This window comes from Nocardioides sp. Soil777 (genome assembly GCF_001428425.1).
Lineage (GTDB): Bacteria > Actinomycetota > Actinomycetes > Propionibacteriales > Nocardioidaceae > Nocardioides > Nocardioides terrigena.
This window is the reverse complement of sequence record NZ_LMSN01000020.1, coordinates 57672-111694: the sequence shown is the minus strand read 5'-3', so window position 1 is coordinate 111694 and position 54023 is coordinate 57672. Positions and strand designations below refer to the sequence as shown.

63 protein-coding genes (2 of these 63 cut by a window edge) are annotated in these 54023 nt (G+C 69.9%); 26 read left to right on the top strand and 37 right to left on the bottom strand.

What is annotated here, in order from left to right:
* A protein-coding gene (locus ASG88_RS20890; protein WP_235534945.1) for a carbohydrate ABC transporter permease crosses the window boundary here: on the bottom strand, positions 1 to 295 show its 5' end (the start). Its footprint begins 704 nt before the window's first position; 295 of the gene's 999 nt are visible here — the first part of the coding sequence; it begins with the start codon at positions 293 to 295; the stop codon falls past the left edge of the window.
* A gap of 30 nt (positions 296 to 325) precedes the next feature.
* Positions 326 to 1558: an extracellular solute-binding protein gene (locus ASG88_RS20885; RefSeq protein ID WP_056889387.1), complete on the bottom strand. Its 1233-nt coding sequence runs from the start codon at positions 1556 to 1558 to the stop codon at positions 326 to 328.
* Positions 1559 to 1863: 305 nt separating this feature from the next.
* On the opposite strand from ASG88_RS20885, the gene ASG88_RS20880 reads away from it, so the two are divergent.
* Positions 1864 to 2958, top strand: a complete 1095-nt coding sequence (locus ASG88_RS20880) for an ABC transporter ATP-binding protein (RefSeq protein ID WP_056889386.1) — start codon at positions 1864 to 1866, stop codon at positions 2956 to 2958.
* A gap of 493 nt (positions 2959 to 3451) precedes the next feature.
* Here ASG88_RS20880 and ASG88_RS20875 read toward each other — a convergent pair whose 3' ends face one another.
* Genes ASG88_RS20875 through ASG88_RS20865 form a run of 3 tightly spaced genes read right to left on the bottom strand, consistent with a single transcriptional unit; the run spans position 3452 to position 6852 of the window.
* On the bottom strand, positions 3452 to 4897 hold the full coding sequence (locus ASG88_RS20875) for a flavin-containing monooxygenase (protein ID WP_056889385.1): 1446 nt from the start codon (positions 4895 to 4897) through the stop codon (positions 3452 to 3454).
* A 54-nt stretch (positions 4898 to 4951) separates the two neighbouring features.
* The gene (locus ASG88_RS20870; RefSeq protein WP_056889384.1) at positions 4952 to 5686 is read right to left on the bottom strand and encodes a glutamine amidotransferase; all 735 of its coding nucleotides are present in this window, start codon (positions 5684 to 5686) and stop codon (positions 4952 to 4954) included.
* A 5-nt stretch (positions 5687 to 5691) separates the two neighbouring features.
* On the bottom strand, positions 5692 to 6852 hold the full coding sequence (locus tag ASG88_RS20865) for a CaiB/BaiF CoA transferase family protein (RefSeq protein ID WP_056889383.1): 1161 nt from the start codon (positions 6850 to 6852) through the stop codon (positions 5692 to 5694).
* Positions 6853 to 6927: 75 nt separating this feature from the next.
* On the opposite strand from ASG88_RS20865, the gene ASG88_RS20860 reads away from it, so the two are divergent.
* The 7 genes from ASG88_RS20860 to ASG88_RS20830 all read left to right on the top strand — a co-directional run bounded on the left by ASG88_RS20860 (position 6928) and on the right by ASG88_RS20830 (position 12869).
* Positions 6928 to 7218: a DUF4333 domain-containing protein gene (locus tag ASG88_RS20860; RefSeq protein ID WP_082600847.1), complete on the top strand. Its 291-nt coding sequence runs from the start codon at positions 6928 to 6930 to the stop codon at positions 7216 to 7218.
* Entirely contained in the window at positions 7215 to 7739 is a 525-nt protein-coding gene (locus ASG88_RS20855; RefSeq protein WP_056889382.1) for a hypothetical protein, read from the top strand. Before ASG88_RS20860 ends, ASG88_RS20855 begins: the two co-directional genes overlap by 4 nt.
* A 157-nt stretch (positions 7740 to 7896) precedes the next feature.
* A complete protein-coding gene (locus ASG88_RS20850; RefSeq protein WP_056889381.1) occupies positions 7897 to 8484 on the top strand; it encodes a PadR family transcriptional regulator in 588 nt (195 codons plus the stop codon).
* Positions 8481 to 10481, top strand: coding sequence for an NADPH-dependent 2,4-dienoyl-CoA reductase (locus ASG88_RS20845; protein ID WP_056889380.1), 2001 nt, complete (start codon positions 8481 to 8483; stop codon positions 10479 to 10481). The genes ASG88_RS20850 and ASG88_RS20845 overlap by 4 nt, the downstream gene beginning before the upstream one ends.
* A 37-nt stretch (positions 10482 to 10518) precedes the next feature.
* Entirely contained in the window at positions 10519 to 11292 is a 774-nt protein-coding gene (locus tag ASG88_RS20840; RefSeq protein WP_056889379.1) for an alpha/beta fold hydrolase, read from the top strand.
* A 68-nt stretch (positions 11293 to 11360) separates the two neighbouring features.
* Positions 11361 to 12137, top strand: a complete 777-nt coding sequence (heR, locus tag ASG88_RS20835; protein WP_056889378.1) for a heliorhodopsin HeR — start codon at positions 11361 to 11363, stop codon at positions 12135 to 12137.
* A 66-nt stretch (positions 12138 to 12203) separates the two neighbouring features.
* Positions 12204 to 12869: an AIM24 family protein gene (locus tag ASG88_RS20830; RefSeq protein ID WP_056889377.1), complete on the top strand. Its 666-nt coding sequence runs from the start codon at positions 12204 to 12206 to the stop codon at positions 12867 to 12869.
* A gap of 24 nt (positions 12870 to 12893) precedes the next feature.
* On the opposite strand, the gene ASG88_RS22795 is transcribed toward ASG88_RS20830, so the two are convergent.
* Positions 12894 to 13361 (bottom strand): methyltransferase family protein, encoded by a 468-nt coding sequence (locus ASG88_RS22795; protein WP_200956535.1) that lies wholly within the window; start codon positions 13359 to 13361, stop codon positions 12894 to 12896.
* Positions 13362 to 13701: 340 nt separating this feature from the next.
* Here ASG88_RS22795 and ASG88_RS20820 point away from each other — a divergent pair, with 340 nt between their 5' ends.
* Together ASG88_RS20820 and ASG88_RS20815 are read left to right on the top strand one after the other, a co-directional pair.
* Positions 13702 to 14103, top strand: coding sequence for an ANTAR domain-containing protein (locus ASG88_RS20820; protein WP_056889375.1), 402 nt, complete (start codon positions 13702 to 13704; stop codon positions 14101 to 14103).
* A 100-nt stretch (positions 14104 to 14203) separates the two neighbouring features.
* Positions 14204 to 15127: a PAS domain S-box protein gene (locus ASG88_RS20815; RefSeq protein ID WP_056889374.1), complete on the top strand. Its 924-nt coding sequence runs from the start codon at positions 14204 to 14206 to the stop codon at positions 15125 to 15127.
* 28 nt (positions 15128 to 15155) lie between these two features.
* Here ASG88_RS20815 and ASG88_RS20810 read toward each other — a convergent pair whose 3' ends face one another.
* Together ASG88_RS20810 and ASG88_RS20805 are read right to left on the bottom strand one after the other, a co-directional pair.
* Positions 15156 to 16118: an SPFH domain-containing protein gene (locus ASG88_RS20810; RefSeq protein WP_082600844.1), complete on the bottom strand. Its 963-nt coding sequence runs from the start codon at positions 16116 to 16118 to the stop codon at positions 15156 to 15158.
* 5 nt (positions 16119 to 16123) lie between these two features.
* Positions 16124 to 16582 carry an NfeD family protein gene (locus tag ASG88_RS20805; protein WP_056889373.1) on the bottom strand — a complete coding sequence of 153 codons (459 nt, stop codon included), beginning with the start codon at positions 16580 to 16582 and terminating at the stop codon, positions 16124 to 16126.
* 162 nt (positions 16583 to 16744) lie between these two features.
* Here ASG88_RS20805 and ASG88_RS20800 point away from each other — a divergent pair, with 162 nt between their 5' ends.
* The 3 genes from ASG88_RS20800 (at position 16745) to ASG88_RS20790 (ending at position 19969) form a co-directional block, all read left to right on the top strand.
* The gene (locus ASG88_RS20800; protein WP_200956534.1) at positions 16745 to 18133 is read left to right on the top strand and encodes a hypothetical protein; all 1389 of its coding nucleotides are present in this window, start codon (positions 16745 to 16747) and stop codon (positions 18131 to 18133) included.
* A gap of 187 nt (positions 18134 to 18320) precedes the next feature.
* A complete protein-coding gene (locus ASG88_RS20795; RefSeq protein ID WP_056889372.1) occupies positions 18321 to 18920 on the top strand; it encodes a hypothetical protein in 600 nt (199 codons plus the stop codon).
* Positions 18917 to 19969 carry a DUF262 domain-containing protein gene (locus ASG88_RS20790; RefSeq protein ID WP_056889371.1) on the top strand — a complete coding sequence of 351 codons (1053 nt, stop codon included), beginning with the start codon at positions 18917 to 18919 and terminating at the stop codon, positions 19967 to 19969. The genes ASG88_RS20795 and ASG88_RS20790 overlap by 4 nt, the downstream gene beginning before the upstream one ends.
* A 293-nt stretch (positions 19970 to 20262) precedes the next feature.
* Here the strand turns inward: ASG88_RS20790 and ASG88_RS20785 are convergent, their stop codons facing one another.
* The gene (locus ASG88_RS20785) at positions 20263 to 21330 is read right to left on the bottom strand and encodes a hypothetical protein (protein WP_157559869.1); all 1068 of its coding nucleotides are present in this window, start codon (positions 21328 to 21330) and stop codon (positions 20263 to 20265) included.
* A gap of 351 nt (positions 21331 to 21681) precedes the next feature.
* Here ASG88_RS20785 and ASG88_RS20780 point away from each other — a divergent pair, with 351 nt between their 5' ends.
* Positions 21682 to 22230 carry a hypothetical protein gene (locus ASG88_RS20780; RefSeq protein ID WP_157559868.1) on the top strand — a complete coding sequence of 183 codons (549 nt, stop codon included), beginning with the start codon at positions 21682 to 21684 and terminating at the stop codon, positions 22228 to 22230.
* Between the two features lie 93 nt (positions 22231 to 22323).
* On the opposite strand, the gene ASG88_RS20775 is transcribed toward ASG88_RS20780, so the two are convergent.
* Entirely contained in the window at positions 22324 to 23367 is a 1044-nt protein-coding gene (locus tag ASG88_RS20775) for a Shedu immune nuclease family protein (RefSeq protein ID WP_056889368.1), read from the bottom strand.
* Positions 23368 to 23730: 363 nt separating this feature from the next.
* Between ASG88_RS20775 and ASG88_RS20770 the strand changes: the two genes are divergently transcribed.
* Positions 23731 to 24270, top strand: a complete 540-nt coding sequence (locus tag ASG88_RS20770; RefSeq protein ID WP_056889493.1) for a YaeQ family protein — start codon at positions 23731 to 23733, stop codon at positions 24268 to 24270.
* Between the two features lie 1234 nt (positions 24271 to 25504).
* Here the strand turns inward: ASG88_RS20770 and ASG88_RS23245 are convergent.
* Positions 25505 to 26122: a hypothetical protein gene (locus ASG88_RS23245; RefSeq protein WP_157559867.1), complete on the bottom strand. Its 618-nt coding sequence runs from the start codon at positions 26120 to 26122 to the stop codon at positions 25505 to 25507.
* Positions 26123 to 26971: 849 nt separating this feature from the next.
* Here ASG88_RS23245 and trhA point away from each other — a divergent pair.
* Positions 26972 to 27685 carry a PAQR family membrane homeostasis protein TrhA gene (gene trhA, locus ASG88_RS20765; protein WP_235534944.1) on the top strand — a complete coding sequence of 238 codons (714 nt, stop codon included), beginning with the start codon at positions 26972 to 26974 and terminating at the stop codon, positions 27683 to 27685.
* Positions 27686 to 27745: 60 nt separating this feature from the next.
* A complete protein-coding gene (locus ASG88_RS24150; RefSeq protein ID WP_056889367.1) occupies positions 27746 to 28333 on the top strand; it encodes a sugar O-acetyltransferase in 588 nt (195 codons plus the stop codon).
* 255 nt (positions 28334 to 28588) lie between these two features.
* On the opposite strand, the gene ASG88_RS20755 is transcribed toward ASG88_RS24150, so the two are convergent.
* The 4 genes from ASG88_RS20755 to ASG88_RS20740 all read right to left on the bottom strand — a co-directional run bounded on the left by ASG88_RS20755 (position 28589) and on the right by ASG88_RS20740 (position 31046).
* Positions 28589 to 29065 (bottom strand): SRPBCC family protein, encoded by a 477-nt coding sequence (locus ASG88_RS20755; RefSeq protein WP_056889366.1) that lies wholly within the window; start codon positions 29063 to 29065, stop codon positions 28589 to 28591.
* Entirely contained in the window at positions 29062 to 29805 is a 744-nt protein-coding gene (locus ASG88_RS20750) for a DsbA family protein (RefSeq protein ID WP_056889365.1), read from the bottom strand. The genes ASG88_RS20755 and ASG88_RS20750 overlap by 4 nt, the downstream gene beginning before the upstream one ends.
* 27 nt (positions 29806 to 29832) lie before the next feature.
* A complete protein-coding gene (locus ASG88_RS20745) occupies positions 29833 to 30489 on the bottom strand; it encodes a VOC family protein (RefSeq protein WP_056889364.1) in 657 nt (218 codons plus the stop codon).
* Between the two features lie 113 nt (positions 30490 to 30602).
* Positions 30603 to 31046 (bottom strand): ferritin-like domain-containing protein, encoded by a 444-nt coding sequence (locus tag ASG88_RS20740; protein ID WP_056889363.1) that lies wholly within the window; start codon positions 31044 to 31046, stop codon positions 30603 to 30605.
* A 291-nt stretch (positions 31047 to 31337) separates the two neighbouring features.
* Between ASG88_RS20740 and ASG88_RS20735 the strand changes: the two genes are divergently transcribed.
* Positions 31338 to 31679: a hypothetical protein gene (locus ASG88_RS20735; protein ID WP_200956533.1), complete on the top strand. Its 342-nt coding sequence runs from the start codon at positions 31338 to 31340 to the stop codon at positions 31677 to 31679.
* 96 nt (positions 31680 to 31775) lie between these two features.
* Here ASG88_RS20735 and ASG88_RS20730 read toward each other — a convergent pair whose 3' ends face one another.
* Complete coding sequence (locus tag ASG88_RS20730) at positions 31776 to 32177, bottom strand: NUDIX domain-containing protein (protein ID WP_056889361.1); 402 nt, start codon at positions 32175 to 32177, stop codon at positions 31776 to 31778.
* A 60-nt stretch (positions 32178 to 32237) separates the two neighbouring features.
* Positions 32238 to 33041: a hypothetical protein gene (locus ASG88_RS20725; RefSeq protein ID WP_056889360.1), complete on the bottom strand. Its 804-nt coding sequence runs from the start codon at positions 33039 to 33041 to the stop codon at positions 32238 to 32240.
* Between the two features lie 320 nt (positions 33042 to 33361).
* On the opposite strand from ASG88_RS20725, the gene ASG88_RS20720 reads away from it, so the two are divergent.
* Positions 33362 to 33814, top strand: a complete 453-nt coding sequence (locus ASG88_RS20720; RefSeq protein WP_056889359.1) for an Ltp family lipoprotein — start codon at positions 33362 to 33364, stop codon at positions 33812 to 33814.
* Between the two features lie 69 nt (positions 33815 to 33883).
* Here the strand turns inward: ASG88_RS20720 and ASG88_RS20715 are convergent, their stop codons facing one another.
* The 11 genes from ASG88_RS20715 to ASG88_RS20665 form a co-directional block, all read right to left on the bottom strand.
* Entirely contained in the window at positions 33884 to 34744 is an 861-nt protein-coding gene (locus tag ASG88_RS20715; RefSeq protein ID WP_056889358.1) for a phosphatase PAP2 family protein, read from the bottom strand.
* Complete coding sequence (locus tag ASG88_RS20710) at positions 34741 to 35223, bottom strand: hypothetical protein (protein ID WP_056889357.1); 483 nt, start codon at positions 35221 to 35223, stop codon at positions 34741 to 34743. The genes ASG88_RS20715 and ASG88_RS20710 overlap by 4 nt, the downstream gene beginning before the upstream one ends.
* A complete protein-coding gene (locus tag ASG88_RS20705; protein ID WP_056889356.1) occupies positions 35223 to 36395 on the bottom strand; it encodes a glycosyltransferase family 2 protein in 1173 nt (390 codons plus the stop codon). Before ASG88_RS20705 ends, ASG88_RS20710 begins: the two co-directional genes overlap by 1 nt.
* On the bottom strand, positions 36388 to 37770 hold the full coding sequence (locus ASG88_RS20700) for a cytochrome P450 (protein ID WP_056889355.1): 1383 nt from the start codon (positions 37768 to 37770) through the stop codon (positions 36388 to 36390). Before ASG88_RS20700 ends, ASG88_RS20705 begins: the two co-directional genes overlap by 8 nt.
* Entirely contained in the window at positions 37767 to 38123 is a 357-nt protein-coding gene (locus ASG88_RS20695) for a lycopene cyclase domain-containing protein (protein WP_056889354.1), read from the bottom strand. Before ASG88_RS20695 ends, ASG88_RS20700 begins: the two co-directional genes overlap by 4 nt.
* On the bottom strand, positions 38120 to 38482 hold the full coding sequence (locus tag ASG88_RS20690) for a lycopene cyclase domain-containing protein (RefSeq protein ID WP_056889353.1): 363 nt from the start codon (positions 38480 to 38482) through the stop codon (positions 38120 to 38122). Before ASG88_RS20690 ends, ASG88_RS20695 begins: the two co-directional genes overlap by 4 nt.
* On the bottom strand, positions 38479 to 40086 hold the full coding sequence (gene crtI / locus ASG88_RS20685; RefSeq protein ID WP_056889352.1) for a phytoene desaturase family protein: 1608 nt from the start codon (positions 40084 to 40086) through the stop codon (positions 38479 to 38481). Before crtI ends, ASG88_RS20690 begins: the two co-directional genes overlap by 4 nt.
* A complete protein-coding gene (locus ASG88_RS20680; protein ID WP_056889351.1) occupies positions 40083 to 40961 on the bottom strand; it encodes a phytoene/squalene synthase family protein in 879 nt (292 codons plus the stop codon). Before ASG88_RS20680 ends, crtI begins: the two co-directional genes overlap by 4 nt.
* Complete coding sequence (locus ASG88_RS20675) at positions 40958 to 41995, bottom strand: polyprenyl synthetase family protein (RefSeq protein WP_056889350.1); 1038 nt, start codon at positions 41993 to 41995, stop codon at positions 40958 to 40960. Before ASG88_RS20675 ends, ASG88_RS20680 begins: the two co-directional genes overlap by 4 nt.
* Positions 41996 to 42116: 121 nt before the next feature.
* Complete coding sequence (locus tag ASG88_RS20670) at positions 42117 to 42536, bottom strand: DUF1810 domain-containing protein (RefSeq protein ID WP_056889491.1); 420 nt, start codon at positions 42534 to 42536, stop codon at positions 42117 to 42119.
* A gap of 31 nt (positions 42537 to 42567) precedes the next feature.
* Positions 42568 to 42828: a PspC domain-containing protein gene (locus tag ASG88_RS20665; protein WP_056889349.1), complete on the bottom strand. Its 261-nt coding sequence runs from the start codon at positions 42826 to 42828 to the stop codon at positions 42568 to 42570.
* A 109-nt stretch (positions 42829 to 42937) separates the two neighbouring features.
* Here ASG88_RS20665 and ASG88_RS20660 point away from each other — a divergent pair, with 109 nt between their 5' ends.
* The 3 genes from ASG88_RS20660 (at position 42938) to ASG88_RS20650 (ending at position 44617) form a co-directional block, all read left to right on the top strand.
* A complete protein-coding gene (locus ASG88_RS20660) occupies positions 42938 to 43531 on the top strand; it encodes a dihydrofolate reductase family protein (RefSeq protein WP_056889348.1) in 594 nt (197 codons plus the stop codon).
* A gap of 106 nt (positions 43532 to 43637) precedes the next feature.
* Entirely contained in the window at positions 43638 to 43997 is a 360-nt protein-coding gene (locus tag ASG88_RS23385; RefSeq protein ID WP_162259881.1) for a DUF6907 domain-containing protein, read from the top strand.
* Complete coding sequence (locus ASG88_RS20650; protein WP_056889346.1) at positions 43994 to 44617, top strand: DUF998 domain-containing protein; 624 nt, start codon at positions 43994 to 43996, stop codon at positions 44615 to 44617. The genes ASG88_RS23385 and ASG88_RS20650 overlap by 4 nt, the downstream gene beginning before the upstream one ends.
* Here ASG88_RS20650 and ASG88_RS20645 read toward each other — a convergent pair.
* The 3 genes from ASG88_RS20645 to ASG88_RS20635 form a co-directional block, all read right to left on the bottom strand.
* Positions 44614 to 45501, bottom strand: coding sequence for a S1 family peptidase (locus ASG88_RS20645; protein WP_056889345.1), 888 nt, complete (start codon positions 45499 to 45501; stop codon positions 44614 to 44616). The genes ASG88_RS20650 and ASG88_RS20645 overlap by 4 nt on opposite strands.
* A 119-nt stretch (positions 45502 to 45620) precedes the next feature.
* Positions 45621 to 46085: a hypothetical protein gene (locus ASG88_RS20640; RefSeq protein ID WP_056889344.1), complete on the bottom strand. Its 465-nt coding sequence runs from the start codon at positions 46083 to 46085 to the stop codon at positions 45621 to 45623.
* A gap of 41 nt (positions 46086 to 46126) precedes the next feature.
* Positions 46127 to 47053: a helix-turn-helix transcriptional regulator gene (locus ASG88_RS20635; protein WP_082600863.1), complete on the bottom strand. Its 927-nt coding sequence runs from the start codon at positions 47051 to 47053 to the stop codon at positions 46127 to 46129.
* Between the two features lie 142 nt (positions 47054 to 47195).
* Between ASG88_RS20635 and ASG88_RS20630 the strand changes: the two genes are divergently transcribed.
* Positions 47196 to 48038, top strand: a complete 843-nt coding sequence (locus ASG88_RS20630; protein ID WP_056889343.1) for an SDR family NAD(P)-dependent oxidoreductase — start codon at positions 47196 to 47198, stop codon at positions 48036 to 48038.
* Positions 48039 to 48042: 4 nt separating this feature from the next.
* Here ASG88_RS20630 and ASG88_RS20625 read toward each other — a convergent pair whose 3' ends face one another.
* The gene (locus tag ASG88_RS20625; protein WP_056889342.1) at positions 48043 to 49044 is read right to left on the bottom strand and encodes a beta-ketoacyl-ACP synthase III; all 1002 of its coding nucleotides are present in this window, start codon (positions 49042 to 49044) and stop codon (positions 48043 to 48045) included.
* Positions 49045 to 49109: 65 nt separating this feature from the next.
* On the opposite strand from ASG88_RS20625, the gene ASG88_RS20620 reads away from it, so the two are divergent.
* Positions 49110 to 49784, top strand: coding sequence for a VOC family protein (locus ASG88_RS20620; RefSeq protein ID WP_056889341.1), 675 nt, complete (start codon positions 49110 to 49112; stop codon positions 49782 to 49784).
* 33 nt (positions 49785 to 49817) lie between these two features.
* Here the strand turns inward: ASG88_RS20620 and ASG88_RS20615 are convergent, their stop codons facing one another.
* Positions 49818 to 50366 carry a hypothetical protein gene (locus tag ASG88_RS20615; RefSeq protein WP_056889340.1) on the bottom strand — a complete coding sequence of 183 codons (549 nt, stop codon included), beginning with the start codon at positions 50364 to 50366 and terminating at the stop codon, positions 49818 to 49820.
* A 236-nt stretch (positions 50367 to 50602) separates the two neighbouring features.
* On the opposite strand from ASG88_RS20615, the gene ASG88_RS23650 reads away from it, so the two are divergent.
* On the top strand, positions 50603 to 50983 hold the full coding sequence (locus ASG88_RS23650) for a GNAT family N-acetyltransferase (protein ID WP_321163841.1): 381 nt from the start codon (positions 50603 to 50605) through the stop codon (positions 50981 to 50983).
* Positions 50984 to 51230: 247 nt separating this feature from the next.
* Positions 51231 to 52205, top strand: a complete 975-nt coding sequence (locus tag ASG88_RS20605; RefSeq protein WP_056889339.1) for a glycoside hydrolase family 26 protein — start codon at positions 51231 to 51233, stop codon at positions 52203 to 52205.
* A 13-nt stretch (positions 52206 to 52218) separates the two neighbouring features.
* On the opposite strand, the gene ASG88_RS23645 is transcribed toward ASG88_RS20605, so the two are convergent.
* The 4 genes from ASG88_RS23645 to ASG88_RS20590 form a co-directional block, all read right to left on the bottom strand.
* A complete protein-coding gene (locus tag ASG88_RS23645; protein WP_200956530.1) occupies positions 52219 to 52359 on the bottom strand; it encodes a hypothetical protein in 141 nt (46 codons plus the stop codon).
* A 104-nt stretch (positions 52360 to 52463) separates the two neighbouring features.
* Entirely contained in the window at positions 52464 to 53117 is a 654-nt protein-coding gene (locus ASG88_RS20600) for a hypothetical protein (protein WP_056889338.1), read from the bottom strand.
* An 89-nt stretch (positions 53118 to 53206) separates the two neighbouring features.
* Complete coding sequence (locus ASG88_RS20595; RefSeq protein ID WP_056889489.1) at positions 53207 to 53632, bottom strand: pyridoxamine 5'-phosphate oxidase family protein; 426 nt, start codon at positions 53630 to 53632, stop codon at positions 53207 to 53209.
* A 103-nt stretch (positions 53633 to 53735) separates the two neighbouring features.
* Positions 53736 to 54023, bottom strand: the end of a protein-coding gene (locus ASG88_RS20590; protein ID WP_056889337.1) for a DUF2652 domain-containing protein. The gene runs 432 nt beyond the window's last position; the window shows 288 of its 720 coding nt (coding positions 433-720); its start codon lies beyond the right edge, outside the window; its stop codon occupies positions 53736 to 53738.

Here is a 54023-nt window from a genome sequence, read left to right as displayed (position 1 = left end):
AGTAGCGGTCCTCGATCACCCGGGCGTAGTTGTCGAGCCCGATGAAGTCGCCCTGGCCGCTGAGCAGTCCCCACTCGTGCACGGACACCCAGGCGGTGTAGCCGAGCGGGAACATGCCCACCAGCAGGAAGAGCACGAAGAACGGCGAGATGTAGAGGTACGGCGACAGCCGGGTGTCCCACCGGGAGAGCCGGCGCCGCCACGGGGACGGGCGGCGCCTCCGGAGCGAGGGCCTGGCCCCCGCCGGGGACGTGGTGGCCCCGACAGGGTCACCGCCGTCCCCGACGGGCTTCACGGCAGGAGAGTCCAGCGTCATGGTGGAGGGTCAGCCCAACCGCTCGACGTCGGCCAGGAAGGACTGCCAGGCCTCGTCGGCCGACTCCTTGCCCTCGTCCACGCGCTGGATGGCCTGCTGGAACGCGGTGTTGATGTCGGCGAACTTCGGACCCTTGTGGGGGATGAACTCGATCGCCTCGGCGCGCTCGGCCAGGATCTGCCCGGTCGGTGCGTCGTTGAAGAACGCGTTGGTGCTCTCGAGCAGCACCGGGTCCTCCAGCGCGTCGTTCTGGCTCGGGAAGGTGCCCTTCGCCTCGAACGCCTTGATCTGCTGCTCCGGAGCGGTCAGCCACTCGGCCAGGGCCTGGGCCTCCTCCGGGTGCTCGCCCTGCACCGGGACGGTGAGGTAGGAGCCACCCCAGAGTCCGGCGCCGCCGGGGAAGACGTTGGCGATGTCCCAGCCCTCGACGCCCTCGGCGTTGCCCTCGATCACACCGAGCATCCAGCCGGGGCACGCCATGGTGGCGAAGCCGTCGTTCTGGAACGTCGCGGTCCAGTCCTCGCTCCACTGCACGAGCCTGGTGGACAGCCCCTCGTCGGCCAGCGAGGTCACGGTGTCGAAGACCTCCTTGACCTCGGGGTTGTCGGCGGCGATGACGGTGTTGTCCTGGTCCTCGAAGGAGTACTCCACCTGGTTGATCATCGCCTGCGCGGTGGCGCCCGAGGCGTCGTACCACGCGACGTCCGGGACCTTCTTGACGAAGTCGCGACCGGCCTGGAAGTAGTCGTCCCAGCTCGTGAAGAGCTTGGCCACCTCCTCGCGGTCGGTCGGCATGCCGGCCTTCTCGAAGAGGTCGGCGCGGTAGCAGATGCCCTCCGGGCCGATGTCGGTGCCGTAGCCGATCAGCGCACCGTCCTCGGTGGTGGCGGCCTCGGTCTTCCAGTCGAGCCAGCGGCCCTCGACCTCGGGGTCGGAGAGGTCGACGAACGCGTCGGACTCCTCCATGAGCGCGGCCAGCCAGTCGACCTCGATGGCCTCGATGTCGGAGAGGCCCGAGCCGGCCGCCAGCTTGGTGTAGAGGTTGTCCTGGTGCTCGTTGGCCGTGCCGGCCTTCTTCTGCTCCACCACGACCTCGTCCTGCATCGCGTTGTACTCCTCGATGAGCTCCTCGTAACCGAACTCGTTGAAGGTCGCGACGGTCAGCTTGATCTTGCCGTCCTCGGTCGCGCCCTCGGAGTCGCCGCCGCACGCGGCAGCCGTCATCGTGAGAGTGAGCGCCATCAGGGCGCCCGTGACGAGCCGTGCTCGTCGAGTGTTGGGTGTGTGCACCACTGCTCTCCTGCCGTCCTGCGGGGAACGCCGGACGGTTGTCCGGCTGGGTCATTGGACCGGGTGTAAGTGTGAGAGCGCTTCCACACCGGCCTGCGGTTCACCATGACATCGGTCACACCGTCTGTCAACGGACCGCTAGATCACGGTTCGGCAAAGTGTGAGAGCGCTTCCACTAGACGCGTACGCCCGGGCGTCGTACGGTGATGGCCAACCCCGGCCGCCCGTGCGTCGGGAGGTTGGACGGAGGGACCCCCATGGCATCGGTGCGATTCGTTGGAGCCAGTCGGCGCTACCCCGGCGCGGAGCGCCCGGCGGTCGACGCGCTCGACCTCGAGATCGAGGACGGCGAGTTCATGGTGCTGGTCGGGCCCTCGGGCTGCGGCAAGTCCACCTCGCTGCGGATGCTGGCCGGCCTGGAGGAGTGCACGGCAGGCTCGATCATGATCGGCGACCGCGACGTCACCGACGACGTGCCCAAGGACCGCGACATCGCGATGGTCTTCCAGAACTACGCGCTCTACCCGCACATGTCGGTCGCCGACAACATGGGCTTCGCCCTCAAGGTCGCCCGCGTCGGCAAGGAGGAGCGCGACCAGCGGGTGCAGGAGGCGGCCCGCCTGCTCGGCCTCGAGGACTACCTCGACCGAAAGCCCAAGGCGCTCTCCGGCGGCCAGCGCCAGCGGGTCGCGATGGGCCGGGCGATCGTGCGCCAGCCCGAGGTATTCCTGATGGACGAGCCGCTGTCCAACCTCGACGCCAAGCTCCGCGTCTCCACCCGCACCCAGATCGCCGCCCTCCAGCAGCGGCTCGGCGTCACCACCGTCTACGTCACCCACGACCAGGTCGAGGCGATGACGATGGGCGACCGGGTCGCGGTGATGAAGGACGGCCTGCTCCAGCAGGTCGACACCCCCCTGGCGCTCTACGACCGGCCGGCCAACCTCTTCGTCGCCGGCTTCATCGGCTCCCCCGCGATGAACCTCCTCCCCGCCAAGGTCTCCGACGGTGACGCGTGGGTGGGCGACCTCCGGGTGCCGCTCGAGCGCGACGTCGCGGCCCGGGCCACCGGTGACGTGACGCTCGGGGTGCGCCCGCACGCCTGGCACCTGGGGTCCCCCTCGTCCGATCAGGGCTTCGCCGTCACGGTGACGGTGGTCGAGGAGCTCGGCGCCGACGCCTTCCTCTACGCCGTCCCCGACGACCCGTCGCTCGCCGGCGACATCAGCCAGGCCGTCGTACGCCTCGAGGGTCGGCCCCAGCTCGCCAAGGGTGAGCAGGTGCGCCTCGTCATCGACCCGGGCGCGGTCCACGTCTTCGACACCGAGTCCGGGACGCGGCTCTCGGCCTGAGCTCGGGTCGGTCTGGTCGTGGGCGCAACTGGCGGCGTACGACATCCCGCTCAGGCGCCACCCGGGTCGCGGCCACAACTGGCGGCGCACGACGCCTCCCCGGGCTCCGGAGCTGTCGTCCCTCGCCAGTTGCCCGGAGGCCCTGTCGACCCCTGTCGTCTCCCGCCGGGTCCGGCCACAACTGGCGGCGTACGACGTCCTTCCCCGGCTCCGGAGCTGTCGTCCCTCGCCAGTTGCCCGGAGGCCCCGTCGACCCCTGTCGTCTCCCGCCAGCTGCCCGGAGGCCCCGTCGACCCCTGTCGTCTGACGCCGGGTCCGGCCACAACTGGCGGCGTACGACGGTGCGGCTCCGACGACGGCGAGCACAGCGAAGGCAGTCCGATCGCCGATCCCCGGCCGGCACGCCCAGCACGGCCCGGCCGGCCACGAACTGCCTCGTTCGTGCCCGCGATCGACCGGGCACTTCAGTGCACCAGACCCCGTGACGTCGTGATCAGCGGAAGGCCAGGGCCCCGTCGTCGATCGCCCCGCGCCGGATGGTGCGCATGTCGTGGAAGTAGTTCTGCTTGAGCTTCCACGGCTCGACGTCGCCCTGCTTGGGCAGGGTGTCGATGACCCGCAGCACGTAGCCCGCCGCGAAGTCCATGAACGGCTGCTCGCCGATCGACGCGTCCGGCACCGGCACGGCGGAGCGGAGCCCGTGGGCGTCCAGGTACGAGAGCAGCCGACAGACGTACTCCCCCACCAGGTCGGCCTTGAGCGTCCAGGAGGCGTTGGTGTAGCCGATCGTGTAGGCGAAGTTGGGGATCCCGCTGAGCATCAGCGCCTTGTAGGCCATCGTCTCGGGCAGCTCGACGCGCCGGCCGTCGACGTCGAAGGTCATCCCGCCGAAGGCCTTGAGCTGCAGCCCGGTCGCGGTCACCACGATGTCGGCCTCGAGCTCACGCCCCGACGCCAGCCGCACACCGGTGGGGGTGAACGTCTCGATCGTGTCGGTCACGACCTCGGCACGACCGTCCTTGATCACCCGGAACAGGTCGCCGTCGGGCACCAGGCAGAGGCGCTGGTCCCACGGGTCGTAGGTCGGCCTGAAGTGGGTGTCGACGTCGTAGCCCTCGGGCAGCCGCTTGGCGTTCTCCTTGCGGATGAAACCGCGCATCGTCCCCGGCCGGCGCCGGCTCAGCTGGAAGAGCCCGGTCGAGACGCCGACGTTTTTCCAGCGGGTCGCTGCGTAGGCGAGCTTCTCGGGCAGCACCTTCTTGAGCCGCTGCGCGACCTTGTCCTCGGCGGGGAGCGAGAGGATGTACGTCGGGGAGCGCTGCAGCATGGTCACGTGGCCGGCCCCCGACTCGGCCAGCGCCGGGACGAGCGTCACGGCCGTGGCACCGGAGCCGATCACGACGACCTTCTTGCCGGTGTGGTCGAGGTCCTCGGGCCAGTGCTGCGGGTGGATGACCTGCCCGCCGAACGAGTCCTCCCCGGGGAAGTCCGGCCGGTAGCCCTGCTCGTAGTCGTAGTAGCCGGTGGTCGCCCACAGGAAGTGGCAGGTCATCTCGCTGGACTCGCCGTCGCTGTGCTCGATGGTCACCGTCCACGTCGCGGTGTCGCTGTCCCACGACGCCGCGCGGGCGTCGTACCCATAGCGGATGTGCTCGTCGATGCCGTACTCCCGCGCGGTCTCGCGCACGTAGGCGAGGATCGACGGCCCGTCGGCGAGGGCCTTGTCGCCGCGCCACGGCTTGAAGCGGTAGCCGAGGGTGAACATGTCGGAGTCGGAGCGGATCCCGGGATAGCGGAAAAGGTCCCACGTGCCGCCGCTGGCCGCGCGCCGCTCGAGGACGGCGTACGACCGGCCGGGGTGCTCGCGGGTGAGCTGGGCCGCTGCCCCGATGCCGGACAGGCCGGCTCCGATGATGAGTACGTCGACGTGGTCGGACATGGCTCTCCTTCTCGCGGATCGTGCCGGGTCGGGGCGGACCGGGCGGGTGCAGGTCTAGGGGCGGGCGTGCAGCTCGACGAAGCGGGCCAGCAGCCGGACGGGCTCGGTGACCATCGCCTCGCGGGCGGCCGCCTTGAGGGACTCCTGCTCGTGCGGCTCGTAGTAGCCGTGTGCGCTGTAGGCGTCGATCCGGTCGCAGATCGCGACGGCATCGAGCTCGGGGTGGAACTGGGTGGCGTAGACGTTGCGGCCGATCCGGAAGGCGTGCACCGGGCAGGTGTCGGTGGAGGCGAGGAGCACCGCGCTCCCGGGCAGCCGGGACACCGCCTCCTTGTGGCCGAGGTAGGCGTCGAACACCTCCGGCAGCGCGCCGAAGAGCGGGTCCTCGGCGCCCTCGGCGCTCAGCCGCACGGGCAGCGCGCCGATGGGCTCGCCGTACGTCCGGTCCACGGTGCCCCCGTCGAGGGTGCCGAGCACGCCGATGCCGTAGCAGGCCCCGAGGAAGGGGAAGTCGAGCTCGACCACGCGGATCGCCAGGTCGTTGAGCTCGGCCTCGACGCGGCGCTGCACGGGCGACTTCGCGTCGTCGGGGTCGGAGACGTTGAAGGGTCCGCCGCCGAGGATGATCCCGGACAGGTCCTCGAGCTCGATCCAGCCCAGGGGCGAGGCCTCGAGCCGGACGCGCACGAGCTCGTCGGGGCGCAGCCCGGTGCCGGCGAGGACGCCGTCGTACTCCTGCTGGGCGACGTCGTCCTCGGCGCGGGTGCCGAGGAAGAGGAAGGGTTTCATCGTGCTCAGTTCTCGTGCGGGGCCTGGGTCGCGGCGCCGCTGGCCAGGAGCGCGTCGACGTCGTCGATGCCCCAGGCGGTGAGCGCCTCGCGGGTGTGGGCGCCGGGTCCCCCGGGCGCGGTGCCGAGCGTCGCAGGCGTGCGGGAGAAGCGCGGCGCGGGGGCGGGCTGGGTGGTGCCGTCCCGCTCGACGAAGGTGCCACGGGCGGCGAGGTGCGGGTGGTGCGGGGCGTCGGCGAGGGGTACGACGGGCGCGACGCAGGCCTCGGTGCCGTCGAAGAGCGCGCTCCACTCCGCCTGGGTGCGCTCCTTGAACCTCGCGGTGAGCGCCTCCCGGATCGCCGGGAAGTTGGCGGGGTCGTCGCGGTCGGGGAGGTCGAGCTCGAGGAGGCGGACCAGCTCGGCGTAGAACTGCGGCTCCAGCGGGCCGACGCTCATGTGCCGGCCGTCGGCCGTCTCGTAGAGGTCGTAGTAGGGCGTGCCACCGTCGAGCAGGCCGGACGCGCGCCGGCCGGTGTCGAGCCCGAGCGCGGCGAAGGTGCTGGCCATCGCGTTGAGGTGGGCGGTGCCGTCGACGATCGCGGCGTCCACGACCTGACCCTGCCCGCTGACCCTCGCCTCGAGGAGCGCGGCGAGGATGCCGATGACGAGGTAGGTCGAGCCGCCGCCGAAGTCGCCGAGCAGGTTGGTCGGGAAGTGCGGGCGCACCGGGTCCTGGCCGAGGCCGTGGAGGGCGCCGGTGATGGCGACGTAGTTCATGTCGTGGCCGGCGGTGCGGGCCCACGGACCGTCCTGGCCCCAGCCGGTCATCCGGCCGTAGACCAGCCGCGGGTTGCGCGCGTGGCACTCGTCGGGCCCGAGGCCGAGGCGCTCGATGGCGCCGGGGCGCATCCCCTCGACGAGCACGTCGGCCTGCTCGACCAGGTCGAGGACGGTGGCCACGGCGTCGGGGTGCTTGAGGTCGAGGGCGACGCTCGGGCGGCCGCGGGTGAGCACGTCGTGGCGCCCCGCGCCGAGCATGTCGCCGCCCTTGCGGTCGACCCGGATCACGTCGGCGCCGAGGTCGGCCAGGATCATGCAGGCGTGCGGCCCGGGGCCGATGCCGGCGATCTCGACGACCTTGATGCCCCGCAGCGGACCCGTCCCCTGCCCGAGTGGCTCGCTCATGCGCCGATCATGACAGAACTGGTGTCAGCGTCGCGCGCTTCAGTCGCAGCACGCCACCTTTGGCACACTGCCCGCATGCGCACCGCCCTCGCGACTGCAGTCCTGACCGTGGCCCTGGCCGCCTGCTCGGCGAGCACCACCATCAGCGCCGACTCGCTCGAGGACCAGCTGGCCGACGCCCTGGAGAAGGACGTGGGGCAGCGACCCGACAAGGTGGAGTGCTCCGGCGACCTCGAGGGCGAGGTCGGCGCCGAGCAGCGCTGCAGCCTGACCGCCGGCCCCGACGAGCTCGGCGTGGACGTCACCGTCACCGAGGTCGACGGGACCGACGTCGACTTCGACTACGTCGTGGACCAGATGCCGTGATCGATGAGGAGCTCCTCGGGGCGGTGGCCGCGGCCGCGCAGGGGTCGCCGTATGCCGTGACCCGGACCCACGAGGGCTTCGACGTTGCCCTCGACATCGCCGACGACCACTGGTGGACGCTGCTGGGCAAGGCCGGGCTGCGCAAGACCTACGTCCACCACGTCGCCGCACCGGGCGACGGCACCTTCGCCGTCACCGACGACTCCCGCACCGTGGAGTGGGTCGGCGGCGTGCCGCGGCTCTCCGCACAGGCCGAGCGGGTCCACGGCCGCGTCCGGGAGCTCGGGGTGGAGAAGGCCTGGGGCGTCCGCGAGGACGGCACCATCGGCACGGTGGTCGACTACCGCTTCAGCTCCGCGGAGGGCCGCGACCTGGTCACCGCCGTGGCGAAGCAGCTCGGGCGCACCGAGAGGCGCGCCCCCGCGGAGAAGATCGGGCTGGTGTTCGCCGGGGTCGCGCTGGTCGGCGCTGTGGTCACGGCCGTGACGCTGCTGATCCTGTTCTTCCTCGGGAAGTTCTGAGCCGGGAGGTCCGGCTTGGTTGCGGTGAAGTCCCCGCTCAGCCGGGGACTCCGTCACCGTGTGCCCGGTGCAACGCCCCTACGGTGTCCGACTCGCCGACACAGTGCTGCGTCACACCACCTTGCAACTCGTTGCATAGGTCTGCCACGATCCTCCGGTGGCCCTCGAACACGCGCTCCTCGTCGCCCTGCGCGAGCAGCCCGCGTCCGGCCTCGACCTCGCGCGGCGCTTCGAGAAGTCGATCGGCTTCTTCTGGCACGCCACCCACCAGCAGATCTACCGCGTCCTTGCCCGCATGGAGGGCGACGGCTGGGTCACCGTCGAGACCGTCGGCCAGACCGGCCGACCGGACAAGAAGGTGTACGCCGTCTCTGCCGCCGGCAGGCAGGTCCTCACCGACTGGCTGGCCGAGCCGATGGGCTCGGAGACCTTCCGCAGCGAGCTGGCCGTCAAGCTGCGCGGGGCGTCGTACGGCGATCGCGCGACGCTGCTGCGGCACGTCGCCGACGCGCGGGCCGACCACGAGACCCGGCTGGCGCACTACCGCCAGCTGGAGGCCGTGATGCCGAGCCACGCGACCGGGCTCGAGCTCGACCAGCTCCTCGTCCTGCGCGGCGGGATCGGGCTGGAGCAGTTCTGGATCACCTGGCTCACCGACTACCTCGACGCGCACGGTTTCGAGGCTCGCTCCGCTCGCACCTCAACCACCGAGACAGCCCCCACCGAAGAAGAGGCACTCCGATGACGTCCTACCCGCACCTCCTCGAGCCGATCACCCTCGGCAACCTGACCCTGCGCAACCGCGTGGTCATGGGCTCGATGCACACCGGCCTCGAGGACTACCCGTGGGACATCGACAAGCTGGGGGCCTACTTCGCCGAGCGCGCCCGCGGCGGCGCCGGCCTGATCGTGACCGGCGGCTACGCGCCCAACAAGCGCGGCTGGCTCAAGCCCTTCGCCTCCGAGATGACCACGCGGCTGCAGGCCATCCGGCACCAGCGGGTGACCGGAGCGGTGCACGAGGCCGGTGGCGCGATCGCCCTGCAGATCCTGCACGCGGGCCGTTACGGCTACCACCCGTTCTCCGTCGGGGCCTCGTCGATCAGGTCGCCGATCACCCCCTTCAGCCCGAGCGCCCTGTCGACCAAGGCGGTCGACAAGACGGCCTCCGACTTCGCGAACGCCGCACGCCTGGCGCAGAAGGCGGGCTACGACGGCGTCGAGATCATGGGCTCCGAGGGCTACCTGATCAACCAGTTCCTCGCCACCCGCACCAACCACCGCACCGACCGGTGGGGCGGCAGCGCGCGCAACCGGATGCGCTTCCCCGTCGAGATCGTGCGGCGCACGCGCGAGGCGGTCGGCGAGGGCTTCCCGATCATGTACCGGATCTCGCTGCTCGACCTCGTCGAGGGCGGCCAGACGTGGGACGAGGTCGTCGAGCTGGCGGGCAAGCTCGAGGAGGCCGGCGTCACCGTCTTCAACACCGGCATCGGCTGGCACGAGGCGCGTGTCCCCACGATCATCACGCAGGTCCCGCGTGCCGCGTGGGCGAGCGTCACGGCGCGGCTGACCGAGGTCGTCGACGTGCCGGTGTGCGCGTCCAACCGGATCAACACCCCGGAGCTGGCCGAGGAGATCATCGCCTCCGGGCAAGCCGACATGGTGTCGATGGCGCGGCCGTTCCTGGCTGACCCGGCCTTCGTCGCCAAGGCGCTCGACGACCGCGCCGACGAGATCAACACCTGCATCGCCTGCAACCAAGCCTGCCTCGACCACACCTTCAGCAACCGGCGCGCGTCCTGCCTGGTCAACCCCCGCGCCTGCCACGAGACCGAGCTGGTGCTGATGCCGACCCTGCGTCCGGCGACGGTCGCCGTCGTGGGTGCCGGCCCGGCCGGCCTGGCCGCCGCGGTCAACGCCGCCGAGCGCGGCTTCACGACCACCCTCTTCGAGAAGCACGCCGAGCTGGGCGGCCAGTTCCGACTCGCCATGCAGGTCCCCGGCAAGGAGGACTTCGCCGACACGCTGCGCTACTTCACCCGTCGCCTCGAGGTGCTCGGCGTGGACGTGCGGACCTCGACGGAGGCCTTGGCGGCCGACCTCGCGGCGTACGACCACGTCGTCGTGGCCAGCGGCGTCGTCCCGCGCATCCCCGTCATCGAGGGCATCGACCACCCCAAGGCCGTGTCGTACGCCGCGGTGCTCGACGGCTCCGTGACCGTCGGCAAGCGGGTGGCCGTGATCGGCGCCGGCGGCATCGGCGTCGACGTGAGCCACTTCCTCGCCCACGACCCGAGCGAGACGGTCGAGGACTGGTACGCCCACTGGGGCGTCGGCGACCCGACCCTCAACCCGGGCGGGCTGACCGAGGCCAAGCCGCGCACACCGGCTCGCGACGTCACGCTCGTCCAGCGCAAGGCCACGCCCATCGGCATCGGCCTCGGCAAGACGTCGGGCTGGGCGCACCGCGCGGTGCTCAAGCAGTCGGGCGTCACCCAGGTCATCGGCGCGACGTACGACCGGATCGACGACGCCGGCCTGCACATCACCGTCGACGGCACCCCGCGCGTGCTCGACGTCGGCCACGTCGTCATCTGCGCCGGGCAGGAGTCCGTGCGCGACCTGTACGACGTCCTCGACCACCGCAGCGTCCACCTCATCGGCGGCGCTGACGTGGCCGCCGAGCTCGACGCCAAGCGGGCGATCAAGCAGGGGACCGAGGTCGTCGCGGCGCTCTGAGGTGAGTGACTCCCCAGACCGACGTAGCGTCGTGCCCATGTGGCGCTCCCTCCCGCACCCGGGCCGACCGGTCCTCGCCGCCGCCGGCGTCCGTTCCCGTGCGCGCGAGCACCCGGACACCTCGCCCCTGGCGTCGCCGACGGGACCGCCGTCCACGTGGACGGCGCTCGGCGAGCTCGGCTCCGCCCTCGCCGCCGTCCGGCTGGTGGGGGCCGTGCCCCGCCTGGCCACGGCTCCCCGCGGCGACGGCCACCTGGTGGTGGACATCCCGGGGTGGCGGGCTCCCGAGGTCACCGGTGCGCCGCTGCGCGCCTACCTGCGGGCACTGGGCTACGACGCCCGCGGCTGGGGCTTCGGCACCAACCTGGGCGACCCCCGCCGTGACGTCGAGCGGCTGGCCGCGCGGGTGCTCGACCTCGTCGACCAGGAAGGCGCGGCCGCCTCGTTGGTCGGGTGGAGCCTCGGCGGCGTCATCGCCCGCGAGGTGGCTCGCCGTCATCCCGACGCCGTACGACGCGTCATCACCTACGGCACGCCGGTGGTCGGCGGACCGGCCCACACCACCATCGCGCGCGCCCAGGCCGGCGGCACCCGGCGGGTCACCCGCCGACTCGACCCCGCGGCACCCATCCGGGTGCCGCTCACCGCCGTCTTCTCCCAGCGGGACGGGATCGTCTCCTGGCAGGCGTGCATCGACCGCTCCACCCCGGGCGTGGAGCACGTCGAGGTGTCCTCGACCCACATCGGCATGGGCGTCGACCCGGACGTCTGGGCGGTCGTCGCCGACCGGCTCGCCCGCGACCCGGCCTGACCCGCCGAGGACCGGGCTGCCCGGGCGGACCCGCTCCCGGATCGACCCCGGCACGGCATCATGGCCGCATGACCACTCCCGAGGTGACCGCGGCCGGCGTCGACGACCGGGCCCTGCGGTCCCTGAAGGGATGGAACCTCGGCCTCACGGTGCTCCACCTGGGCCAGGCGGTCGCGGTGGTGGTGCTGGCGACCGACTTCGCGATCACCATCACCCGGTCGCTGCCCACCGGCCCCCCGGGTACGCCGACCGCGTCGCCGGAGGCGCTCTTCGACCTCCCGATCGGTGTCGCCATCGCGGCGTTCCTCGTGCTCGCCGGGCTCGACCACCTGCTGACGGCGACTGCCCTGCGGCGTACGTACGAGCGCGACCTCCTCGGCGGGATCAACCGGTTCCGGTGGGTGGAGTACTCGTTCAGCGCCACGATCATGGTCGTCCTGATCGCCCTCTACTCGGGCATCGACGGGATCTCCGCGCTCATCGGGATCATCGGCGCCAACGTGGCGATGATCCTCTTCGGCTGGCTCCAGGAGTCCGCCAACCCACCGGGCAGCCCGTCGGTGACGATGAAGCCGTTCTGGTTCGGCTGCGTCGCGGGCGCCGCACCGTGGGTGGCGATCGGCTACAACCTCGTCGCTGCCGAGGAGGTCCCCGGCTTCGTCGTCGGCATCTTCGTCTCGCTGTTCGTCTTCTTCAACAGCTTCGCGCTCAACCAGTGGTTGCAGTACCGACGGGTCGGGCCGTGGCGCAGCTACGCGTTCGGCGAGCGGGCCTACCTGGTGCTCAGCCTCGTCGCGAAGTCCGCCCTCGCCTGGCAGATCTTCGGCGGCTCGCTGGCGTCCTGACGTCGTCGCGAAGACGGCCATAGGCTGTGGCCCCAGGAACGCCACCCACTCATCCCGAGGAGTCCCATGCGCAGCGACCTGTTCGGCGAGAACCTCGAGTCAGGCACCACCGACCGCTTCACGTTGCAGAACTCCCGCATGTTGCGGGTCGCACTCGACGGGGACGTGATGGCGCGGCAGGGGTCGATGGTCGCCTACCAGGGAGAGGTCGACTTCGCCTACCAGGGCTCGGGCGGCATGGGCAAGCTGTTCAAGAAGGCGTTCACCGGCGAGGGCATGTCGCTGATGAAGGTCACCGGTCGCGGTGACGTCTTCCTGGCCGACGACGCCATGGAGATCCACCTGGTCAACCTCGACGGCGACGCGCTGACGGTCAACGGCAGCAACGTCCTCGCCTTCGACTCCTCGCTCACGTGGGACATCAAGCGGGTCGAGGGAGCGTCGATGATGGCCGGCGGTGTCTTCAACACCACGTTCACCGGCACCGGGACGGTCGCGATCACCTCGCACGGCACGCCCGTGGTCCTCGACGTCGACGCACCCACGTACGCCGACATCCAGGCGGCCGTCGCCTGGTCGACGTCGCTCACCACGAGCGTGCGGCGTACGGCGGGAGCGAGCGCGCTCATCGGCCGCGGATCCGGTGAGGCGTTCCAGCTCGTCTTCGCCGGCCAGGGCTTCGTCGTCGTCCAGGCCAGCGAGGGCCGCGTCGCGCCGCCGCACACCCACTGAGCGACCTGCCGCCCCGAGCGGCGCCTAGCGCCCGATGGCCAGCGACCGGCGATCGAGCCACCGCGGCACGGACGCCCGGTATGCCTCGTAGTCGGCGCCGAAGTTGGCGAGCAGGGCGGGCTCCTCGGCGGCGATCTGCAAGCGGTCGATCACCAGCACGAAGGCAACGACCGGGAGCGCGCCGGCCCATGCCCCGCGGCGTACGGCGTTGGCGACCAGCAACCCGACCATGCCCACGTACATGGGGTTGCGAGTGACGGCGTTGACGCCGGTCGTGACGAGCACGACGGCGCGCGACGGGTCGAGGGGGTCGACCGTGGTGCCTTGTCGACGGAACTGCGATGCGGACGCGGCGGCCAGTCCTGCGGAGGTCGCGGCGACGGCCCCGGCCACCAGGGCACGTGCGGCGGACGGCCGAGGCGTGTCGGGGGTCAGTACCCGTTGGGCGAAACCCGCGGCCAGGGCCAGGACCGGCGGAGGCAGACGCTTCACCCGCTCACCCTGCCACTTTCGCTGCCGGTCGTCGACGCCCCCGGGCCGCCCTTGCGGGCCTTGCCGCCCCTCGGGGCCGCTGGTACGTTCCACCCCAGCATCGTGTTCCCGATCACTCGGGAACCCCACCCCAGACCTCCGGTGGCTCGTCATCTACGACCTGGAGGGGTGGCCGTGCTCTTGACCCGACGGACGCCTGCAGGCCCGCTCGTTCCCTGACTGGACGATGCCTCATCACGCCTGCTCCGGACGCGCGCTCGACGCGGCGCCCGAGCGCGCCGTCCTGGTCGACCACGGGGTGACCAGGACATCGACAACCCACTCCTGGAGGCCCTGGCACATGACTGACATCCTCAACATCGACTCGGATCGCGCCCTCGTCGAGCAGGCCAAGGGGGCGATCATGCTCCGCTACGGCGTCGGCTCCTACGAGTCGCTGGCCGCCATGATCCGGTGGGCGCGCGAGGCAGACACCCCCCTCGAGGACGTGGCTCGCGCCCTGGTCAAGGGCATCTGCCAGGGGCGCGTCACCCCGGAGACCCAGGGGATCGTGCGCTGGCTCGAGCAGCGCCTCCGCGCCGACATCGCAGCAGCACCCGACCCGGTCCCGGAGGTGACGCTGCGTCGCAACCTGACCGAGCGGCGCGCACCCGCGGGGGCGGATCGATCACCGGCTACCGCCCCGACGCAGTGGCGCTACACCTCGGCCGTGCACGCGGCCCGTTCCCTGGGCCGCGCCTAGCCGGCCCGCGGCCAGACGGAACCGCCCCGAGCAAGACGTCCCGGACGGCCACGGCCTTTCGACCCTGACGTCTCCGGTCCCAGGTCGGCACCATGAAGCCATGGCCAGCAACCAGCGGATCAGCTCCACCGAGCAGCTCGAGGCCCTCGGGCAGGCAGTGATCACGACCGACCCCGCCGGGGTGGTCCTCTTCTGGAACCCTGCGGCCGAGGAGCTCTACGGCTGGACGGCGCAGGAGGCGATCGGCCGCAACATCGCCGAGCTCAGCGTGCCCGAGGTGGGGCAGGATGTCGCCGCCGAGATCATGGCCGCCCTCCGGGACGGGGTCCCGTGGTCCGGCGGGTTCCCCGTGCGCCGCAAGGACGGCACCCTGTTCCCTGCCCTGGTGACCGACTCCGGCATCTACCGGGACGGGAACCTCGTCGGAATCATCGGCGTCTCCATCAACCTCGGGACCGCCCTGCGGCCCCTCCTCGAACGCTCCACCGACGCGGCACTGGTGCTGCGCAGTGACGCCGTGATCACCTACGCGAGCCCCGCCGTGGAACTGCTGTTCGGTTGGGAGCAGGACGCGCTCATGGGCACCTCCATCGTCCCGCTGCTGCACGAGGAGGACCGCGCCGCTCTGGCGGCTCTGCTGGAGGACGTCGTCGCCCACCCGGGCGTGCACACCCCCGTCGAGGTGCGGGTGCAGGCGTGGCACGACTGGAGGTGGGCGGAGGCCGCCTTCACCAACCTGCTCGACGACCCGACGGTGCGGGGCGTCGTGTGCAACCTGCGCCCCAGCCCGGCGCGGGTGGCGCAGGAAGTGGCCGAGCTGCGAGCCAGACAGCTCGAGACCGCCCTGCAGTCGCGGCTCGTGATCGAGCTCGCCAAGGGGTACCTCGTCGGCCGCGACGGGGTGACGCCGGACGAGGCCTTCGCGTCGCTGCGCTCCTACGCGCGGTCCCACCACCTCACCGTCCACGACGTGTGTCGGAGCGTCGTGGGCGGCGAGCCGCTCATCGCACCGCCGACCGGGTGACGTGCACCTGGACGCCCCGTGACCCCGGTCAGGCGCCCAGGGTGTGGGGCCTCACCTGCTCGGGCTCGAGGATCGGCTCAGGCCGCGCCTCCTCGACCCGGGCCTCCTCGGCCGGACGCGCCTGCTTCTGCTCGGCGGTGAAGGCCGACGTCACGGTCCGCATCGCCTCGCTGAGCTCACCGGGGATGACGAAGTAGCCGTTGCCGTGCTCGGCGAGGCGGGGCAGCATCTCGAGGTACTTGTAGGCCAGCACCTGCGGGTCGGCGTCGTTGTCGTGGACCGCCTGGAAGACCCGCTCCAGGGCCTTCGCCTCGCCGTCGGCCTCGAGGATCTTCGCCTGCTGGCGGCCCTCCGCCTCGAGGATCAGCTTGTTGCGGGTGCCCTCCGCGGTGAGGATCAGCGACTGGCGATGACCTTCGGCCTGGAGGATCACCGCGCGCTTGTCGCGCTCGGCGCGCATCTGCTTCTCCATCGCCTCCTGGATGCTGCGCGGCGGGTCGATGGCCTTGATCTCCACCCGGTTGACCCGGATGCCCCACTTGCCGGTGGCCTCGTCCAGCACCTCACGCAGCCGGATGTTGATCGTCTCGCGGGAGGTCAGCGTGCTCTCGAGGTCCATCGACCCGATGAGGTTGCGCAGGGTGGTGACGGTGAGCTGGTCGATCGCCTGGAGGTAGTTGTTCACCCCGTACGCCGCCGCCCGCGGGTCGGTGATCTGGTAGTAGAGGACGGTGTCGATGGCGACCACCAGGTTGTCCTCGGTGATCACCGGCTTGGGCTGGCTGGTGTAGACGGTCTCCCGGACGTCGAGCTTGGTGTTGACCCGGTCGACCAGCGGGATGAGCAGGTTGAGCCCGGGCTGCAGTGTGCGCTGGTAGCGACCGAACCGCTCGATGTTGTAGCGCCGCGCCTGCGGCACGATCCGGATGGCGGAGGCCACCACCAAGGCGACCAGCACCGCCAGGATGGCGATCGGGATCCACAGCTCCATCGGTCTCACGCTTCTCTCGGTCGGATTTCGGGCAGCGGCTCGCTGGGGTGCACCAGGGCGGTGGCCCCGTCGATCTCGTAGACGTCGACCCGGATGCCCGCCGGGATGACGAGGCTCTCGTCGTACGACCGGGCCGACCAGTCCTCGCCCGAGAGGTGCACGAGACCGCCGGTCGCACTGACCTCGCGGGTGACCAGCGCCGAGCGGCCGATCAGGGCGTCGCTGCCGTCACGGGACAGCGGCGGGAGCGCCAGGTGTCGTTGGGCGATGGGCCGGATCGCCACGAGGGCGATGCCGCCCGTGACGGCGAAGGCCAGGAGCTGGACGACGACCGGCGCGCCCAGGCCGGCGGCGATCGCGGCGACGAGGGCCGCCCCCGCCAACAGGCCGAACGCCAGCGTCAGCGTGAGGACTTCCACCACGCCGAGGAGAAGGGCGATTGCCAGCCAGGCGTACGGCCACATGTGACGGTTCCATCCGGGAAGGATGTGCTCCCAGCGTACTGCCGCCAGGCGCAGATCGGCGGGGGTACTAGGACCAACGTCCAATGGCGACCCGTTCCTCACCAGGGACACGCTCGGAGGCCTGGACGGCGGACCCCACACGCCGCAGAGCGGAGCGTCGAGATGAGCACAGCAGGACTGCACCACCACCGAGGATGGGTACGCCGCCTGGTCGCGCCGATGGTCGTCGCGCTCGGCGCCGCGACGATGACCGCCGGCGTGCTCGCCGTCCCCGCCACCGCCGCGAGCTCGGACGCGTGCACGGGCGGCGGTTTCCGGCTGGTCAACCTGACGACCGGTGCCACGGTGGCCTCGAGCCCGACCGAGGGCACCGTCTCGGCCGCAGCCCTCGGGGAGCGCTTCGGCGTGCGGGGCGTCTACAACCAGTTCGACGTACGCGCCTCCGACTTCGCCGTCCTGGACTACGCCTTCACGGGTGCCGCCAACGAGGAGGACATGACCGGCGGCCGGTTCACCCCGGTGTGGGCCAGCAAGGTGCCGGACCACCGGGGCGCGACGCTCACCAGCGGCGTGGAGGTGAGCCTCGACGAGGAGGACCTGGTCATCATGCGCACCGGGTCCGCGGTGTCGATGAAGATCCAGGCCAAGGACTGCGCCCAGGGCGGCATCTTCCAGATGGAGCCGGAGCGCGGGGACGGGCAGACCACGCGGATCGTGCACACCCTCGCCCAGTCGTCCGAGCCCGGGATGACGCCCTTCTTCTTCGACAACACCAACTTCCGCGAGCGCGTCGGCCAATTCCTCGGCGCCGACTGCACCAGCGTCGTCACCGGGCCACCCAGCCAGTTCTGCGTGCAGGTCAACACCCGCACCAACATCGGCAACGACGTGTCCCCCGCCTTTGTCGCCCGCGACAGCGCCCAGGTCGCCGAGCGCGTCGACCAGCCCCAGTGCAACACCGCCACTCCCGTGACCCCGAGCGCCGAGCACTGCGGGAGCCAGTCGATCTGGGACGTCGCCAGCGGCGGCCGGATGGGCTTCGTCACCGGGGAGGACGCCGTCGAGGTGGCCAACCCGCCCACCGACTGCGTCGAGGACTGCCAGGCGCAGAACCAGGTCCGCGGCCGCCTCGCGGTGCTGGGCTTCCCCTTCCCCGTGCCCGCCGGCAGCAGGCTGACGCCCGCCACCGCCGCGGGGCTCCTCCCCGCTCCCCCGTCCCTGCCTGGGTCCCCCTCAACCGGTACGCCGGCCGCGCCCTCCCAGGTGCGTCTGTCAGCGCCGCAGGTGAAGAAGGCCGTGGCCGGTCGAGCGGGTGGCCGTGCCACCGCCACCGCTCGGTGGAAGTCCGTCGCCGGTGCCGCCGCCTACCAGGTCCGCGCGGTGCGGGTCGGAGCTCGGGGCAAGGCGGTCACCTCGGACAAGCTGAGCGGCTCCGCGCGCTCCCGCACGATGGTGCTCAAGCGTGGCACCTACCGATTCAAGATCCGGGCCCTCAATGCCGCCGGTGCCAGCTCCTGGTCGACGATGTCGAACAAGGTGCGCGCCCGCTGAGACGGGCGTCGCGGTCCCGCGCTCTCCCCGGCGCGGGACCGCGTCTTCTTGCGCTTAGAAGGTGGGGCGAACCGCCCAGAAGGACGCAGGCTTGCTACCCCTTCCCAGCGGGGACGCAACCAATGACTTGGGCAACCTGGGGCAGGTTACCGCTGGCTGACGTCGCGGGCCCCTAGGATGGGCCCCCGTGGAGCTCGTCGAGGACATCGCGCTTACTGACGCGCTGGCGAGGTTCCAGGACCGCCTTCGGAGTGGAGCCAGCGCTGGGACTATCGTTCGCGAGTTTGTCACGCACGGAGGTTCTGTCGTCATCGACGACCAAACCTATGCACGCCTTCGCGAGCATGCTGGCGCGGCGTTGCAGGTCTCGCCTAACCAGAATGTGTACTTGGTGGGATCGGCGAAGCTCGGGTTCAGCATCAAGCCCCGCCGGCGCTACGGCTTGTTTGGCGATGACTCGGACGTAGACCTAGCCATCGCCTCCTCCGGACTCTACGAGCGTCTGTGGGGCGAAGTGCGTCGCTACTCGCGAGGCGGCGGCCTGTGGGAAGACGACACACGTGTCCACTTCAAGAACGACCACGCAAATGGCGTGATCAAGCCCTACGTTGTTCCAGACTCTGACGCGATCCCGACGCGGCGAATGTTGTTCGACTTGGAGTCGGAGTTGCAGCGTGTCGGAGGATCCCCCTATCCCGTGACAATCGCCGTTTGGCACAGCATTGACGTGCTTGAGGAGTACCAGACGCTGGCTGTGATGAAGTGTCAGGAGGCACTAGAGCTATGAAGACGACGGCAACGAACAAGAAGGTCCGCGAGCTGATGACCGCCTTGAATGCAGGCTCACTCGTGCCACGCCCCTATTTCCAGCGGCGTCTTGTCTGGACTGCTCCCATCAAGCAGTCTTTCATTAGGACTGTCCTGGAGGGCTACCCGTTTCCAGAGATCTTCCTGTGCGACGGCGATGTCGACCTCACGACTGGGGCGGGCAAGCAGCTGGTCGTTGACGGTCAACAACGCATTACGACACTACACCAGTACTTCACGGCCTCCGACGAACTTCGTTTGGGCGACCTGCCCGCGTACGCAACACTCGAAGATTCTCAGAAACAGGCCTTTCTGGATTACGAGGTAGTTGTGCGAGACCTCGGTCGACTCTCTGAGGGAGAGGTCCAAGAGGTCTTCTATCGGATGAACTCCACGAACTACTCGTTGAATGCGATGGAAGTCAACAATGCGCGGTTTGCTGGCGCACTTAAGACTTACGCGGAAGAAGTCAGCGCTTGGTCGTTCTTCGAAGAACACCGCGTATTCACGACGGTCGATGTTAGGCGAATGAACGACGTACGCTGGTCCCTTACCTTAGTAATTTCCGTGCTTTCCGGTTACTTTAATCGAGACTCCGAGCACGAGGCGTTTCTCCGCAGGTACAACGACGAGTTCCCCGCGCGAGACAAGGTCGACCGCCTGCTCAAGAAGACCGCCGAGATCATCGAGCGCTGCGATCTGGGCGCGACGACGCGGGCATACCAGAAGAACGACCTGCTTACCCTCATGGTAGAGGTCTATAAGAAGGGCCCCGATCAGGTCCTGAACGTCGACGAACTGGGCGAGGACCTCAGATCGTTCTACGCGGCGGTGGATTCAGTTTCGGAGGGGAAGAAGCCCGACCAGTGGGCTGATGATGCGTCCACGTATCACGCAGCAGTGATTTCGGGGAGCAACGAACGTGCTCGCCGACTTCGTCGTGCCGCATCGCTCGGGGATGTACTCGACAAGCATTTCGCATCTGTCGAGCACGCCAGTGGTGCCCAAGATGATGGCACTGCCCCGTAGGTCGCGGCGCGCCTGCAAGGACGGGAGCAGCTGGGTCGCTTTGTCAGCATGTTCCGGCGGAGAGAGTCGTAGATGCGTCACACCGCCGCCTCTCGAGGCAGGTGACGTCGTGACCTATCGGTGTGCGGTCCTACGACGAATCGTTACGCGGCCTCGGTTCCGAGCGAGGAGCATATAGCGGAGCACTGCCCTGCCTCTGGCTGTGCCCAAGCCATCTTGTCCAGTGCGTGCAGCCGCCCGTCCTGGTGGTTGGCGCTTTAAGGGCTTACCAACTGAGCCGGGTAGCTCCGAGCCTACGGGGCGGGGTCACCCGACGAGCTCAAGCCTTCGAGATACTCAAGCATGAGCGTGTTGCCACGGAACCAACCCGCTGCGATGTTGCTCCAAGCGTCGGTGCTGATGTGCCCATCCAGGCGGAACACTTTGCGATAGCGGGAAGCTGACTCCCGCCCGGTGACGAAGTCTTTGCCACAGCGACGTTCGTACTGTTCAGGCGTGTACGCGCGAACGGCGCCGTCGCAGTGAACGAAGATGCCGCGCTCGATGTCTCGAATGGCGTGCAGGTAGCGCAAGAGCCTGTAGCCCCCTTGATTCGAGCCGGATTCGTCCGAAAGCTCCTCGATCTGGACGACCTTATGGCCCTCCTTGTCCATCGCCCAGTTGACGTATAGGCGTGGATACTCGTGCCTTAGCCCGGACTCCGGGTCTGCATGGACTGTGGTGCCGACTTTGTATTGATCGTCGAGCACCGTGGCACTGAGCGGCGGCCCGAACCAGTAGTCGTGCTCAAAATATGAGGTGAACGCAGACTTAGCCATGAAGTGCTGCTCGTTCAAGGCAAGCCGCAGCCGCGCCGCTCCACCCTCGGTCGTCTGGAGCAGCGTCTGGGTCAGAGTGTCGTTGACGTGTCCTGCGAAGTTGCGTCGCAGCAGTCGGTGATAGGGAATGGCTGAGCCGCGGTGGAACAAGACTTGCGCAGTGGCCTCGTATCCAGCGGTGTGCAGGAGTCCGTCGTCATCTGTGTCGCTTAGAAGTTCTGGATGTTCTTTGTACAGCCGAGCTGTTGGATCCTTCGTGGCGAAGATCGCTTGGTCGAACACGTAGTACTCCTTGAACGTCGCCGCCTCCAGCAACGTGGCGATGAGGTGTTCGTCTTTGGGGTCAGCGAGGTGCCACGGGAGCATGCCTCGCACATCCGCGGCCTGGGCAGGGTCATTTGCGAGCCGTTGCACGAGGGGGCTTGAGCACGCGTCGTACGCGGCTGCCAACACGGGGGCACGTGTCGCGACGTGTTCGCCGGGCGGCAGCGTCAGAGGCGGCGACAGGTGATCACGCATTGCGCTGACGAGGTTGTCGAGCAATGGCCCAACCACGCCGCGTACCCAACGCTCGACGGGCTCGTACTCGCCTCCGTTGTCACCAACGCTCAAAGTGTCCGCACTTCGAAGGCTTCGGCGCGCATGTCGCTGTCTTCTGCGCGATTGTTCGCTGTCCGATATCGTCCAACAGTTGTTCCTACCTTCGGGTTTCGACGGATTGGCGTGCATACAGCCTCGTGGCAGAGTCGATTTCCAGGGCTGTTCGGACATAGGCGATCGCGGGGCATCATCCCAGATCTGTCCAAGTTACAGCGGGGGGTCTGACACTCGGGTGCGTCTACCGCCGCCTTACGGCGCCCTCGATATCGCAGCCTCGCGCCCTAGGCTGCGCTCATGACAGAGCCAACGGGTTGGTGGGCGGTACTTTTGGATGGAGCTCTCGGCGCATTCATCGGGGTATTGGCATCCGTTCTCATTGCCCTCTACGTCGTACATCGACAGATCGCGCATGAGCGTGCACTCGCCCGGGAGGAACGACGAAACGCGGCGTGCGTGGCGCTGTTGGGGGTCGTCGATGAGATCGCGAGGATCCGTCAAACGCTTGTCCGTCACTTAGAATCCGACCGCACCCAACTCCCGCCAGGTGACTGGTACGCCCAGGTCGCGCAGATGATGGCTAAAGATCAGTACGCGCTCCCGCTTGCGGCCGCTGTCGGTGGCCGCGTGCTCGCGGACTACGGGAGCGTCAACCGTGGTGTCGCCTCGGTCTGGATGCTTCCCGACATCTTGTACTCAGCCGATCGCGTCCGCCCGAAAGATCTCTACAGCGCTCTCGCGGCACTTGAGGAGCCGCTCGACGACGTTAATGGCGCGATCCGCGACTACCTCATCGCGCTGGCCACGGACGATAAGGCAAAGGGCCGCACGCTACGGGCGCCGTGACGCGAGACGAGCACCCACGACATGCCGCCGCGTGCAGGGGTCGTCACGCAAGACAGACCAACGCCGAGCGACCGAGTGGCTCCCGTGCACACGTCAGGGAGGTGAACCCACGCCGGCCCGGAGACTGGCGTGAAGCGCTCGTGCGCGTTGGCTGAGGTCATCAAAGGTGAGGACCTCGATGTTCTTGCTGTTATGGAGCCAGCGCCTCAGCTTCGATTGCTGATGAGTCGTCATCTCGCTACGGCGCCCCATGATGAGGACTCCGTGGGGGTTCTCCACTGCAGGCAGGTGCCGCTGGGCATAGGCAACGTTCTCCGCGATCCACCCTTGGAAGTCAAGCACCTGACCCACGGCGTGACTGAATGACGACCCGAAGTCGTTGGCCTGGGTGAAGATCCGATCGTGTGGCTTCTCGATCTCGACCACGACGTAGCGGAAGTCGTGACGGCGGACGACAAAGTCCGTGACTAGTTCGACCCCGAGCCGTTTCCGGTTCAACACCTCGGCGGCAAGCGGATCCACAAAAACGGGATGCTCTTCCAGAAAGTCCTGGTACTTCTTCTCTGGGAGGTCTTGCTCGACGAGCGCTTCCCACTCTTCAATTAATGCGATAGTCAAGACGATCGAAGACTCGCGGGTGACGCTGAGGATGTGGGCTGCAAACGGTGGAAGCGGTCCGTCTGGGCTCAGGAACGACTCCTCGTGCTGCAGGGCTAGCAGTACCCGCGAATGCTCTGCGCTCGTTGCCGCCGCCGCGATGAAGTCGTCGAGAATCACCCGCGCCTGCGCTTGAAGTGCCGGGCTGACTGGCTCGACGGTGTACGAGATGCCAACCGAACTCACGATTGGCGGGAGGCCCTGTGACGCGAGCCATAGCGCCCTTAGCGCAGCGCTCGCACGAAGCCCGCCAACATCGGCTTCTTCCAGAAACCGTCCGATTGCCGCGATCCCGGGTTGACCGGCCAACACCAGCGCGCCAGCAGCAATCCGAGCGACTTCAGGTTTCTCTTGGGTTCTCCCCGCCTTCGTGGCTAGCCCCTGCACCAGCTCGTCGATCTTTCCCTGCTCCGCCAGTTGGCGACAGTCGTCAAAGAAGGCGAGCATCCCATCACGCCCTACGTAGTCGTCGACATCCATTCCGTTCTCCTGCTGGGGATGTATTCACTCTTAACGGGACTCTATGGTGCTCGACGTGATCCGGTAGACACACCTGCTCACGAAGGGCAGAGGTATGGGTCCGACCAGTGGTGTTCATGGGACTGTCAGTGCCGCGCAGGCGCGCTCGGTCCCCAGTGATTTCCCGCGGTCATACCGCCGCCTACGTCGCCGGCGTGTGACAAGACGGTCGGGCCACGGGTCGGATCCGTCCAGGTTGACGCCCTCGGCTCCCTGGAACGAAAAGGCCTCGTCGCTGACCCGGAGTCGTATTTTCCTCGTAGGTCCCCATCGGCGACCTAGTCCATTCGACGTCAGAACGCCATGTAGGCCAGCATGAACCCCATGGCAGCCGGTGCGACGATGTACACGTTTGAGATTGAGTTGGCCGACACGGATCGCGGTGTATACGAGCAGTTCACGCTTCGCGCGGCGCGGCATCCGTCAGAGACCGACGCGTACCTCGTGACGCGTGTGCTCGCCTACTGCCTCGAATTCGAAGACGGCATCACGTTCAGCGACGGAATCTCGGCGACCGCGGACCCGGCGGTGCTCGTGCGCGACCTGAGCGGGAAGCTGCTGGCCTGGATCGAAGTCGGGGCGCCGGATGCCGCGCGCCTTCACACGGGCAGCAAGGCGGCCGAGCGCACGACGATCTACTCGCACCGCGACCCGACCAGGATGCTGGCGCAGTGGACGGGGGCGAAGATACATCGCGCCGAGGAGATCGTCCTGCACAGCTTTGAGCCCGGGTTCATCGATTCCGCGGTGGGCGCGATAGAGCGCCGCAACGCGCTCACACTTACTGTCACCGAGCGACAGCTTTACCTCGAGTTGAACGGCCTACACCTCTCATCGGCGGTCCACGATCACCCGATCAGCTAGCGGTGCTGACCTACCCCGCCCCATCGGCTTCGCTGTCGCCGCGCGGCACTTCAGCGCCGCGAGATCCAGGAGGACTGGAGAGTCTGCGGCACGAACGGGCCTGCCGCACCAATCGGCGACAGCAGACCTAGCCCATTCCGCCGCGTCTGGACGTCGTCCCTCAGTACTTCTCCAGTCGAGGTGCCCCGGACGATTGTCCAGGTGGACGTGGAAAGGGACGGAGTGGTTGCACGCGGGGCGCCGACGCGCGTGACCACTCAGTGGTCCCGGTAGTGCCGCCTCTGTGGCGCTTATCGCGCGCACTCTGCCCGGCACGGCGAGGCCATGTGAGCTTCTCGTCTGCCGTTCTCATATGGCTGTTCGACGGCAGCGGACGAGGGCACACTGTCCAGGGACGGACGACAAGGGAGCCTCGAGATGAGCTGGTATCGCACTTCTTGGTGGGTCGTCGCAATTCTGGCAATGGGCGGATGCGCCGGAGGCGATGAAGCCACTCCGTCGGGTCAGGCGAGTCCTCCCGCAGCAACTTTCACAGTGACCGAAACGGTGACCGTGAGTCCGAGCACTCCGTCCCCGACCATCAACTCGAAAGCGCCCGTCTCCCTCCCGCCCACCATCACCCTGAAAGTTGTGGAACAAGGACTACTGAGTTCGCCCAGCGGCAACATCTGGTGTGCTCTGGAGTACGGCATCGAGTGCATCGTGCTGGACCACACTTACGACCCGCTTTCGGGAGACTGTGGCGGGGTTGGTGACTGGGTAGATTCAAGGTTCTCCGTCACGGAGGATCATGGTGTGCGGGGCGGCTGCCAAAGCGACACACTCTTTGGTGACGGGCAGCCGCCACCGCTGGCGTACGGCACGACGGCGCTTATGGGTGGTCATGCTTGCCAGAGCACCACGACAGCAATGATCTGCTGGGACATCGAGTCCGAGCATGGGTTCCGGGTTTCTCGGACTAGCTACGAGCTGTTCTGACGACGCAGTGCCCCGCAGTGGCATTGCTCGCATGCGGTTGGATGTTCGTCGCTCGCTGAATCTAGCGCCACCACGGGCCGGCGACGCGCCCGCTTCGCGGCGAAGGCATGCCTGGCCGGCTGGGTCGCCGTCCGCTCGCGAACGAGGGCGCCGCTGCATTTCGGGCTCTCCAGAGTTGGGCTCTTGGTCTTGTGGAGCCCGATACGGTCTGTTGAGGACGACGTGGCAATACCCGATTGGGGCGCTTCGGCGAAGGTCAGCAGCCCCCTGGGGCCGCGTTCACGAGTGTTTCGCGGGGATCGCCAGCGAGTACTTGCATCGCTACAACCGCTTCGTTCTCGACATGGAGCACAAGGGCGCCGCTGTCGCTGAATACGGTTGGCACTAGCTCCAACTGCTTCCTGTTTACCCAGTCAAACTTAGTCATTTGCAGTCGATCGCCATACGTTGAGCGCAGGTCGTCGAGGCTAGACCCGATGCCGATGCCTTCCGCTGTTCGGAAATTGCTGGAGTGCTTAATCAAGAAGCCGCCGACATGATCGAGCCCGTCGTATGACCAGTTGACATAGAGGACGCCGTCTCCTGCCCCGGGATCCGAGTAGTTGCCTCGCAACTCGGCTGGGTCTGCCGCGCACCCGCTTTCCGTTCTGGATTGCGGGGCGTTGAAGTATCCAGACTCAAGCGCCTCGGCGACTGTCCAGCCCAGCTTGATTGGACCAACGCCGTCAGGTGTCACAGTCCAGCCCAGTCGGTTCGAGTAGTTGTTGGTCGTGTCCGCGTCGGGTGAGGCACGCTCCGAGCAACTGGTGAGAATCAGCAGCGCGATCGCAATGACTAACAGCAGCAGCCTGCGGCATACCTCCGGACGGCTCACACCTTCAGGCTCCCACGAAGGTTATGCGCGGTCTAGGAGGACACAACGCGCAATACGTCGCACGCCATAGCGAAGGCCGTCAAATGTTGCAGGTTCGGTTGAGGACTGGATCTTGTTAGACCAGCGGCCGCTCAAGCTGAGTCAGATCACCGCGAGCATCGCGCACCTGCCGAGAAACGCCACGCCGAGTCCCGGTCCTTGAGTGTCTTCTAGGGCTGCAACCCTAGTCGACGCACTGCCTTCGCTGCGTTCGACGAGTCGCTTCGATGGACTTCCTTCACGTGGCGAGGACAGATGGGCACACCGTGCAACGACGTGGTCGCTGCAGCGACAGCGCTTGAGGTATTAAGCGCTTCGCAGACGGCGCACTTCGGAATCCAGGACTCTGGCATGTCGCTTTTCCTTCGCGAAGGTCTACGTACACGGTTCCACTGATCTTGGCAGACTTCTCGCTGCGAAGACATAGGCGACGGTGCGTCCTTACGCCGCCTGTCGGCGCAGCTCTCACGTCCCCTCAGAGAAGGCCGCTACAGCGGCCCCCACGCCCGCGGGCGGCGGCGTCCAGCCAGCCAACGCCGACCCGAAAACGTCGAGACCGAGGTCGTGGCCGCGAACCGCCCCTCGACGCGATCTTCCCTACGGCAGTGGCGGCGCTTGACTCGGCGCGCGGCGCAACATCCGATTGCGTTTGTCGCTGAGCCTGGATGTGGGCGAGGGGTCAGCTGCCCCTCGCTTGTCGACTCGAAACCCCCGCAAGCAGTTGAGTCCGCCCACACCGAAAGTAGTCGGCAGGTACGCCGAAGCGACCGCCGGTTCGTCTGCTGCTCTTTCGGGTCGCATGATGGCGTCGTGAGCAAGTTCCTGGACCATGATGCGGCCGTGCTGGTGATGGCCGACAAGATGGCCGAGGTCAAGCCACGGCTTCGGGGATGGCTCCACGCGGGGTCGGTGCCACTCGTAGTGGTTGCTGGAATCGTCTTGATCGTGCTGTCCCCATCGGCCGACACAAAGGTCGGCTCCGGGGTCTTCATTGCGTCCGCCCTGCTGCTGTTCGGTATCTCCGCGATCTACCATCTCGGCACGTGGCAGCCAGCCATCTGGGCGCTGCTGCGCCGGCTCGATCACTCGAACATTTTCATCTTGATCGCCGGCACGTACACGGCTTTCGCGATGTTGCTGCTGGACGGCAACGCGCGCGTCTGGCTGCTCGCGGGCATTTGGAGTGGCGCCCTTCTTGGAGTGCTCTTCCGAGTCTTCTGGACCAGGGCCCCGCGCTGGTTCTACACGCCGATCTACATCGGGCTCGGATGGTTTGCCGTCTTCTTCATTCCCGACTTCATCGATGGCGCCCAGCGATTGAGCACTCCTGTAGCGATCACGACCTTGGCCCTCGTCGTGACAGGCGGGCTGCTGTACACCCTCGGTGGTGTGGTGTACGGCCTCAAGAAGCCGAATCCGAATCCTGAGTGGTTCGGCTTCCATGAGGTGTTCCACTCCTGCACGGTCCTGGCCTTCATCGCGCACTACGTGGGTGTTTCCTTGGCGACCTACGCACTGCGCTGATCGGGTCTTGGCCCGAACAAGCGCCCTCAGGGCGATGTTCGGGCCTGCAAGGATCCAGGCATGGGAGAACAAGCGGACCGGCTGGCGAGGGGCGAGTGGTACCTCGATGACGACGAGCTCCAGCGACGGCGTCGTGATTGCTGGATCCAGCTCGACCACTTCAACAATGCCCGCGCGGACGATGACGCTATCCGGGCTCGGGCGCTGCTCAAGCTCATGGGATTCCTTGGAGAAGGCGCCTTGGTCATGCCCCGATTTCAGTGCAGCTACGGGCGCAACATCTCCCTCGGCCATGGCGCCTTCGTGAACGCCAATGCCTTCTTCATGGACGACGCGCCCATCACGGTGGGTGACCACGCCCGGATTGGACCAGGGGCGCAGCTCATGACTGCACTGCACCCGGTCGACGACCATCGACGCCGGCACGAGGGATGGGAGCGAGCGGCACCAATAGTGCTCGGCGAGAACGTGTGGCTTGGTGCCGCCGTCACGGTTGGCCCAGGGGTGACCATCGGCCGGAACTCCGTGATCGGTGCCGGCAGCGTCGTTCTCAGCGACATCCCCGACCACGTGGTCGCAGCCGGTTCACCCGCGAAGGTGATTCGTGCAACCTCAGTCGAACAGCCCGGTCTCGACGACTACGTCTGATCCAAGCGACGTGCTCGCCGCCCTGTCGGGCGTTGCCCTCCGACTCATCTAACCGATAGACGACTTCGTGGCTATTACATGACCGGCCCGACGTTTGCCGTCCACGAGATCCGGCCACGAGAGTGCGCGGCCGCTCAACTCTCGCCCAGTCCGTCGAGCCGTCCGTTTGTTCGTGGAACGGCGGTACCGGCTCGGATGAGGCACAAAGGCCCGTGCGAGGCGGGGGTGCTCTCCCCGGGCTCGTTGCCGGTGTGATCAGTCGGCTTCTGCGATCTGCTTGATCGCGGCGAGGGTCGTGGGGATCCCGGCATGCGCTTGGCGGGTGCGGTCCTCGATCTCGTCCGCAGCGCGCTCGCCGTACTTGTCGGCAAACATCGCCAGTCCTTCCGGGAGGAACTCCCAGGTCTCGGTGAGCCGGGTCCCCGCTCCCACCGACTCGAAGATGAAGCCCCACCGCACGAACGCCCCGCCCACGAGCCAGGCGAACTCCTTGCCGCGGTCGGCTGCGACCACCTGGGACCGGGTTTCCCATGTGCGGTCCGGGAGCTCGTTGCGGCCGGTGAACCAGGCGCCGACCCGACCCGCGTCCGCCTCGTCGTCCCACCAGCACGCCGTACAGACCGGGCTCCACTCACCGGTCCGCGTGATGTCACTGACGAGGTCGTAGACCGCCTCGGGGGTGGCCGCGACGATCACCGCCTCCTGGTGCGTCCTCGACTCCGACTGCGTCATCCGCGGTCGCTCCTCTGTCTCCGGCTGCCGCCGTGCCAGTCCTCCTGCTTGCCGACGGCGCCGGGCTCAACGCCGAAGCCGACCAGTTGAGGTTGCTCGCGCAGGCTGCGCTTCAGCTCGGCGAAGCCGGGGAACCGGGCCAGCCCCACCACGTGGTCCCACAGCTCCCCGGCCCGGTCGGGCTCGGGGAGCCGGCTGATGACGGGGCCGAAGAACGCCACTCCGTCCGGGGGTTCGAAGTGGATGATGGGCGTGCCGACGTCCTTTCCAGTCAGTGCGAGGGCCTCGTCGCCGTCCGCGCGGATAGCGGCGTCCCACGAGGTGTCGTCGAGGGCGTCGGCCAGCTGGGTGGGCAGGCCCACCTCGGCCAGGATGGGCTCGAGGAACTGGCGGCTGCCGTGTCGCCCACGGTTCGCCGTTTCGTCCGCGGGGTCGGTGGGAGGCGTGTCGAAGATGTGTGCCCCGAGCGCGGCTTGGAGCGAGTCCACGGCCTGGCTGCCGTGCTCCTGCCGCGCATGGGCCACCGCGCGCAACAGGCGCAGCCCGTCGGTGTGCCCCGCCTCGTACTCGGGCGGGAAGTGGGCGTCGTAGTCGATGTGCTCGTTGATCAACCGCAGCGAGATGAACCGCCAGTCCACCGACAGGTCGCGCTCGGCCTGCACCATCCGGATCCACTTGCTGGTCAGCCAGCAGAAGGGGCACACCGGATCGAAGTAGAAGCGGATATCAGCGGAGGTCATGGGTCGACACTATGGCGCGGACCAGGACTACGAGTCGCGCAGGGGCGCGCCGTCTGGCCAAGCGGCGACGCACACCTTGTTGCCCGACGTATCAGAGAGGATCCACGCGCCGGGGGCGTTGGAGTCGTCCACCACTCGCCCACCGGCCGCGACGGCCGCCGCGATCCGAGCGTCGGCCTCCTCGCGCGCAACAGAGACATCCACGTGCATCGCGTGCCGCAGCGGCTTCTCGGGGTCGAGGTCCTGCATCCACACCGTCGAGCCCTGACCGAGGGGATCGAGGCAGTTGTCGTCGTGAAGGCTCGCGTATCCGAGGACCGCCCGCCAGAAACCGAGGTCGATCGCCTCCGGCTTGGCCGCGATCGCCACCTGCACCTCGTGGACAGCGCGCCGATCGGCAGTCGCGCCAGACTCTCGCGCCAGGGCCGAGATCGCGCGAGCCACGTCGACATGTCTGGCTTCGGTACCCCACATCTCGCGGGTGAGCTTCACCGTCACATGATCGGACGCGAGGCTCAGCACGGTCCGCGGATCCAAGCCGTCCACGTTCGCCAGGGATGCCGCCAGGCGTGCCGCCTCCTGCAGGCTCCCGACTCGGAACACCGCCGTCGGACCGCCATGGAGGACCACCCAGTCGTCGACCCCCTCGGCGGCCAGGAACTGCCGCCACCCGTCCTCGCTCATCCGGGCATGCTAGTCCCCGGACGGCGCGCTCAGGACTGACCTCGTAGCGTCTCTCGGCCGAGTGTCAGCCGCGCCCGGCGTCGCCACGTCGCGCGACGCCGGGCCACGACCCGCTACCCAACGTTCTGAAGTGCCTTGACCTCATCGCGGGCGGCGACGACGGCGGCCTGCTGGCGTATGACGACCTCGCGGAAGCCTGCGCTGAGGTCCATCGCCAGGGCGTCCTCGTACTCCTTGACCGCGTGGTCCTCGCCGGTCGCGGCCGCCTTGAGCACGGCGTCGGCGTCGTCACCGGTCAGGGCGTCCTTCAGCGAGATCCAGCCACGGTGCACGGCCGCAGCAACCGTGCCGCTCTTGTCGACGTCATCTCCGTACTCGTGGCCGAGGTCGACGATCTCGCGCCAGAATCCTGCGCGCTGCTCGGAGAAGCGCTGGAGCGCCGTGGCCCACTCGGGGTGCTCCCCATCGCGGAGCTTCTCGGCCGCCTCGGCGTAGCCGCGCTCGCCGTCCTTCAGCGTCTCGACCAGTTCCTTGGCCGCCTTGGCGTCATCCGACATGCTGTGCTCCTTCGTGAGGTAGGTCGTCCCACCCTTGCCGACTTGCCACCTCGACGGATCACCCGTGGGGAGGTCGAACTACTTGACCAGGCGGCCCCAAGAGACGGGTGGGGTTCGCGTCGCCGAGAAGAACTCACGTGCCAAGGCGCCGGACAGCGAAGTACGTTCCCGGTCATGACCTCGGATGGATTCGTGCCAGTCGGCTTCGAGCCGCCGACCTCACTCGACACCGACCAGTTCCACCTGGAACCGCTGGGGCCGCAGCACAATCAGGCGGATCACGCCGCCTGGATGTCGAGCATCGATCACATCCGCTCCACGCCGGGCTATCCGGACGGCAACTGGCCGCCACCCGGCGGCATGACGCTCGACGACAACCTCGCCGACCTGCGCCGCCACGCCGACGACTTCGCGCGAGGGGTCGGCTTCACCTTCACCGTCCTCGCGCCGGACAGCAGCCGCGTCATCGGGTGTGTCTACCTGTATCCGACGTCCTCCGAGGAGTCGGACGTGACGGTGCAGTCGTGGGTGAGCGCCGACAGCGCGGACCTCGACGTACCGCTCGCGGACGCCGTCGCCCGCTGGCTCGCCACGGACTGGCCGTGGGAGCGCATGGACCGCTGCGGGCGCTGACGCGTGAGGCCCGGACCCGTCGGCCGGGCATGCCATCGGGCCGTCTGCGGGCGACGTACGAACGTCTGCTCGTCCTGATGACGGCGGACCGGGGCGTCAGCCGCGTCCCCACACTGCGCTCACCAGAGCCTGGCGCACGGGCTCGTGGGCGATCGGCGGCAGCTCCTCCGGGCCGAACCACCTGATGTCGGTGTGTTCCTCGGGAGCGACGTTTGTGGGAGCTCCCTCCCACTCACCCACCAGCCAGGCACTCAGCAGCACAGGCTCTTCCGCAGGTCCGGCGGTCATCCGACACAGATGCATCGTCGAGCCGGTCGCGATCTGTACGCCAAGCTCCTCGCGCAGCTCTCGTGTGAGCGCGCCCAGCTCCGACTCGCCATCCTCGATGCCCCCACCAGGCAGGTCCCACTGGTCCGGGTACGCACGCTTGTGCGGACTGCGGTGGGCGAGGAGGACCCGGTCCTCACTGACCAGCGCGCCGACGACGACTCTGTGCATTCGCGCAGCAAAGCACGGGCGTCCGACAGCGAGCGACCGGTTCGGAACGGCAGGTCGGACTCAGAAGCCGCCGAAGTCGAAGCCACCGCCGTCGAAGCCGCCACCGTCGAAGCCCCCGCCGTCCCCGCCACCGTCGAAGCCCCCGCCGTCGCCCCCGCCGTCACCTCCGTCGCCGCCTCCGTCACCACCGCCGTCGTAGCCGCCCCCGAGGTCGCCGAACATCATCCCGCCCATGAACATCCACGTCATCGGGCCGAAGGCGCCGAAGTAGCCCATGGCGTAGGGCTCGTAGGCACGGCCGCCCTGCCAGTAGGGGACCCGCTGGGCCCCGACCATCACCTTGCGGACGTCCGGCTCGGCACCGGCGTTGACGCGCTCGACGTCGAGGGCGCAGGCGGGCACGTCTCGCTCCACGCCGTCCGGCGGCACGTAGGGGACGTCGGCGACCGAGGGACCGTGGCGCGGGTCGAAGAAGCACGGCGGCCGCCTGGTGGGCAGCGGCTTCCCCTCGACCCGGGCCCGTACGCAGGCGACGGCGTAGCGGCCGTCCTCGACGATCTCGGTGATGTGCCGGATGTCCTCCGGCTTGGTGATGGAGTCACCGGCGAGCTTGGCCGACTCGTAGGCGTCGAGCGCGCGCTGGTAGTCGGCGTTGGCGCCGGCGTCCAGCTCGTGTCCGCTCATCTCCAGGTCGAGCTCCTGGAGGTCCACACCGAACGCGGTGATGTCCTCGAAGGCCAGCTTGCGCACCGGAGCGAGCTCGTCCTCGCGCCGAGTCAGCTCGCGCTCCTTGCTGCGACGCGACTGGACCACGACAACGGCGGCCAACGCACCCAGGACCAACACCAGCAGGATCAGCTCCATGACGAGATCCTATGTCGCGGGCGTTGGAGAGCCCCCGGATCAAGGTCTTGCCTTCCCGAGCCGCGCCAGAGGACCTCGCGTGAGCGGGTGAAGGGACCCGGCGCGCGTCAGCAGAATTGATGACTTTGCGCAATCGTCCACGAGCCTCACCCGCAGCGGTCTACGGTCTGAGCGCGTCAAGGATCTCTTGACGTCACCACCTGCCCGTCCGCTCTTCTCGCGTACGCGGCGGTGTCGCGGCTTGAAGACACAGGCCACGTCCAACGCGATTTCCGCATGCCCATGCGAGCGCCTACGACCACACACTCTGGGGAGAGACCATGAAGATCAAGCACGCCCTGGCGGCATCCATCGCCGTCCTCGCCCTCGCCGCTTGCGAGGTGCCCGAGGACGGCGGCACTGCTGCGGACCGCAGCGAGGTCAACAACAAGAAGGCTGGCAAGAGCGTCAAGGCGGCGAAGGCAAAGTCGGACGCCCAGAAGGAGTCCGTGCCGCAGGAGAACGCGCGAGAGTCGGCCGAGAACTATCTGGACTTGATGGCCTACTCGCGATCCGGCCTCATCGAGCAGCTGGAGTTCGAGGGCTACTCGACCAAGGACGCCACCTACGGGGTCGACGCCCAGAAGGCGGACTGGAACAAGCAGGCCGCAGCGTCCGCCGAGAACTACCTCGACATGATGGCCTACTCGCGATCTGGCCTCATCGACCAACTGGAGTTCGAGGGCTACACGACTGCCCAGGCCACCTTCGGTGCCAACAAGGTCGGTCTCTGACCTCACCCCAGAGGACCTCGGCCGGTCTCCGCCCCGACCGGGGTGGGGACCGGTCGACGGCGTGATCGTTCAGCCAGTCCGGGGCCGGACCTTGGTCGTGTCGCCTCGACGGCGACGCCGCACCACCGCCCCACCCGCGACGGCGACGGCAGCCACGAGCCACCCGGCGAACACGTCGACGACGTAGTGCTCACCGGTGTAGACGAGCGTGAGCCCCATCGCGAGCGCGTAGGCGACCAGCACGACCCGCCACAGCGTGCCGGCGATCGGCCAGAGGAACAGCGCGACCAGCAGGGCAGCCCCGGCGTGCAGGGACGGCATCGCCGCGACCGGGTTACTCCCCTCCTGCCCGGAGGCGGTCAGGGTGCCGATCCAGTTGAGGTGCAGCCACTCCCAGCCGATGTTGGAGATGCGCTCCACCGTCCCGATCTCGCCCTGCTCGGAGGCCAGCCACGGTGGGACGGCGGGATAGACGACGTACCCGCTCACCCCCAGCACCGTGAAGACGAGCAGCGCCCCCAGCCAGGCCTTGAAGCGGTCCCGCAGCCAGAACCACGCGACGGCCGTGACGATCGGGATGGAGACGAAGTGGGTGACGTAGACGAGCGCGGCGACTGCGTCGTACCAGTGCGGCGACCCGTCCACGAGGCGCTCCTGCAACCACACGGACGGGACCGCACCGAAGATCGCCGCATCGGCCGAGGGCGGCCCGGTGACATGGACGCCGAAGCCGAGCCGGTTGGTGGCGGCGCCGTCGCCCTCCTCGAGCGGGGCGCTGATCCAGCCCGCCACGGCGTACGCCGCCAGGATCACGCTCAGCGGCGACCACGCGATGAGGAGCTGGGCGATGGGTCCGTGCCGGGACTCGCTCGACGCGGCGGGGACGGTCGAGGTGGTGTCGACGGCGCGCTCGAAGTCCTGCTGTGTCATCGGGCGAGGCGCGCGAGCAGCGCCGTGGTCCGGATCCGGTTGTAGCGCTGGATCACGATGAACGGCGCGTTGACCAGCACGCCGTACGTCACCAGGATCCCGGCCGCGAGCGGCGGGTTCCACAGGACGAAGAGCGGCGAGCAGGCCATCGCCCACCAGTGCCCGAGCTCCGCACGGCGGGTCTCGCGGACGAAGAGCTCGAGCCCGGCGACGTCGTACGACGGCAGCTGGCGCTTGCTGACCCCGCCGGCGAAGAGGGCGCCGGCCTCGGGCAGCCGGTCCTTCCAGCGGTTGATCCGCAGCCAGCGGCGGTAGCGGTCGGCAGTCTCGAACGACCGCGGCCGCAGCCACCACCCCTCCCGGCTCAGCCGTCGGTCGTCGAGGCGGTGGGCCGCGTAGCCCGTCGTGCTGTGGAAGAAGCCCCACGCGACCACGTCGACGGCCACGGTCACCGTCTGCGGCATGACCAGCTCGAGCATCAGGCCACCTCCCCCGCCGACTCGGAGGACGCAGTGGACGACGAGGACCTCCGCAGGTCCACGGTCCGACCCCGCCAGCGCACCGAGCGGCGACCGACCGTGTGCAGGGCCGACCACCCGAAGATCACGTCGAAGGCCAGCAGGCACACGGGGAAGAGCGCCCAGGTCCACCAGCGGAACGCGCCGATCCGGCGCAGGATCCACCGCAGCTGCGCCGCGACCGCCACCCACGCGGCCGCCCACACCCACGGGCCCCCGACCATCAGGGACGCGCCCCACCCGGTCGCGGCCTCGACCAGCGCGAGGAGGGCGCCGACGGCGACGGCGTGGTGGGCGCTGATCCACAGCACCGCCCCGAGCGTCGGTCCGGGGGCGGCGGCGGAGGCGCCGGAGGCGAAGTTCTTGGTCCAGCCGTCGGCGAGCTGGCGCAGCCCGCCGGGATAGCTGCGCATCCGGATCGCGTCGCCACCGACGGCGCAGAGCACCGGCAGCCCGGCCCGGTCGTACGCCGCGGCGAGTTGCACGTCGTCGAGGATCTCGCCCCGCACCGCCGCGTGTCCGCCCGCGCGCTCGTAGTCGACGCGCGAGGTCAGCAGGCACGGTCCGAAGGCCATCGGCCGCGCCGGGGGGCGACGGGTGAAGGCGCCGCTGGCGAGCAGGGCCATCACGTTGAAGTACGACGACAGCTGCTCGTAGGGGCGCACCACCGCGTGGAAGGGCTGCACCGACACCAGTCCCCCGTGCCGCTCGTGCAGCCGGAGCAGGCCGTCGAGGGCGTCCGCCTCCAGCACGGTGTCGGCGTCGAGGAAGAGCAGCAGGTCGCCGTGGGTGGTCTCGGCGCCGAGGTGGCAGGCCCACGCCTTGCCGGTCCAGCCGGGCGGCGGGGGCGACGCGGGCAGGACGGTGGCGCCGGCGGCCAGGGCGACCGCGGCCGTCGCGTCCCGCGACCCGTCGTCCACCACCACGACCTCGATCGCGGGTGCCCCGAGCCGCTGCAGCGACGCCAGCAGCGCGGGCAGCGTGGCCTCCTCGTCACGGGCGGGGACCACCACCGACACCGTGGGCGACCCGTCACGACAGGCGCCGCGCGGGACCGTCCGCAGGTCCGCGAGGAGCCGGAGCGCGACAGCTCCCACGGCCAGCAGGACGACGAGGATCAGGACGTCAGCCATGGCGGGACACCCGGGTGACGACGAGCGGCATGCCGCCCGCCGGGTGCACGGCGACCTGCGCCTGCGCGGCCGGACGGGTCCAGCCCGGCGGCACCGACAGCCGGTGGTCGCGCAGCAGCTCGCTGAGCACCAGCACCATCTCGCCGAGCGCGAACTCGCGCCCGATGCACAGCCGCGGCCCCTGCCCGAAGGGGAGGTAGCCCTCTGGCCGCTCCGTCCCGGAGCCGAGGAAGCGCCCGGGGAGGAAGGCCAGCGGGTCGGACCAGGAGTCCGCGCGGCGGTGCAGCAGCCACGGGCTGATGATCACCAGCGTCCCGGCCGGGACCTCGCGGCCACCGATGACGTCGGCCTGCTGCGATCGGCGCGACAGCGCCCACGCCGGTGGGAAGAGTCGCAACGACTCGTCGACGACGGCGCGCGTCCACGGCAGCGTGGAGCGGTGACCGAGCAACGACACCGGGCCCTCGTGCGAGACGAGCTCGGCCCGCAGCCGGTCCTGCGCGGGCTGGTCCTCGGCCAGCAGCATCAGCGTCCAGGCCAGCGCCCCGGCCACGGTCTCGTGGCCGGCGATCACCATGGTGACCAGCTCGTGGCGGATCTCCTCGTCGGTCATCCGGCTGTCGAGGAGCAGCCCGAGCAGGTCGTCGCCGTGGGAGCCGGGCGAGGACAGCATGCGCGCCCGGCGCTCGGCGACGATCTCGGCCGAGATCTCGTCCAGCCGCCGCCGGGTGGCGCGCAGCCGCAGGTTGGTGGGCGTCGGGGTCCACGCGGCAGTCGGCAGGATCGAGCGGCCCAGCCGGACCACCAGCTCGGCGGCGTCGCTGGTCGCGTCGAGCAGCTGCTGCGCGTGCCCGGAGAGGTCGGCGGAGAAGAGCGCCCGACCGACGGCGTCCAGCCCGATGCGGTGGGTGAGCGCGGCGACGTCGACCACGTCGCCGTCGGTGAGCGAGGCGAGCCGGGTGGCGATTGCCGACGACGCGGCGGCGCGCACCTGGTCGCCCACCGCCACGAGCCGCTGGTGGTGGAAGGCGGGCGCGGCCAGGCGGCGGTGCTCGATCCAGTCGGGCTCCGACGACGCGAGCAGGCCGGGGCCGGTGACCCGGGCCAGCGCGGCGTACTGCACCGTCTGCTTGCCCCAGTGACGCGCGGAGGTCTGGAGCACGTGCCGGGCGTCGACAGGGTCGTTGACCAGCAGCGCGGGCGCGCCGGGGACGGGGAAGGCGACGAGGTCGCCGTACTGCTCGGACACCTGGACCAGGAAGGACAACGGGTCGGCGCGCACCGAGCGGAACGCGCGCGCCATGTCCAGGCTGGTGGGGCCGGGGATGCCGAGGTCGGTGGGCTGCATCGCCTGCAGCCGGGTGGCGACGCTCACGCGACCTCCTCCCGAGCGAGCCCGGGGTCGTCGCCGCTGCGCCGGCCGAGCCACATCCAGGCCACGCACGACGTGAGCACCAGCGCGAAGCCGAAGGCCAGGTCCTCCACCGGCGCGTAGAGGATCCGGCCGTCGCCGAAGAGGGTCACCCGCTCGTCGCCGATAATCGTGTCCGGGTCGTACTGCACGATGCGGCGACCGGTGAGCCAGCCGTTGGTGAGCAGCTGGAAGAAGACGATGATCGCGTACGCCGACCACCAGGTCCGCGTGGTGGTGAGCCGGGTCCGGGCGACCCAGCGGTCGAGCGCGATCGCCACCAGCACGCCGGTGACCGCGAGGGCGGTGTAGGTCACGACACCCTCCGCTCGTCGGAGCGGTCGTCAGCCGCCCGGACGCCGCCGCGGCGGCCGGCCGCGCGGACCGCCTCGAAGGTCAGCACCGACACCAGCGGGATGACGACGAAGAAGGCGATCTCCTCCAGCGGCAGCCCGGCGATCCGCGGCGGCAGGGTCTGCCCGGCGTCGAACCACCAGTGCCCGGTGTGGGTGGCGTAGAGGTCCCAGACGACGAACGGCGTGCCGGCCAGCAGGATCGTCAGCGCCAGCCGGCGACGCTGGCGCAGCACGCGCAGGCGGAAGGCCGGGACGAGCGGCAGCGTCCCGGCGAGGCAGAACACGAGCATCGCGACGTACGACCAGTGCGGCAGGCTCATCCGCTCACCGGCAGGGCCGACCGGTCGCCGGTCAGGCGCTTGAGCACCAGCTCGGCGCTGATCAGGCACATCGGGAGTCCCACACCGGGGACCGTACTGGCGCCGGCGTAGAGCAGTCCGTCGACCTTGGACGACACGTTGCCGGGGCGGAAGAACGCGCTCTGCCGCAGCGTGTGCTCGAGGCCGAGCGCACCGCCGCGCCACGCGTTGTACTGGAGCTCGAAGTCCTCCGGCCCCACCGTGTGGCGGACCAGGATGCGGTCGCGCAGGTCGGGGACGCCGGCCCACCGGGACACCTGGTCGATCGCGGCGTCCGCGGCCCGCTCCACCAGGTCGGACCCCTCGCCCTCGTCGCCGCCGCGACCGATGGTGACGTCGGCGGGCACGGGCACCAGGACGAAGAGGTTCTCGCAGTCCTCCGGCGCCACGCTCGGGTCGGTCTCCGACGGCTTGCAGACGTAGACCGACGCGGGGTCCGGGACGCGGGTGTGGCGCCCGAAGATGTCGCCGAAGTTCTGGTCCCAGTCCTCGGTGAAGAACAAGGAGTGGTGGGCCAGCTCCGGCAGGCGCCCCGCGACGCCGAGCATCGCGAGGACGGCGCCCGGCCCCGGCGAGCGGCGCTTCCACGAGGTCTCCGGGTGCGTCTGGAGCTCGGTCGGCAGCAGCGCGGTCTCGAGGTGGTGGAGGTCGGCGGCGCCGACGACCACGTCCGCCTCGACCGTACGACGCTCGCCGCCGGCCGTGGTGTGCTCGACGGCGGTCACGTGGGGTCGCCGCCCCGTCCCCCCGGTGAGGATCCGCGTCACCGCGGCGCCGGTGTGCAACCGGGCCCCGTGCCGCTCGGCGAGGGCGGCGATGACCTCGATCAAGCGGGTGAAGCCGCCCTGCGGGTAGAGCACCCGGTCACCCAGGTCGAGGCGGCTCATCAGGTGATAGAGGCTGGGCGCCCGGCTCGGCGACGAGCCGAGGAACACCGCGGGATAGCCGAGCACCTGGCGGAGCCGGTTGTCGGTGAACTGCGCGGCCACGTGGCTGCCCAGCGACCGGGTCAGCAACCGGCTGAGCGCCGGGGTGCGGCGGATGACGTCGGTGCGCAGGAAGGACGAGGTGGAGTCGAAGTTGCTGTAGAGGAAGCGGCGCAGCGCGACGTCGTACGTGTCCTCGGCCGACCGCAGGTAGGCGTCGAACCGCTCCCCGGCCCCGGGCTCCAACGACTCGAAGAGCGCCCGGTTGTGCGCGCGGTCGGGGCGGACGTCGACCGGGTCGGGGTGGCCCTCGAAGAACACGCGATAGCTCGGGTCGAGGGTGACCAGGTCGAGCTCGGCGTCGGCGGTGGTGCCGAGCAGCGAGAAGAAGTGCTCGAAGACCTCGGGCATGAGGTACCACGAGGCGCCGGTGTCGAAGCGGAAGCCGTCGCGCTCGACGCTCCCGACCCGGCCGCCGAGCTCGTCGTTCTTCTCCAGCAGGTCGACGCTGTGACCCTGGGCGGCGAGCAGCGCAGCGGTGGCCAGGCCGGCGATCCCCCCGCCGATGACGACGACGCGGCGCGGGCCCTCCCCCGCCGCCGAGGACCGGCCGGTCCGGTCGGGGAGCAGCGAGGTCATGCGCGGCCCCCCCGCATCGCGCCGGCGGCGAGCCGGAGCTTGACGACGTCGGGGACCCGGACGCGACTGCGCCGGATCTCCGCGGCCGGGGTGGCCCGGAGGCGGGCGGCGAGCTCGGCGAAGGTGGCGTGCGCGACCCGGACGGCACGACGGCTGCTGGTCGGCAGGTCCGGTACGACGGCGGCGGCCGCCGCGAGGTCGGCGTCGATGTCGTCGAGGATGCGGTCCCGGTCGGCGTCGCAGAAGCGGTCGACCTCCAGCCCCGGGAAGTAGCGGCGGCCCAGCGTGTCGTGGTCCTCGGCGAGGTCGCGCAGGAAGTTGAGCTTCTGGAAGGCGGCGCCGAGCCTGCGTGCACCGGGCGCGAGCCGGTCGTAGCCGGCCGCGGCGTCGTCGGTCCCGGCGAGGAAGACGCGCAGGCACATCAGGCCGACCACCTCGGCGGAGCCGTAGACGTAGCGCTCGAAGCTCTCAGGATTGTGGACCGTGGTCTCGAGGTCCATCCGCATCGAGGCGAAGAACGGGTCGATGATGTCCTCACCGATGCCGCAGCGGATCGCCGAGCGGGCGAAGGCGTGCACCACCAGGTTGCCGCTGTAGCCGGTCCGCAGCGCGTGGCGCACGTCCTCCTGGAGCCAGTCCAGCATCGTGGCGCGCGGCCCGGTCCCGAGCGCGGGGTCGGGGTTGTCGACGATCTCGTCGGCCACCCGGACCAGCGCGTAGACGTTGCGGACGTGGGTCCGCACCGGCTCGGCGAGGAGTCGCGACGCCAGCCCGAACGAGCTCGAGTAGGCGCTGATGACCACCGCCGCGCTGCCCTCGGAAACGGAGTCGTAGAGGCTGCGCGGACGCCGGCGGGGCACGAGGAAGAGGCTCACGCCGCCACCTCGGTGGCGGCGCGCGGGGAGCGCATCCCCACGGTGTCGAGCAGGTCGGTGGAGATGCCCAGCGGCTCGAGGATCTCCCGCGCGGCGGTGAAGTGCTGTTCGGCGAGCTCCTCGATGAAGAGCCGCGATCCCGACGCGGTGAGCAGGCGCCGGACCTCCCCCAGCTCGTGGTCGGACAGGTCGCGACCGATGTACGGCCGGATCCGGTCCCACTGCGGCGTCGAGCGGGCGTGGGCGAGCAGCGGGGTCTGCTTGCGGGTGCGGAGGTCACTGGTGACCGACTTGCCGGTCCGCGCCGGGTCGCCGAAGACGCCGAGGAGGTCGTCGACGAGCTGGAAGGAGATCCCCAGCACCCGCCCGGCCTCGCCGAGCTGGGCCACGGTCTCGTCGTCGGCGGCCGCGAGCACGGCCCCGGCCTGCAGGGGCAGGGCAAACGAGTAGGCGCTCGTCTTCTGCTCCTCCATCGCCAGGCTCTCCCGCAGCGACGCGCTGCCGATGCCGAGCGAGAGGCGTACGTCGGCCAGCTCGCCCGCCGCGGTCGTGTGCAGCGCCGCGTCGAAGAGGTCGAGGAGCCGGTGCGTGACGTCGGTGGGTGCGCCGCAGGTCGCGACCGCGCGGACTGCGGCGGTCAGCGCGAGGTCGCCGGCCAGGATGCCGGCGGTGCGGCCGTAGGACGCGGCCTCCTCGGCGGTGGTCCCGGCGTCGTGGGCCCGGGCGTGGAAGGTGCCGCTCACGTTGGGCCGGCCGCGGCGCACGTCGTCGCCGTCGATGACGTCGTCGTGGATCACGAAGGCCGTGTGGAGCAGCTCGACCGCCGCCCCCACGTCGGCCGCGGCGGCGGCGCAGGAGCCGTCGAAGGCGTCGTGGGTCGCGACCACGAGAGCCGGTCGGAACCGCTTGCCGCCCTCGGTCGCCGCGGTGAGTGCGTCCCAGAGGCGAGCGTGATCGGGACCCGCCGCCGCCGCGCGCGAGCGGCCGCGGTCGAGCAGCCGCCGCAGGGCCTCATCGGTGCTGGCTGAGTTCACTGGGTCCTCCCGACTCGTGGCGCAGGCACCAACCTACGCAGTACTTCCACAATAATCTACACACTGTGTGGAAGTATCTGTGAGTCGACGCCGCTCCGCGAGACCTGCCGGGGGGCTCCGTTCAGCCCAGCAGCGCGTCCGTGGCCGGATCGGGCTTCCCGCCGAAGAACCTCTCCAGGACCTCGACACAGCAGCGCTCGTCGGGGTCGGCGCGGGCGAAGAGGGTCATCGAGGAGCGCAGCTTCATCGCGTCCACGGAGCCGAGGACCGCGACTGCCGACGTGTCCCGAAGGTCGAGCAGGGCCCGGCAGCACTCGCGCAACCGCGCCCCGAGCACCGGGTGGTCGAGGTAGGCGCGGGCCTCGGCGAGCCCCTGCACGGCGTACGCACGGGCCATGTCGCTGCGGCCGAGGCCCTCGAGCTGGGGGAACACGAACCACATCCAGTGGCTGGTCTTGCGGCCGGCGCGCAGCTCGCGCAGCGCCCGGTCGAACGTGTCGTGCTCGTCCTGCGCGCGGACGAAGCGTTGCAGGTCGGCCACGCGGGTCCCCCTCGGCTCGTACGACGCCCGGTCAGGCGCCGACGTCACCCTCCGGCGTACCCGGCGCGGCGATCTCGATGCTCGCCTCGTCCGGCATGAGGAACCACAGCAGCGGGTAGACGAGCAGCTGGCTGCCCGGCAGGACCATCAGCAGCACCACGAAGATCACCCGCGACAGGCCGGGCTTGATGCCGAAGCGGCGCCCGACGCCGGCGCAGACACCGCCCAGGATGCGGCCGTCGCTGGCACGGACGAAGCCCTGGCGGGCGAAGGCGGAGCGGATGGAGTCCATGGTGGTCCTCTGGGTCGGTGGCTGGTGGGTCCAGCGTGCTCCCCCGGGCCGCGCGACACCATGGGGATCAGCCCTGGTCCTACCCCGACGCCGTCCCTAGGCTGTCGTGATGGGTCTCGTCACCGCAGACATGGCAGTCTCGCTCGATCTCGTCGGCGCGGGACGCGACCAGTCGCTGGAGCATCCCTTCGGACCGCACGTGGGACACCGGCTGCACACCTGGATGTTCGAGCACGAGGACGAGAGCGCCGACGAGCTCGCCGCCATCCTGCACGCCCGCGCCTACGTCATGGGGCGCCACATGTTCGGCCCGGGCCGGGGCGAGTGGGACCCGGAGTGGCAGGGCTGGTGGGGTCCGGAGCCGCCGTACCACGCCCCCGTCTTCGTGCTCTGTTCCCGACCCAGAGAGCCCCTGGTCATGGAGGGCGGGACGACCTTCCACTTCGTGACCGACGGGATCGACGCCGCCCTCGAGCGGGCCCGCGGGGCGGCCGGCGACGCCGACGTCTCGATCGCCGGAGGGGTGGGCACGCTCAACGCCTACCTCGCGGCCGATCTGGTCGACGAGCTGCGGCTCCACGTCGTGCCCTTCACCGTCGGCGAGGGGCTGCGGGTCTTCGACGGCGTGCCGCACCTGACCATGGAGCCGGTGTCCAGCCGTACGACACCGCACGTCACGCACCTGACCTGGCGACGGCCCTGACGGCCTCGGCTGCGCCGGTGACGTGGGGTGTCACGTCCGTAGGGGTGGGCGACACGCGCCCTCGGGTAACTCCCGTGGGGTGCCGACGGTTGGCACAGTCATGACCATGACCGCGCCGTCCTCCTCCACCCTGCCCGCCGTCGCCTGCGCCCCGTGGTGCGTCGACGGCAGCGGCCACACGGACGCTGTCTTCCCCGAGGACCAGGTGTGCCGGGGCGAGACCGTCGAGGTCGAGCTCACCCGCCAGCCGCTCGTCGAGGCGGGCGAGGACGAGTGGGTGCGCGACGTCGTGCGCTTCTACCTGCTCCGCCACGCGGGCGCGCTGATGACGACGATCGAGATGTATCGCGGCGACCTCGGCGAGACGGTGTCCCTCGCGGTCGACGAGGCCGAGGCGCTGGGCGACGCACTCCTCCGCGCCGTGCAGCAGGCCCGCGCCGGCGCCGCGACGTCGACGCCCGCGTGAGCAGCACCCGCACCCTCGCCGGCGTCGGGGCCCTCGCGCTGATCGTGCGGCCGGCCTACATCGCCACCGAGTACGTCGTCGCGGCGGCGACCACGGGCGGCTACAGCTTCGTCGCCGACTCGGTGAGCAGGCTGGGCGAGGTCGGCTGCGCGCCTGCCTACTGCTCACCGCGGCACGAGGTGATGAACGGGTCCTTCATGGTGTTCGGGGTGCTGATGGCCGGCGGCGCGCTGCTGCTCGCCCGGCCCCTGGGGCCGTGGGTCACTGGTCTGCTCGTGGTGTCCGGGGTGAGCTCGTTCGCCACCGGCCTCGCGCCCCTGGACCAGGACGCCACCCTGCACGCCCTCGCGGCGACCCCGCTGTTCGTCGCGCAACCCGTCGCCCTGGTCCTGCTGGGACTGCGGCTGCGGGAGCAGAGCCCGCGGCTGGCACGGGCACTCCTCGCGACGGGGGCCGTGACCGCTGCGGCGGCTGCCGCCTTCGTGCTCTCCGGGGACGACAGTGCCGTGGCCGGGGCCCTCGAACGACTGGCGCTCTGGCCCGTGCTCTTCGGGCTCGCCGGCGCCGCCTGGGCCCTCCTACCCGGCCGTCGACCGGCCGGGCCCACCTCGTCGGCCTAGCCGACGACCCGGATCGCCGACCAGGCCTCGTCGCCGACGGTGGCAGCGATCCAGTCGAGCACGGCCTGCCGGTCGGTCCGGAACGAGAAGTCCACGCCCCGGCACCAGGTGCTCATCCCGAAGGACGTGACGCCGACGATCAGGTTGCTCTCGGAGTCCCCGTAGAAGAGGGGGCCGCCCGAGTCGCCGGAGCAGGTGCCGCCGCGGCCGGGGCCGTTGCCGTTGGTCTGCACGTTGAAGCCGTCGTTGAGGTGGCTGCGCAGGTTGGTCAGCTGCGTCTCGGCCATGAGCCGCTCGCGGAAGGTCACGAGGGTGACCGGGTTGGTCTCGGTCACGCCGTAGCCACTCGCGGTGAAGGTCAGGTCCTGCTGTCCGCGCTCGGTGGCCAGGTCGTCGAGCGTCCCCGCCGCCGCCAGCTCGCCGTACTCGGGCATGTCGATCGCCTGGTCGAGGATGACCAGGCCGGCGTCGCTGGTGTCGGGGAGGCTGCCGAACCTCGACCAGCCGTAGTTGTAGATCTCCTTCGAGGTGGCGCACGTGATGCCGAGGGTCCCGTCGGCGCAGTACTCCGGGTAGCCAGTGGTGGTGTCCACCTGGAGGGTTTCGTCGTAGTCGGCGCCGGCGTCCTGCTGGAAGTAGACACGGGCGGTCACGGCGCCGGTGTCCTTGGACGTGCAGTGACCGGCGGTGAGGAAGACGGTCTCCGACAGGAGCGACCCGGTGCAGCGCTGGAGGTAATCACCGCCCGCGTCGTAGAAGGCGACGAGCCCGACGAACGGGTGCTCGTCGTCCTTGACGTAGTCCCCGGTGATGGCGCCCGCCGGGGGTGAGGCGACGGTGACGGCCATCAGCAGGCCCGCCAGCAGAACCAGGACCTTGCGCATGCGTCACTCCTCCCGAGCCGGGCGCCCTCTGCGCACGACTCATCCGATACCGCGGACGAGCCTGCCACAGGAGCGGCCCCGGATCAGGCGAAAGCAAAGACTCGGGGCAGGGAGCGGGACTACGGACAGCCGGTCACCTTCAGCACCTCGCGCTCGACCACTGTCTCCTCGCCGTGCTGGGTCGTGTGGAAGCGGTAGAAGATCCGCACCTCGCCGAAGAAGTCGTGGAACGTCGTCACTCCCACGAACGCCTTGCCCGGAGTGGCGACGAACCGGTTGACCTCGGTCAGCCGTCCCGTCAGGTCGGGGAGGGCCGGGTCGTCGTAGTCGCTGACGTAGGTCACGACGGCGACGTCGCGGTAGGAGAAGGTGCCGTCGGGGCGCTGGAAGAACTGCACCTGCTCCATCGTCCGGTGGAAGGTGGTCGTGTTGGCGCGGGGGCCGCAGATGTCGCCGTCGAACACGGCCGTGAACGTCACGTCATGGTCGACGACGGTCGGAGCACCGACCGGCTCGGCCGAGGCAGGGCCACCGAGGAGGAGCACCAGCGGGAGGAGGAGCAGCGAGCCCAGCAGTCTGCGCATCGGGTCGGCCTTCGAGTCATGACTCAGGCTGGAGCATCGGGTCACTCCACTGTGTCCGACGCGGGAGCACCGGCCCATAGTCCGTTCGGGCTCCTGCTCGTCGCGGTGGAGTCGCGCGCGGCGGAGTGCTGGTCGGTCGCGGCGTAGCTCGCCAGCACCCTGAGGGCGTCGTACGACGGGGTGCCGGGCTCGGCGACGTAGATGAGCAGGGTCTGTCCATGGTCGGGCGCGGGGAACGACTCGTAGGAGAGGTCGAGGTCGCCCACCACGGGGTGGTGGAGCCGCTTGGTGCCGGTGGCGTGGAGGCGGACGTCGTGCGACGCCCAGCGGGTCCGGAACTCCTCGCTGCGGGTGGAGAGCTCGCCGACCAGGTCCGACAGGTTGCGGTCGTAGGGGTCCCGTCCCGCCTCCGCGCGGAGGATGGCCACCGTGTCGTCGGCGGCCTTGTCCCAGTCCCGGAGGAAGTCCGGTGCGCCGGGGTCGAGGAAGGTGAAGCGGGCGCTGTTGGGGGGCTCGTCGCCCATCGCGAGGAACGGGGAGAAGAGGGCACGGCCCAGCGCGTTGCCGGCGAGGTGGTTGAGACGCCCGTCGTGGACGACGGCGGGGGCGCCGGTGATGGCGTCCAGGACGTGCTGGACGGTGGACCGCACGACCGGGACCGGCGTACGACGCCGCGGGGCCCGGGTGGCCCCCGAGGTCCGGACCAGGTCCAGCAGGTGGCGGCGCTCGGCGTCGTCGAGCCGCAGGGCCCCGGCCACGGCGTCGAGGATCCCCTCGGAGACGCCCGCCGCGTCCCCGCGCTCGAGCCGGGAGTAGTACTCGACGCTCACCCCGGCGAGCATCGCGACCTCGACCCGGCGCAGGCCCGGCACCCGACGACGCCCGGCCGGCGGCAGCCCCGCCTCGGCGGGACTGATCCTGGCTCGTCGCGACATCAGGAACTCGCGGATCTCGGCTCGGTTGTCCACCCGGTCCACGCTACGTGCGGTCCACGGTGCGTGGGGTGCCCTGCCGGTGCACCCTTCGAGCGGGACTCCCACCCGCCCGCGCGCGGTGGTTGCGTAGGTGTCGACAACGAAGGATCCGCACCACGACCAGAAGGACCACCACATGACCGACAAGCAGGTCTGGCTCATCACCGGCGCCGGACGCGGCCTGGGCATCGACATCGCGAGGGCCGCGCTCGCGGCCGGGCACGCGGTCGTCGGCACCGCCCGCAACGCCGACAGCGTGACGAACGCGCTCGGCGCGCACGACGACCTCCTGGCCGTCCCCCTGGACGTCACCGACCCCGCGGCGGCCGACGCGGCGGTCGCGGCCGCCGTCGAGCACTTCGGACACCTCGACGTCCTCGTCAACAACGCCGGCAGCTTCAACGCCGGCTTCTTCGAGGAGATGGCCCCCGAGGACTTCCGCGCCCAGATCGAGACGACCCTCTTCGGACCGGTCAACGTCACCCGCGCCGCACTGCCGCAGATGCGGGTCCAGCGCTCGGGACTGGTCGTGACCGTCTCCTCGACGGCCGGCATCGCCTCGACCGGCGACTTCCTCACGGCGTACGCCGCCTCCAAGTTCGGCGTCGAGGGCTTCATGGAGGCCCTGACCGGCGAGATCGCCCCGTTCGGGATCGGGACCATGCTCGTCGTACCCGGGTTCTTCCGCACCGAGCTCCTCACCCCGCAGTCGACCAGCTACGCCGAGCCCTCCATCGAGGACTACGCCGAGCGCACCCGCGCCACGGTCGCCGCCTGGCATGGGATGGACGGCCAGCAGGGCGGCGACCCCGCCAAGCTCGCCGACGCCGTCGTCCGGCTCGTCGCCCTCGACGAGCCGCCGCTTCGCTTCGCTGCCGGCGCCGACGCCGTCGCCCTCTTCGAGACCAAGGCCCGGACGCTCCTCGACCAGGCGGACGCACACCGAGAGCTCTCCAGCAGCCTCGGCATCGACGCCTGAGCGGTCACTCGTGGGGCGGGAGCGTCACGACCTGCCCGGCGTAGGACAGCCCGGCCCCGAACGCGATGAGCAGCGCGACGTCGCCTGCCTCCGCCTCGCCCGAGCGCAGCATCGCCTCCATCGCGAGGGGCACCGAGGCCGCCGAGGTGTTGCCGGAGTCGACGATGTCGGTGGCCACGGCCACCGACTCGGGGAGCTTGATGTTGCGCGACAGCGTCTGGGTGATGCGCAGGTTGGCCTGGTGCGGGATGAAGGCGTCGAGCTCGTCGACCGAGATCCCGGCCGCGCGCAGCGCCTCGTGGGCCACGTCGGCCATCGCGAAGGGCGCCCAGCGGAAGACGGCCGTGCCCTCCATCTGCACGACCGGGTGGTCGGCCCCGGACCCGTGACCGCCCAGGCAGCTGGGGGTCTGGTTGATGACGTGCGCCTGCGAGCCGTCCGATCCCCAGGCGGTCGGGCCGATGCCGGTCGCGTCCGCGGGGCCCACGACCACGGCGCCCGCGCCGTCGGCGAAGATGAACGCCGTCCCGCGGTCGGTCGGGTCCATGAAGCGGCTCAGCTGCTCGACGCCGATCACCAGCACGTACTTCTCCGCGCCCGAGCGGACCATCGCGGAGGCGAGGTTGAGCGCGTGGCAGAAGCCCGCGCAGCCGGCGGAGACGTCGAAGGCCGCGGTCGTCGAGCCGAGCCGGGTCGCGACCTGCGGGGCCGAGGCGGGCGTGTGCTCCGGGTGCGTCGAGGTGGCGACGATGACGCAGCCGAGCTGGTCGGCGGTCACCCCGGACACGGCGAGCGCGCGCTCGGCCGCGGTCGTCGCCATCCCGATCAGGGTCTCGTCCTCACCGGCGAAGCGCCGCGTCTTGATGCCCGACCGGGTCTGGATCCACTCGTCGTTGGAGTCCAGCACCTCGCAGATCTCGTCGTTGGTGACGACCCGCTCGGGCCGGTAGACCCCCAGGCCCAGCATCGCCGCGTGCGTCATCTCTGTTGCCTGCTGGATCGTCATCTCGCGAGCATAAGCCTCCCGATTACGGGGCTGACCCGACGGCGTACGAGTGCTTGACTGCCACCATGAGCATCGTCCGCTGGCAGGACCTCTGCATCGACGCGATCGACGTCGGGATGCAGTCCGAGTTCTGGGCGGCCGTCAGCGGGCTCGACATCGCGGACGGCGAGGCCCCGGCCCGGCTCGGGGGCCCGACACCGGCCCACTCGCTGTGGGTCAACCCCGTCGACCGGCCGCACCTGGTCAAGAACCGCGTCCACCTCGACGTCTACTGCGCGTCGATCGACGACCTGCTCGACCTCGGCGCCTCCGTGCTCGAGCCGGCCGATGAGACCGGGTTCGGGTGGACGGTCATGGCCGACCCGGAGGGCAACGAGTTCTGCGCGTTCTTGCGCACGCCCGACCGGCTGCCGGACTACCGCATCCACGGAATCGGCATCGACTGCGGGGACGCCGAGGCCCAGGCCCGCTGGTGGGGTGAGCTCTTCGGCGCCGAGCCCGAGTTCCAGGCCGAGTACGACGTGTGGACGCTGACCGGCGTCGCGGTCGACGAGACCATGACGCTCGACTTCGCGCCGGTGCCCGAGCCACGCACCGAGCCCAACCGCGCGCACTGGGACGTCAAGGGTGATGTCGACGAGCTGCTCGCGCGGGGCGCGACCCACCTGTGGGACCAGCCGCACTGGACGGTGCTGGCCGACCCGGAGGGCAACGAGTTCTGCGTCTTCCCGACGGCCTGACGTCCGACGAGGAAGCGCCCGTCACGCGAGTGCTCAGGTGACGTGCACGGCGGCGGGGCCGGCCGGGACGTCGTACAGCGGGGAGGCGCTGCCGCCCTCGAGCGAGGTCAGGATGTGATGGGCGAGACGGGCTGTCGGCGGCGCCTGGGACAGGCCCTCGGCGTCGGCCGACTCCTCCGGCCAGGTGCCGGGGAGCTGGTGGCGCGCACGGGCGCGGAGCAGCTCGAGGGGACGCCAGCCCGGGATGGGCCGGGTGCGGACCGGGGCGACCTGCTCGAGGGTGTCCCACCGGCCGAGCCACAGCTGCACGTAGAGGTCGAGCGCCGCACACAGGACCGCAGGGTGCTCGCTCACCACGAGGAAGCGGTGGTGGACCTGGTAGTCGTACGTCTGGCGTGGGCTCCGCACGACACCGGCGCGCACCGCGACGACGTCGAGGTCGAAGCCGCAGGTCTTCGCGTCCTTGAGGCGTGCGGCGCACAGCCGCGCGACGCTGGCCCAGTCACCGGCCACCACGTCGGTGAGGGTGTCCAGGGCGGGTGCGAGCAGACCGGCGCCCGGATGGGTGATGGTGACGGTCATGCAGGCTCCTCCCCCCGTCTCGCACGCCCGTCCGGCGCGCACCCCCACACTTCGGCGCCGGCCGGCGATCGGATGGAAACGTGCGCGCTTTTCCCGCGAACGGGTGACGCGGCGAGAGGGCGGCTAGACAGCCGCGGCCGCCACCACACGACGTGCGACACCGGCGTGCGGTCCTAGGGTGATCGCCGTGGACCTGACCCTGGCCGACGTCACCGCCGACAACTGGCGCGAGGTCGCTGACCTCGCTCCCCGCGACGAGCAGCGCCGGTTCGTCAACGCGCTCGCCGCGCTACCTGCTCCTCGGCGTCTACGGCGACACGTGGCACAACCTCGGTGTCCTCGAGGGCGAGACCGCGGTCGCGCACGTGATGTGGGGCGTCGACGACGACGGTTCGCACTGGATCGGCGGGCTCCTCGTGGACGCGGCACACCAAGGTCGGGGCGTCGGCCGGGCCACCGTCGAGCTGCTGCTGGAGCGGTGGCGCGCGGACCACCGCCTGGTGCGGGCCTCGTGCCACCCGGACAACGCCGCGAGCCGCGGGCTCTTCGCGTCGCTCGGCTTCGTCGAGACCGGCGAGTGGGACGACGACGAGCTGGTGGTGGAGCGCCAGCTCTGACCGCCCGGCCCGCGTGCAGCAGCGGGCCGTGATCCTCCACAGCACCTCAACGGCCAGCCGGGGAGCGGCGTCGTGCCCGTCCGGCTCGCCGGTGCCCTGGTCGTCGGGCTCAGGCCGCTCCTGACCGGCCGGTCCGACCCTGCGACCGGGAGGGAGGTCCGGCGCATTCGCCGCGATCGCCCGCGGATCGTCATGAACTCATCTACCGTTTCTCAAGAATCTGGCAATCCCCCTCGGAGGGACCGCAATGAGCCCCCGCCTGACCCTGTCCCGCGTCACCTTCGGCCTTGCGATCGGCCTGATGATGGGTGCCGCGGTGACGGTCCCAGCCTCCGCCGGGCGACCGACGCCGCAGCCCGAGCCCACCGACGGGCGCGTCCTGGGCATCGCCGTGGCGGGAGCGCCCACCGAGCTGTCCGAGGCCCTGTCGATCTCTGAGCGCACCGGCGCTGGCCTCGACCAGATGACCTTCTACGCCGCGTGGTCCCGCGGCGGCGACTTCCCCGCCGCAGACGCGTCGCGGATCACGGGGGCGGGCGCCGTGCCGGAGCTGACGTGGGAGCCCTGGGACCCGGCGGCGGGCCTCGACCAGCCGGCGTACGCCCTCGACACGATCACCGCGGGCGCGCACGACGCCTATCTCAAGCGGTGGGCCACGCAGGTCCGGGCGTGGGGGAAGCCGCTGGTGATCCGCTTCGCGCACGAGATGAACGGCACCTGGTATCCGTGGGCGGAGGGCGTCAACGGCAACGGGGCCGGCGACCACGCCGCTGCCTGGCGCCACGTCGTCGATGTCTTCCGCCGCGCCAAGGTCGGCAACGTGACCTGGACCTGGTCGGCCAACGTGCCCTACCCCGGGTCCACCCCGCTGGCAGCGCTCTACCCGGGCGACTCGTACGTCGGTCGGGTGGGGCTCGACGGCTACAACTGGGGCACCACCCAGGCGTGGTCGACGTGGCAGTCGTTCGGGGAGGTCTTCGGGCCCGGTGTGGCCGAGCTCCGATCCGTGAGCAGCCGGCCCGTCCACGTCAACGAGACGGCAGCCCCGGAGGCCGGCGGCGGCGACAAGGCCGCCTGGATCGCCGACATGTGGGCCTGGCTGGACGCGCACCCGGAGGTCCGCGGCGTCACGTGGTTCTCGCTGCTCAAGGAGGCCGACTGGCGCATCGACAGCTCGGACGCCTCGCTCGAGGCGTGGGGTGCGGGCGCTCGGGTGTTCTGAGCGGGCTACGACCTCAGCGGGCGCGACCCTGGTTGCGGCGGTCCTTGATCGTCTGCACGGCCTGCTTGATCTTGGCCTGGTTGTGGGGCTTGCGCGCCTCCGTGTAGACCATCTTGGCGACTCCGAGGGCGCCTGCCTTCTTCATGATTCCCATGGTTGAAAACGTAACGGAGCGGACCAAAGCGGCCCCCGAGCACGACGGCCCCGCCACCAGGAGGGAGAGAGGTGGCGGGGCCGCGTGCGGTCGTGGGACTGCGGTCAGCGCAGGACGCCGCACAGGGCGGGGTCGGTGGCCTCGGCGGGCAGGCTCGGGTCGAGCTCGCTGGCGCCGGCGCCCTCGAAGTCGTAGGTGCCGTTGCCGTTGTGGTCGACACCGTGGATCACGATGACGCCCTTGCCGTTCTTGATGGCGCGGGTCACGGCGCCGGGAGCGAAGTTGATGGTCCGCTCGTACTTCTCGATGCCCTTGGGCGTGGTCGGGAAGCGGTCGACCGCGAGGCCGCTCTTGGGGCTGGTGTCGCCCGAGGTCGTCAGCGACTTGAGGATCGGGCCGTAGTCCGGGACACCCTCGGCAACGTTGATGCGCAGGTCGTTGTTGGCGTCGTCGAAGACGTTGGGGCACTCGTTGCGGGCGTCAGCACCGAAGTGCAGGTGCTGGGCGTGCGGGAGCTTCTTGGCGAGGCCCCGGGCGTCGATGCGCACGTGCGCCTTGCGACCGGTGAACTCGACCTTGACCTTGCCGGTGGCGCCCGAGTCGTTGAGGGACTTGAGGTTGGCGTCGAGCTGGACGGTGCGGGGCGCGGCCTGCGCCTTGCTGGACTCGGTCGCGCTGCTGGCCTGGACGCCGAGGACACCGACGGTGCCGGCGAGGACCATGGCGCCGAGACCGGCGTAGAGCTTGCGGTGCTGCATGGGGACTCCTTGTGACGAGTGGCGGCCGAGAAGTCGGCCCTCGTGTGGCCTTCGTCACCGGCACTCCATCGGATTGGAGTCCCTCGGAATCAATCGTGCGGACGCAGGTGCAGCCAGGGTCGCTCGAGCGAGAACGCCCGCCCGGTGATGACCTTCGGGGTGATCTCGACGACGTTGTACTTCAACGACGGCACCCACGGGCGCAGCGGCACGCTCTCCGAGCGGTGGGCCTCGTCCTCGGGGAGCAGCCGGGCCGACCCGCGCACGACGACGCTGCGCGCGGCGTCCTCGCCGTACCGGTCGATCTCGAAGGCCACCTCGGAGCCCATCACGACGGACAGGAGCTTGTTGCCCTCGGCGGTCCGGAAGAGCAGCGTCTCCCCGTCGGCCGCGTAGTTGATCGGCGTGATGTGGACCTCGTCGACGAGCCGGAAGGCCAGCCTCCCGAACTCCTCCTCGCGCAGCATCTCCCAGCACTCGTCCAGCGACAGCTGGGTGACGAACTCGTCGGTCACGGCGACCACTCCCTCGTGATGTCGGTCCTTCTCCTCGACGCTAGGCCGCGGGGGTCCGCACCACACAGTGCCGACGGTCCCGCTGCGCCGGGCCTTTCGGTCGCTACCCGCCGGCGGCTCCCTGGAGCTCCCGACGCCGGCGTCCGAACATGTACGGCAGCCCCGCGCCGGCGGCGTACGCCGTGCGCACCAGGCGGCCGCGCCAGGTCGGCTCCGGCAGCGGCGGCGCGCCCTCGTCGAGCCCGGCCACGTCGACGTAGAAGGCCCGCACGGTGCCGATCCCCTCCAGCTCCGGCGCGACCTCGTGGACCTGGTCGGACGCGGTGGACGCGCCGGTCCCGTAGAGCTCCTCGGAGAGGAGCACGTACTCCCGCACCGGGACCGGGTTCTT

Coding starts and splice junctions, on each gene's coding strand:
- ASG88_RS20885 (WP_056889387.1), bottom strand. CDS start 1,558: ATGGCGCTCACTCTCACGATGACGGCTGCCGCGTGCGGCGGCGACTCC.
- heR (WP_056889378.1), top strand. CDS start 11,361: ATGACCACTCCCGAGGTGACCGCGGCCGGCGTCGACGACCGGGCCCTG.
- ASG88_RS20790 (WP_056889371.1), top strand. CDS start 18,917: ATGAAGACGACGGCAACGAACAAGAAGGTCCGCGAGCTGATGACCGCC.
- ASG88_RS20600 (WP_056889338.1), bottom strand. CDS start 53,117: ATGCAGCACCGCAAGCTCTACGCCGGTCTCGGCGCCATGGTCCTCGCC.
- ASG88_RS20665 (WP_056889349.1), bottom strand. CDS start 42,828: ATGGACTCCATCCGCTCCGCCTTCGCCCGCCAGGGCTTCGTCCGTGCC.
- ASG88_RS20640 (WP_056889344.1), bottom strand. CDS start 46,085: ATGCGCAGACTGCTGGGCTCGCTGCTCCTCCTCCCGCTGGTGCTCCTC.
- ASG88_RS20880 (WP_056889386.1), top strand. CDS start 1,864: ATGGCATCGGTGCGATTCGTTGGAGCCAGTCGGCGCTACCCCGGCGCG.
- ASG88_RS24150 (WP_056889367.1), top strand. CDS start 27,746: ATGGGAGAACAAGCGGACCGGCTGGCGAGGGGCGAGTGGTACCTCGAT.
- ASG88_RS20740 (WP_056889363.1), bottom strand. CDS start 31,046: ATGTCGGATGACGCCAAGGCGGCCAAGGAACTGGTCGAGACGCTGAAG.
- ASG88_RS20750 (WP_056889365.1), bottom strand. CDS start 29,805: ATGACCTCCGCTGATATCCGCTTCTACTTCGATCCGGTGTGCCCCTTC.
- ASG88_RS20705 (WP_056889356.1), bottom strand. CDS start 36,395: ATGGCTGACGTCCTGATCCTCGTCGTCCTGCTGGCCGTGGGAGCTGTC.
- ASG88_RS20770 (WP_056889493.1), top strand. CDS start 23,731: ATGGCAGCCGGTGCGACGATGTACACGTTTGAGATTGAGTTGGCCGAC.
- ASG88_RS20780 (WP_157559868.1), top strand. CDS start 21,682: ATGACAGAGCCAACGGGTTGGTGGGCGGTACTTTTGGATGGAGCTCTC.
- ASG88_RS20630 (WP_056889343.1), top strand. CDS start 47,196: ATGACCGACAAGCAGGTCTGGCTCATCACCGGCGCCGGACGCGGCCTG.
- ASG88_RS20815 (WP_056889374.1), top strand. CDS start 14,204: ATGGCCAGCAACCAGCGGATCAGCTCCACCGAGCAGCTCGAGGCCCTC.
- ASG88_RS20820 (WP_056889375.1), top strand. CDS start 13,702: ATGACTGACATCCTCAACATCGACTCGGATCGCGCCCTCGTCGAGCAG.
- ASG88_RS20730 (WP_056889361.1), bottom strand. CDS start 32,177: ATGCACAGAGTCGTCGTCGGCGCGCTGGTCAGTGAGGACCGGGTCCTC.
- ASG88_RS23645 (WP_200956530.1), bottom strand. CDS start 52,359: ATGGGAATCATGAAGAAGGCAGGCGCCCTCGGAGTCGCCAAGATGGTC.
- ASG88_RS20725 (WP_056889360.1), bottom strand. CDS start 33,041: ATGGAGCTGATCCTGCTGGTGTTGGTCCTGGGTGCGTTGGCCGCCGTT.
- ASG88_RS20845 (WP_056889380.1), top strand. CDS start 8,481: ATGACGTCCTACCCGCACCTCCTCGAGCCGATCACCCTCGGCAACCTG.
- ASG88_RS20775 (WP_056889368.1), bottom strand. CDS start 23,367: ATGGATGTCGACGACTACGTAGGGCGTGATGGGATGCTCGCCTTCTTT.
- ASG88_RS20870 (WP_056889384.1), bottom strand. CDS start 5,686: ATGAAACCCTTCCTCTTCCTCGGCACCCGCGCCGAGGACGACGTCGCC.
- ASG88_RS20620 (WP_056889341.1), top strand. CDS start 49,110: ATGAGCATCGTCCGCTGGCAGGACCTCTGCATCGACGCGATCGACGTC.
- ASG88_RS20720 (WP_056889359.1), top strand. CDS start 33,362: ATGAAGATCAAGCACGCCCTGGCGGCATCCATCGCCGTCCTCGCCCTC.
- ASG88_RS20605 (WP_056889339.1), top strand. CDS start 51,231: ATGAGCCCCCGCCTGACCCTGTCCCGCGTCACCTTCGGCCTTGCGATC.
- ASG88_RS20865 (WP_056889383.1), bottom strand. CDS start 6,852: ATGAGCGAGCCACTCGGGCAGGGGACGGGTCCGCTGCGGGGCATCAAG.
- ASG88_RS20830 (WP_056889377.1), top strand. CDS start 12,204: ATGCGCAGCGACCTGTTCGGCGAGAACCTCGAGTCAGGCACCACCGAC.
- ASG88_RS20755 (WP_056889366.1), bottom strand. CDS start 29,065: ATGACGCAGTCGGAGTCGAGGACGCACCAGGAGGCGGTGATCGTCGCG.
- ASG88_RS20710 (WP_056889357.1), bottom strand. CDS start 35,223: ATGCTCGAGCTGGTCATGCCGCAGACGGTGACCGTGGCCGTCGACGTG.
- ASG88_RS20625 (WP_056889342.1), bottom strand. CDS start 49,044: ATGACGATCCAGCAGGCAACAGAGATGACGCACGCGGCGATGCTGGGC.
- ASG88_RS20735 (WP_200956533.1), top strand. CDS start 31,338: ATGTCGAGCATCGATCACATCCGCTCCACGCCGGGCTATCCGGACGGC.
- ASG88_RS20745 (WP_056889364.1), bottom strand. CDS start 30,489: ATGAGCGAGGACGGGTGGCGGCAGTTCCTGGCCGCCGAGGGGGTCGAC.
- ASG88_RS20660 (WP_056889348.1), top strand. CDS start 42,938: ATGGGTCTCGTCACCGCAGACATGGCAGTCTCGCTCGATCTCGTCGGC.
- ASG88_RS23385 (WP_162259881.1), top strand. CDS start 43,638: ATGACCGCGCCGTCCTCCTCCACCCTGCCCGCCGTCGCCTGCGCCCCG.
- ASG88_RS20690 (WP_056889353.1), bottom strand. CDS start 38,482: ATGAGCCTGCCGCACTGGTCGTACGTCGCGATGCTCGTGTTCTGCCTC.
- ASG88_RS20875 (WP_056889385.1), bottom strand. CDS start 4,897: ATGTCCGACCACGTCGACGTACTCATCATCGGAGCCGGCCTGTCCGGC.
- crtI (WP_056889352.1), bottom strand. CDS start 40,086: ATGACCTCGCTGCTCCCCGACCGGACCGGCCGGTCCTCGGCGGCGGGG.
- ASG88_RS20860 (WP_082600847.1), top strand. CDS start 6,928: ATGCGCACCGCCCTCGCGACTGCAGTCCTGACCGTGGCCCTGGCCGCC.
- ASG88_RS20715 (WP_056889358.1), bottom strand. CDS start 34,744: ATGACACAGCAGGACTTCGAGCGCGCCGTCGACACCACCTCGACCGTC.
- ASG88_RS20805 (WP_056889373.1), bottom strand. CDS start 16,582: ATGTGGCCGTACGCCTGGCTGGCAATCGCCCTTCTCCTCGGCGTGGTG.
- ASG88_RS20645 (WP_056889345.1), bottom strand. CDS start 45,501: ATGCGCAAGGTCCTGGTTCTGCTGGCGGGCCTGCTGATGGCCGTCACC.
- ASG88_RS20840 (WP_056889379.1), top strand. CDS start 10,519: ATGTGGCGCTCCCTCCCGCACCCGGGCCGACCGGTCCTCGCCGCCGCC.
- ASG88_RS20800 (WP_200956534.1), top strand. CDS start 16,745: ATGAGCACAGCAGGACTGCACCACCACCGAGGATGGGTACGCCGCCTG.
- ASG88_RS20615 (WP_056889340.1), bottom strand. CDS start 50,366: ATGACCGTCACCATCACCCATCCGGGCGCCGGTCTGCTCGCACCCGCC.
- ASG88_RS20810 (WP_082600844.1), bottom strand. CDS start 16,118: ATGGAGCTGTGGATCCCGATCGCCATCCTGGCGGTGCTGGTCGCCTTG.